Genomic DNA, 57671 nt, shown 5'->3' on the forward strand with positions numbered 1-57671 from the left:
CACCTTGGCCGCCTCCTCCGGCTTGAGCACAGTGGAACCGGAATCGAAGAAGATCGGAAAGCTGCGCAGGGCACGCCCCAGATCCAACCCCGGAATTCCTGCCCCAACCCAGGCCTGTCCACGCCCCCGTTGGTCAGCACCAGCCGCCAGCACGATGTTGTTCTCCACCACCGGATTCCCTGGTCCCGGCATGCTCCGCTGAGCCAACGAGTGCAACGCAAGCTTCTCGGTCTCCGTGCGCACCGTGCCGGACAACGCAAGTCGGTTGGGCTCCAATACCAATGCCCCTTGGCTAACGCTCGCAAAGAACGAACCCAGCAAGGAGGGCAAGCTGGCCTGGTCCAGATAGGCCGGATCGAGAACCGTCGGGTCCACCTGAATAGCCGTCACATCGAAAACCTGCCGGGGAGCGCAGGTGGCCAACAGGGCAGCGACCCGATCCCGCCAAAGATCCGAAGGCATCCAGCCGCTGACCCGGTATCCGCCAGCGCTCTGAGGATCCAGTCGAAGCACCGGCGAAACGCGAATCTGGTTCCAGCTCGTAAGCGCTCGCGCACCGGCCAAGGCATGGATCTTTTCCTGGGCTTCGAGCCGAAAACGCGGATGGGAAACGAACCCGCTCAGCCGGGCATCCAAGCCCTGGAAGGAGAGACTGACTTGGCTGAGCTCAGGATTCGAACGCAAAGCCCGAGTCCCTTCCGACATGAGGGACTGCTCAAACCGATGTTGGTAAATCTTGAGATGGGCGTACGAGAAGCAGGCCGACAACAGGATCAAGAGGACCAAGATGAATGCCGCCAACAGTTTCACGGAAGGGAAGCCTAGACAGTGACCCCCCTGGAGGTAAAGAAGTTGTATGAGGCATAAATGGACTCGCCCACCTGCCGCACGGACGGATAGAACAGTGTGCAGTGATCGATCCCCGTTCAATCGAGGCTCCGACTACGCCACCCCGGTTTGATCCCGCGGTGCTGCGCCGGCAATTTCCCGCCCTGGACCAAACCGTCCACGGCCATCCCTTGGTGTACCTCGACAATGCCGCAACCACCCACAAGCCTCAGCAGGTAATTCGGACACTCACACGCTTCTACGAGCGGGACAACGCCAATGTGCACCGGGCGATTCACGAACTGGCCGAACGATCCACCATCGCCTTCGAAGCCGCTCGCGCCCGGGTGGCCCGCTTCCTGAAAGCCAAAGAGCCAGCTGAGATTGTTTTTACCCGGGGAACAACCGAGGCCATTAATCTGGTGGCCCAGTCCTGGGGACGTCGCCAACTGCGCGCCGGAGATCAGATCCTCCTAAGCCCTCTCGAGCACCATAGCAATCTGGTTCCCTGGCAGATGCTCTGCCGTCAGACGGGAGCCGAGCTGCGTTTCCTGCCCCTGGACCGCTCAGCGCAGGAAGTTCGCTGGGACCAGCTCGTGTCGCTGCTCACTCCGCAGGTCAAATTACTTGCGTTCACCCACCTCTCCAATGTGTTGGGAACGGTCAGCCCCGTCTCCGAAGTATGTGCCGTCGCGCGCGCGCGCGGTGTGGTGACGCTGGTAGATGCCGCCCAAAGCGCCGGGCACCTCCCCCTGGATGTGCAGGATCTGAATTGCGACTTCCTCGCCTTCTCCGGTCATAAAGTATACGGCCCCACGGGTATCGGCGTTCTCTACGGCCGCAAGGAGAGACTGCTCACCATGGATCCCTGGCAAGGCGGCGGAGAGATGATCGAAAATGTCTCCTGGTTGGATTCCACGTTTGCTCCCCCGCCCCAACGCTTCGAGGCGGGAACGCCCGCGATCGCGGAGGCGATCGGCCTCCACGCAGCCCTCGATTTCCTCGACCAGATCGGACGTCCGAGCCTGGAACGGCAGGAACGCGAGCTCACTCACCTCGCGTTGGAACAACTGGAGGCGCTTCCAGGACTTCGGGTGCTGGGCTCGCGGGAAAATCGCAGCGGGGTACTGTCGTTTACTCTCGAGGGAGTTCACGCCCACGACTTGGTGACATTCGCCAATGAACGGGGCATTGCCCTTCGCTCCGGACACCACTGCGCCCAGCCCCTGCTGTCCGAACTCGGCCTCAGTTCGGTAGCCCGGGCCAGCCTGGCTCTCTACAACACCCCGCAGGACATCGACCGATTGGTGAGCGCCACTCGCGAGGCCCTCACGTTCTTCGCCTAACTCAACGGATATGGAGCTGGCAGACAAGCATCGACAGTGGCTGCAGGAGTTAAGGAGCCTGGGCGATTCGCAGGAGCGAATGTCGTACCTGGTCCGACGAGCCCGCCAGTCGAGCCCTTTCCCGGCCGCATTCAGGACCGACGCGCATCGGATTCCTGGATGTTTGTCGAAACTCTGGTTGGCCGCCGAGCTGCTTGAAGGGAAATGCCAATTTCAAACCGATTCAGACTCGGCCATCGTGAAAGGAGTGGCTTCCCTGCTCTGCGAATTTTTTAGCGGAGCCACCCCCGCTGAAATCCTGGCCTACGAGGGCGATGCGCTGGCGGAATCTGGCATCCAGGCGCATCTCAGCCCTAACCGCCGAAACGGCCTGGGGAAGCTCAGGGAACGCATCCGTGACTTCGCGCAACAATACCAGTCGGCCGAAACAATCACCCCCGCTCAGACTTCCCGCCTCCCCAAGCTGTACGACGCCCACAACCACCTCCAGGACGCCCGGCTCAACCTCAACGCCGAGGGTCTCATGCAAGCCGCGGCGGCAGCCGGGATCGAACGGATGGTGGTCAACGGTTCTTGCGAAGAGGATTGGCCGCACGTCCAGGATCTGGCCACCCGCTTTCCACGCATTCTTCCCAGCTTCGGCTACCATCCCTGGTACATCACGGAAAGAACTCCAGCCTGGAAAGAGTCCCTGCAGAAATTCCTCGAACTTCCCGGTGCTGGCATCGGGGAAGTGGGATTGGACCGATGGATTCCCGACCCCAACATGGAGGATCAGGAGGAGGTGTTCGTCTGGCAGCTGCGTCTGGCCGCCGAAAGAAATCTCCCCCTGACCATCCACTGCCTGAAGGCCTGGGGCCAGTTGGAAGCATGCCTGAGACGGGAAGCTCGCCCCGCGCGGGGCTTTCTCCTCCACTCTTTCGGCGGCCCTCCGGAGATGATTCCCTCGTTCGCCAGGCAGGGTGCCTACTTCTCCTTCCCGGGTTACTATCTGCACGCACGCAAAGCGAAGCAGCGGGAAACCTTCCGGCAAGTGCCGCTCGACCGACTGCTGGTCGAAACCGATGCTCCCGACCAATTGCCGCCCCCCGAGAGGTGTCCGTTCCCGCTGGTCGCACCAGACACCTTGAAACCGATCAACCATCCCGCCAATCTCGCCGCCATCTATCAAGGGCTGGCCGACTTCCTTGGCATCCCTCTAGATGCCCTGGCCCATCAAGTCGGCTCCAACTTTCACCGCCTGTTCGGAACAGCGTGACGAAAGCGATCGCGAACGGTCAGATCTTCTATAGGCTCGCTGAAACGATCAGCTCCGGAGGACTCTGAGAAAAAGTTCCTCCGCAGAATCGCCGCCGCGAGCGGATCGAGGACGGCCGGCAAAAACCCAACCACGGGGAAAGCCTCTCATTCCATGGTCCGAACACAGGAACAAGCACGCAACGGGACGAGCGCCTGATCAGCTCCAACTGCAGCTATTGACAATCCCCTGATTCCACCCTCTGTTGAAAGTGTCAGCGTGGGGAGCTAAACAGGGGAGTCGAGGCGCCAAGCGCCTGGGAAACATCAACCACCCTTAACCGGAAGAGGTCCATATGCATCCACTCACTCAATCGTTACGGCGTCGGAAACGCGGTTTCACCCTCATCGAGCTGCTGGTCGTTATTGCGATTATCGGAATCCTAGCCAGCATGATTCTCCCGGCACTCAACCGAGCCAAAGCCAAGGCACGGCGGGTGCAGTGCATCTCGAACGTGAAACAAATCGGTCTCGCCTATCAGCTGTGGCTCCAAGATAACGAGGATAAATTTCCCTGGATGATCTCCTATCCCAAGGGCGGCAGCAACGGGCGCACCACGGCTGCGGAGCACTATTCCGTGATGTCCAACCAGCTCAATGCCGCCAAGATTCTGACCTGTCCGACGGTGGAGAAATGGCGTCCGGCGGCGGTGTCGTTCGGCCGCTTGCGCGACATCAATATAGCCTACGGAATCGGAACCGATGCCCGCGTGCTCATGGACGGGACGGGCTCCCAAGCCAATGCCAGCGGAGGTCAAACGTTCACCACCACCGACTTTGATATCGAGGGCGGGGATACTGCCACCTGCACTCGAGCGGGAAGGATCACGGTGGCCCGGTTCGCCGGCAGCTACGGAAAACCGGACACCTACCAAGCCAGGTGGTCGAGGACGAACCACATCAACGGTGGCCAAATGGCGCTGGTCGATGGCACGGTGGTCATCGTGGACACCATGGGGCTTCGACGCCAGCTCAGCCTGTCACAGGATGTCGGAAACGATTCCCACACCCTGATACCCAGGTAAGACAGGCGACGAGCGAGCCCGGCACGGATCGATCGAGTCGGCCGGGTTCGACAGGTGTTTCCAGGTTTAGTTCAGGGAGTGCTTGGAAAGCAATAGAGCATCGCGAGCGCGCGCGGCTTCCAAGCGCTCCTTCGCCAGTTGGATCTTGGCTTGGATCAGCTCCTTGTTCTCCAAACCTTTCAAAGCGAGTTGATGCTCGAGTTCTACGATGCGACGTTGGTAGGCGCTCAGGCGCTGCTGCAACGGGGCCTGGACCGCTTCCAGCCGTCGGTCCAACTGCGCAAGATCCTGAGCCGCCCGCTCCTGCACGCGCATGAGGTCCCGTTTCTGTCCCATCAACCTCGGAATAGCCGATTCCATCATCACTCTCGCCAAGTGCCGCAGCATGCCGTCCCGAGCCGTCTCTAGAGGCAATACCTCCATGCGACCCGAGGAAACCACGGCGCCAATCGTCAGTTCAGAAAGACCTAGGCCGGCTGATCGCTCCCGCATCCAGCGGCGAAACACCACGATCAACAACCCCAGACCTAGAAGCGAAGCCCCCACGGCAATCGATCGCCACGGACCATCCCATACCCGAGTAAGCATCCCGACCGGCACCGCGCCCATCGGGGCCAATCCTTCCGAACCGGGAGAACCCGCAGTCTCGAGACTCCGTGGGACACTCATTCCCAATTTGGAACGATCGGTCACCCAGGCTGGCACCCCGGTCCCGAACAAGGCTTCCCTCAGGCCCGGCTCCGGCTGCCGGTCGGAATCCGACCAGTAACGGTAATCACCTTTCCAGCCCAGAATCGCCCACCCCATGCCCACTTCGTCTAGCGACTTGCGAAAGGAATAATAATATCTCGCCCGCGAAACGGGATCCGCCTGAGCATGACACCCCAACTCCCCAAAATAGACCGGCCGACCATAATGCGCAGACCATTGCCTGGCCAAAGCGATCAGGCCCCGAAAGGCCGCCGGGCTGGACGGATTACGGTCACCCGCTCGCTGATTGTAGCGACCAAGCCAGCGGGACTGTTCGGCAGTAAGCGTGGCACCCTCGCCAGAGGCGAGCGGCGTCTCCGGTGGCCCCGGGAATAGCACCCCTTTCAAAGGAGCCGACGTGCGCCCCTGCTGCGTAAAGAGGACCGGATCCGCACAATCAATCGTCACGATCAAGTTGTCATCCCCCGGCGGCAGACGGAGCTTGGCGAGACTGGCGAAGGTCCCTGCTCCGCTGGGAGCGACAAAGATCGTCCGGCGAGCGGAATGCGCGCGAACCATGGGGATGATTTCCTCATAGGCGGACATCAACGCCTGGGTGGGCACCTCGCTTCCAGGTTCGTCCAGGATCTCAAAGGCCAGGTGGTCAGAAACGTCAGCGAAACGTTGGGAGATCTGCTCCCAGATGACAAACAGCCGCGCTGCCCCCCCGCTGGGATTCTGAACCAACTCATTAAAGCCGTGAAAACTCATCACTACCGAGAGGCCGCATCGGCGCGCAGCCGAAATCAATTCTTCCACCTGCGCGAAGAGCTCCTTGGGAACCATGCTGCCCGTTTCCCGTTGCAGATGGAGATGCCAAGCCACCGGCAGGCGCACGTGATCAAATCCCTGGCTCCGGATCTCGGAGAGATCCGCCTCCGCAATCGGAACACGCTGGGGATCACTCAGTGAAACCTCCAGGAACTTGCGGAGGGTCACCCCTCTGGCATAACGGCGCGCGGCCTCATGAGCCCGGGTCGACTTGGAAAGCAGCGGCTTCATCTCAGTCCACCCCTCCGGACGCACCGCCTGCGCAGCCACCCGGAGGACCACCGGCGTGTCCTTGGTGACCCGGACCGGCAGATCCGAGACATCCTGATTCCATGTCCGAAGCGGCAGCGTCCGGTCCGCCCAAACCTCCGCCGGTATCAAAGCACCCTCGACACTCACGCGATGCCACAACACCTCCTCCTTAAACAGGGCTTGATTGGGAGCGGGGTCGCGATACCCACTCAACCGTAGCCGCACGGTTCCCGAACCCTTGGGAACGAACCGGACTACCACTTCGTTGGTGGCAAAATGAAACACCGGGAACTCGACGAAGTAGCGTCGGGTGACGTCGGAAGCCGAAGCATTCGAAGGACGACCGAGGGTGGCGTGGCCTCGCAGGATGTCCGCATCAGTCACCACGCTCACGCCGCTCTCACCCGAAATCTCAAAGCGAGCCGCGGGCGCTAGCTTGAGCGGCGACGTTTGCGCGAAAACACTCAACCAGGGGAAAACGCACCCGAGAAGAGCCACGAACCTCTGGGTCAGGGGCATGAGTGGATTTACCAGGATGAGCCGGCCGAAGTCAAACGGAAGGCAGTGACGAAATGGGAGAGCATGGTTCGAGGTGGGCGAGATGCAGGTTTAGCTCCGAGCGTCAGGGTAAGGCGGGACTCTCTCCGTACCCCTCATCGGACCGCTTCGCGATCAAATCACACTCTATCTCCCCCCCTGCGCCCGCATGCCAGATGGCATCCCCGGAACCGAGATCCGGAGACCGGTATCGCGCAGCCCCCGCTTAGTCACCTCGAACAGCCACAGGTTTCGCTCCGGATGACACTGCACCACAAGATGACGACCATCCGGCGTGAACGCAGCCCCTTCCGGAATGCGACCTACTTTAACCGTCTGACGATGTCGAAACGTCCGACCCGCCCGCTCCAGCAACACCACTTCGCCATGATCCTGGAGTAAAGAGTCCTGCGGAGCCAAATTGGAGCCGTTCATCATGACCGCAGCGAGCCAACGGCCATCAGGACTAAGCTCGATGGACTCCGGACTAATGCCCAGCTTCACCAGATCAACGGTGCGGGGCGGCGTCGCCTCCAAATCAATCACCGTAAGGGCGTCCATATCCGGCCCGTTGCCCGCTCCAATTCCCGCGGTGAGCAGCAACTGTCCATCCGGGGTGGTGAGCACTCGATACGGACGCCCATAGGTCGAGAACTTGCGCTCGGTCGCAGTCACCTTCTCGCCCTCAATCCGCAGCTCGCGGAGATGGTTCTTCTCCCGCACGCTGACGAACGCCCGGGTGCCGTCCGGAGCGATGGTCACATCGCTCACTTCATCGGCGGACAGGGCCAACGGCACATCGCTGAGCCAGGTCAGCGCCGTGCCCTCCAACCGCAACACGGACACTGAACCGCCTGCGCGATTCGCCACCAGCACCAATCGGCCGTTGGGGGCGATCGCCAGGCCGGAGGGCTGCGCACCCGTCCGGCCTTCCCCGACCACCCGAGGCGGATTCACGGTCAGATCCACCACGTGAACCCGATGCGCCGGAAACCACTTTCCCGGATTCACCGGGTCGATCTGAACCGAATCCGCCACCAATGCCAGCCGGCCATCCGCCGTAACAGCTACGTTGGAAGGCGGCCCAAGAACGGAATTGCTGACATTGGTCACGTGCACGACGACCGGCGGAAACGACTCGAAGTTCAGCAGGGTCAGCGTATCCGGCGCAGCATTCGGAACCAATCGGGAGACACCCGACGTCAAATCAATCTTGTTCTCATTGCCTGAGATCACCCATTTCGGAGCGGCCGAAACAGGCCACGAAACCAAGGACGCTCCCATGAGAAGGGTAATCCAGATGGATTTGGTTCGGTCGGAGAAATGAAAAAGCGTGCGCATGAATGTCGATCGATAGTGATGAAGGGACGAGTTCGAGCCCGAAGAAAGCGGGATCGTGACACCGAATCAAGGGAAAACCCTTCCCCCAGGTCTACTTGCCTCGGCGGGCGAGGTGGTCCTGCACTGCCTCCTTCACTTCAAATGACAGGTCCCCAACAAACAATTGACCCTGTTTGCGCAGCGCCGCAACTTCCGGTTGAGTGAGGGATGTCCACCCAGGGCCCTGAGCGCTCCGAGCCACTGCGTAAAACCGTCCTCCCCACCCGTAGAGATCAAAGCCCAGAAAATCCTGTTCCACTAACAATGGCTCCGATTTGGGCATAGACTCCTCAGCAGCCCGCCGGAGAGCCACCGATCGCACGGCAGTCGAATCAAGCCGAGAGAAGAAGTCGCTTCCCGGGGGATGCACCTGGTCGGCGGCTGCCAACAGCATCTTGCGAATGGAAGGCCACAGGGCGTAACGAGTGGTAAAGTCCTGGAAGGCGCTAGCCACCCGGATCGCCAAAGGCCGCCGAGTCGCGAGCTCACCCAGCACTTTTTCTGTCCAATCGAGAGCTGTCCAATCGCAGGCCAATCGCAACCGCCCCCTCTCGCCGCCTAGCCTCGCCTGCATCCCCTGCCTCAAAACCCACTTCGCCTCAGTCAGATCACCGGCATCAAACGATTTCCACGCTCGCTCCTCGAAACGGGCCAACTCCGGCGGCAGCGCCGTCCCATCCAAGCCGAACGAATTCGGGTCCTCGAGTTCGGACTCCGGAGCGGGGGCGTAGCCGAAGCGACGCATCCACTCCACCGCAGGACCTCCAAAACGCCGCAGCTCCTCAGCCGAATAGCACTCGCGCCACTCGCCAACCCTACCCTGGCGTGCCACTCGAAATGGCTTCCCAGTCTCCGCCTCAGCTCGCTGCATCGCCGCTTTGGTTTTCGAGAAACTGGATCTCCCCACTGCTACAAGGATATCCGCATCCGACCGCTGCAGTCCCAGGTCCAGGAGCACCTGCCGAACCAGGCTGAGTGGCTCTTCACGGGAGTCCTCAAACCGCACCACCCGCACCGGAACCAATCCCTCCAATCCCATCCACATCGCATGCCAGGCCGACCAGGTCTCGGCGGGAGGCAGGTGGAACATGTCCGGAAAATGGTCCGCCCACGCCTCAGGACGATCGAGGTACTCCAGAAAGGAGATAGCCGTGTAGTTGCGTTGATACAGGGAATGAATCGCATCCCGAGGATCCCGCACAAACAGAAACACCGGCCGGTCCGGTCGTCGGGCAAAGCTGAGATAATGCTCCCAAAAAACCTCAACCCCCGGCTCGAGACAAAACTCATTCCGCTCCTGGAGCAGCGGCAGATAGTAGCGCATGTGCGACACGCCCTCCGGAACAATGCGCTCGCACCCGGGGCGACCAGGCACCGCCTGCCAAAAGCCGTTCGGATAAAGACGGGGATTGGCGTGAGTGACGCGAATATTCAGCTCGGTAAGGACACTCACCAGCCAGCTCAATCCGCTCGGAAAGGGGGCGGATAATAGGTGAAATTCACGGCTCGGAATGGAGGCGTTCGAATTCACAGCGGATGACATTCAGCACCGATTCTCGCCACTACTTGACGGACCAAGTCCTCCAAACCGGCTTCTCCCTGATCGTTGCGTAGAACCAGGTGAGCCTCCTTAGGTTCGTCGTACTCCACGTGGACCCCCACCACATCCGATGCCTCGCCCCGCGCAGCACGGCTGTAAAGGCCCCGGGCATCACGCTGCCGCAGCACCTCCAGGCTCACCTGCACCCATACTTCAAGGTAGTTGGGCAGCTGTTCCCGATTCCAGAGGTGCACTTCGCGAAAGAGGGACATGGTAGGCACCACGACGATGAAGCCTTGCTCGGAGAGCAGCTTCGCCAGCCGAGCGATCCGCATGGCATTGGTAAGTCGGCTCACGCGATCGTGACCGATGTGGGGATCCGCCACCGCAAGCCGCACATCATCGCCATCCAGCAGCAGGGTCGGCAACCCCCGGCGACGCAGGCAATCCACCACCCTTCGCGCAATCGTGCTTTTGCCCGCTCCGCTGAGCCCCGTAACCCAGACCACCTGCGGTTGATGGGCCAATGCTATCACTGAGCTGACGCGTTTCATCGGCGTTGTCGCGTGCGCATCCCTAAGCGGCCATCTCCTGCCAGCGCCAATCGTGCCTCCAGGGCACGGATTGCTCCAGCCTCTGCTCGTAGAATCGCAAGTCCTCGTCGCTGTCGACCTCGCACCACTTTCCCTCGATGGGCACCGTCGAGATCACCCAACCTTCCGCCACCAGCCGGCGAAATAACCCGGTCACATCCAGCCGATCCCGCTCCTCGGGGGCGAGCGACGCCAGAAACGCCGCCAGCCTCTGCCAGCCTGACGTGGTAAATTTGAGAAGCCCCATATACTGCCCATGGATCCGGTGAACGGAATCCGACCGACCGCCGATCTCAGCCAGCCGACCGTCAGCCCCGCATTGGAAAGTCTCGGCATCCCCCAGCGGATTCTCGAAGCGCTCGGTCCACAGCTGTTTCCACCAACGGTCGTAGCTGATCACAATGTCGCCCGGTGCGGAGGCCAGCGTCCGCACGATGCTTGGATGATAAGCGATGTCGGAGTAGGAGACGATGCAGTCGCCGGCGCGCAACCAGGCGTCCGCGCAGGTCAGGGTCGCCACCATGTTCGTCTCCGCCCAGCGCGGGTTGTCGAACGTCTGGTAGCCAGGACCGCTCAAGGCCTCGGCCTGGTAACCTCGGACCACGGCCACCTGATCGATCCCCCCGGCCCTCAGGGCCGACAGCTGCCAATCCAGCAGGGAACGCCCCGCAATCTCTACCAGGCACTTCGGCGCGTTCGCTGTCAGCGAACGCATCCGCGAGCCCCGACCCGCCGCTAAAATCAATGCACGCATGGTGGAAAGGAAAAGGGAGTGAGATACTCAAACCGATCAGATGGCCCAGCAACCGTCACCGGCGTTGGATCCGGGAATCCCAGAGTGCGACGCATCAAGAGCACGTCGTCCTGGTCAGGCACCGCGTTTCGCTCAGGATGCCATTGAACGCCGACGATTGGACGAGCGCGGTGAGCCACGCACTCCGCCCAGCCGTCCTCGCTCACCGCCAACGCCTGGAGCGAATCAGCAACCTCGTCGGTGCGCACCCCATGAGCATGAAAGGAATTGACCACGCGCTCTGTGGGACCCGAGCCAGACTGGAGGAAACGAACCGAGTGACGGGTAGAAACATGGGCTTCCCCCGGACAGGGACGGACGGCGCCACCAAAATGATGCTGGATCACTTGCAGACCACGGCAAACACCAAAAGTGGGGATCGAGTTTTCCAAAGCGTAGCCAAGAAGCGCCCTTTCCGTCATGTCGCGCAGTGGCGCGGAGCCCAGATCGTTGCCGCCGGTGAGGATCAATCCGTCGATCCTCCATTCGCGGATATAGTCGTCCACCCGATTGCCCAGATTGGGAATCGAGAGCCAGCACGCATCAGGAAAAACCGAAGCCAGGAACCGGTGCCAATCCCAGGCCAGGGCATCGCGCTCCTCCGTGTAGCCTTCCGCGGTGACTACCCGCATCGTCAGTCCAATTCGCTTCATAGTTCGTTAAACACCCGCGGGTCGGACCAGCTTTTCATCGCAGCGCAGCTCTACGGCCTGAGCCGAGGCCAACCGTTCGAACAAGGACTCGCCCACTCCGATCGCGGCCGGAATCCCCAGCTCGGCACAGCGAATGGTCATGTGAGAGTTGGCTCCGCCAAACTTGGTGATCAGCCCGGCGATCCCCTTGGTAAAGATCCAGTCAAATCCCGGATCCGCACACTCGATGCAGACCAGCTTTCCGAACAGATCGGTGGCACCCGTCATACGGTTGGTCAGGCGAATCGGCGCGCCCTCGAGGCGCTTGCTCGTCACGAAGTTCGCCGCGCCGCGGTGCTGGGGCACGACATACAGGTCCTGGCCGCTGCGAATGATATATCCCAGGTGTAACCCGCGCATCTCTCGGGCATAGGTGCGCCGCGACTGGGCGAGCTCCTGAAACCAGGTCTCTCGGTCCCGCGTAACGGGCGTGGTCAGAGTCTCGGCTAGGTCGTGCAAGGACAAATGAGCCAGGTCCTCGCGCGTCAGGCCGATGCACTCCCCCCATTCCGCAATGTTCTCCACCGCATCGCTGAGCGGCCGGGTGAACACGAACTTCGCATGCTCCCGACCCACAATGGCCTGGGCGGCATAAACGAAAAGCTGCTCCGGGGACAAGGGGAGCCGGATCTCCTTCAAGAGCTGGGCGAATGCTCCTCGCTCTTCCGCGGTCAAAGTAAAGGTCCGATCCTCCGTCCTGTCTACCGACCTGGCCGAGGTCAGCGTGTCCCGGAACAGATCATCCCGCTGGTCATATCGAGGGCTGAGGATGTCAAAGGTGCCCGGACGCAGATGCCCATATCGCTTGAGGAATGTCTCAGGCGTCAGGCGCCCTTGAACCACGGAAGAAAAATCAGTAGCCATCAGACCGGCAGGCGTCGCCAAGGACCGCTTGAACGCCTCCAGACGATCGTTGGACCACATCCGACGTTCGATCGCGGATCGGAGCATGGCCTCCGCCATGAAGGCATGACGGGCCACCATGGCAAAAGGCCGGCTGCCATACTGTCGGCACGCGGCCAGCAGCCCGAAGGCCCGTCGCAATGGCGGATCCGGCAGCGGCCACGACACCAGATGGTTTTCCAAGATCGCGATGCGCTTGAGCGCCTGGGCCAGCGATCCTTCGGGCGACGGATCCACATTTCGAACCGTTAGCCGCCGCAACGCATCGACGTATTGCGCATGCTCCGCCGGAGCAAGCATGCCCGGGTAGCGGGAGAAGAGGTTTTGCTCGAAGGCGAAATCGAAAACCGTCTGCGCCACCTGAAACTCAACCTTGTCGTGAAACTCGGGATGCTCTGCCAACCGCTCCAGCCAGGCGTTCACCACTGTGTTCTCGACCGCCTGGGGCAGCCCCTCGGGGAGAAAGGAGCTGAAGCTGTTCCGCACATCAATATAAGGACGGCCAGCCAGGCTCACAACCAGCGGTTCATCGGGGACCGGCCGATATCCCATCGCGGCCCGCGCCTCCTGCCAAACGCCGTCGCTGATCAGATTGCGAAACAGGGACAGGGCCAAAGTCCCGGGTTCCGTCCCGATCAACTCCGCCACATTCCAATCCGGCATCTGCCCCAGCAAGGTCGTCGCACCCGGCAAACCAGGCCGGGGCTTGGAATGCTCAATGAGGAACTGATCCAGCTGTTCCAATGCTTCACTGATCCGCGTCCGCACTGCCCGATTCCAGTTTCGCTGCACCGCAATGCGACGCACCTGGAGCAGATGCACCGCCCCGTCGCTGGTTTGCGCGAACTCGATGTCCAATGGGGTGCGGCCACCCGTCAGGCTCTCCAACTCCCGCGCCAGGCTGAGCACCGCGCCCACCCGGGGGGATTCGATAAAGTCCGCCGGTGTGTCTCGATGCACCACCAGGCTCTTGTTCACATCCGTGCCGCCGGTGATGACATCCGTCCGACCCGATTCATCGTCGTAATTCAGAATGTAATAGGGCGCGCCATTGGTAAGATCATGGGTCATCAGCACTCCGCTCATCACCACATTGGAGAGCATGCGCTGGATCAGGACCTGATTGTGCGGATGGGTTGAATGGTAGCTTTCCAAAACCTCCTCAATGCCTCGCCTCAACGAGTCGCGGCACGAACCATCCACACGCAGCACCGACCGAAATGCCCCGGCCATGCTCTCAGCAGCGGTGTCCTCATGATAGGCGCTGCTGCGGACCGCCAGGGAACTGCCGCCAAAACGCTGCTGAATGCGGCCCATCACCCGTCCGGGATCATCCGACCACTCCGCCAGAGTGAAATACCAGAGATCCGGAACCGAGCCCGTTTGCAGGAGGGGCGACAAGCGTTCCAAAGTCTCCGCCTTCGTTCCAAACGTGATCGTGGTTTCACGAGTCGCGGAGCGATAGAACCGGGTGCTTTCAGTGGATTTCGATATGACCTCTTCCATTATAGGGGGAGCTGGGGTGAAATGAAGTTTTGGGGATGAGAAAAGGAAGCCGAACCGACAGTTCCTGCCACCGGGAAGCATTTTTTGCCGGGGAGCGAGGGAACAGGGCATTGACGAAGAACGCCCAAAGACGTCCATTTTCGAGATTCGGCCGCACGTCGAATGACCAGCTTCCACTGCATCCAGGCGTGTAGATCATAAGTCATGCCAGCTCACCGTCTTCCACGAACCTTTCTCGAAACTGGCTCAGGCCGGCTTGGCCAAGGGCCCCTTCAACTCCTCCACCCACTCGTGGTCCTTCTCGTATCCCCACTCGATCAAATAGTGGCCGCAATGACGGCGGAAACGATCGGCGGCAGCCACGTCGAAGTGATTGCGCCAATCGCCGGCGATGCCCTTCCTAACCATGTAGGCAGTGCGCACCGTTGGCCCCTCCTGCCCTCGATCCCGGCCCGTTTGACGCTGAAAGCTGTGCGCCTCACATAGGAACTGCAGACGCTCCTCGTTGATCGGAAGCCCGATGTAATTGAGAATCGCCCGCACCGTTGCCGGGATGTCTTGCTTCATGTCCTCGAAACGGAATCTCAAAACTCGAGATGGCTCCTTCGCCAGCCACGCGTTGGCATCGGCAAAGAGGTCCGCGAACTCGCCTTCGGAGCCTTCCGCCAGTCGCGCAACCACCTGGGCCGTCGTGAGTGAGGCCCACCCCACACGGTTCAGAGGGTCTCGCGCGTGACTCACCAGCACATCGCGGGGATCACGATACAGGCAAACGAACTTGACGTCATCGCGATGAAGCCACTTCTCGAGCGCCCGAGGCCCGCTGTGCGTCCAGTGGTAGAAAGGGACCGGACCGTCGAGAAAGGGTTGCAGCCAGTCGGTATCCACCGGCGTGCCCAGGGTCTCGTAGAAATAATCCTCGTGTAGGAGTTGTCGAAGTATCGGATCGATCGCCGAGGCTCCGGAGTTTGTGAGATTGTAAAAAAAGAGATGCGGGTGGTTGGGGGTCCGACGCGACCGTAATCGGATCTCTTCCCGCCACTCCTGACGCTTCGCCTCCAGTTCGCCACGCAACTCGGAGGCCCGAATCTCGCACGCCAGGGCTCGCGATACCCCGCCAAGATCGCGCAGTCGGGTGGCCGCAACCTGCGGGTCGAGCGGAGGAGGCGGAGGAGGTGGAGGAGGCTTCGAGGTCGCGACCGGGACCCGTGTGGCCCACGAGGTATCCAGCGGGGTCACTTTCTGTGGAGCCTGTTTTCGCCCACGCTTCTGGGCGAGGGCCAAGCCTTCGGCAGCCTCGACGCTCGCCGAATCCATCTTCAACGCCTGCTGAAACGCAATCTCAGCGATCTCATACTCTCCTTCATTGAGGTAACGCAGACCGACCTCAAGCTGATTTCGTAGCATGTCTGTGCTCATACGGACTGATTAGGCAGAAACTGCATCGCGCAGTTGCAAGGTTCCCCAGAAGCAAGGAGGGTGCCGGATGGTCACGTCACCAAGGCAGGGTGTCTCTCCCTACCTCAAATCGAACCGCTTCGCGGCCAAATCTCGCCCTCCTCCTTCCCAAGCTTGAGTTTTGTGATCGGTCCCTTAGGGTACGGACGTGCACATCGAACGTCTGCCAAACGACCGCTCGCCCAGATCCCGAGCGATCCAATTTCTTCGCGCTTTCGGGCGTCTGACCTTGGCATCCTTGGGAATGCTGCTTCTCGGGCTGCACGTCGCGTGCGGGCAGGTGTCCTCGGAGGCCAAGCCCTCGTCAGGCGGCCGCGACAAGAACTCGAACTCGATGTTCACATCCAGTATTCCCGGCGGCAGCCTCGAGGCTCACGAAAAGGCTGGCGGCCACCTGCTCTCTCGCCACGTTGGAAAGTCAGCCGAGCAACTCAGGCAACGGCTCGAGAAGGATTCTCGAATTTCAGCATCTTCGTCGTTCACGGATAAAAAAACGGCCGAGACCGCTGTATCGGCCACCATTGGCGCCAACCAAAAGAAGATCGCCTCGTGGCTGAAGGGAGATGAGGACCGCCTGGTCATCACCTACCGCTCCTCCACGCCAGTCGGCATTTCCATCGGACGGCAGTCGAGCAGGACCCGGGATGCTACTGGAGTTCGACTCGTCCTGGTCCGAAATCCCAAATTTCCGGGAGGCTGGCACATTTTGACAGGTTACCCCGAAGCATGAGCACCTCTTCATTTCCCAAACTGGAACAATTTCTCGGGTCGTACTTCCATCAGGATTGGCCACTCGAGGCGGAAACAACCTCCGAGATCATTGAGGCGTACCGCCGGAAAGCCAGCCCCCGATCCCTGAGCGATCTGACCCAGGAACTGGCAGAACTGCGCGCCGAGAAGCTCAACGAAACCCAGCTGAGGAAACGGATGGAGGCGCTGGGGGCTTGCTTGGATCCCTCCGCCGAGGGCCTGAGCTACAGCCAGTGGCTAGCCAATCTGGAATCAACTCTCCAATCTCCGACCTCCAAACCCAAAAAAACACCGCCCCGTCGGTGACCCCGATGGCCGCACACCCCGGCCAGATCAACTCATGAGCCGCATCATTTGGATCACCGGAGCCGGGGGCCTCATCGGCTCGGCGCTCGTTCAGGCCGGGCGACAGCTTGGCCCCGACTGGCAAATCAAAGGTCTCACCCGTTCGATCTTGGATCTGACCAACACGGCGGCAGTTGCCCGGACGTTTCAGGAGGATCGCCCGCAAATCATCATCCATTGCGCCGCTTTGAGCCGCAATCCGGATTGCGATGCCAACCCGACCCTCGCCAAACAACTGAACATCGAGGTCACCGAGCAGCTCGCCCAACTCTCGTCCGCTGCCCGATTCATCTTTTTTTCCACCGACCTGGTCTTCGATGGTCGCCGCGGCAATTACGTGGAGTCGGATGTCGTAAACCCGCTGAGCATCTACGCCGAGACCAAAGTCAGGGCGGAGGAGGTCGTACGACGCCATCCCAACTCTCTCATCCTCCGAACCTCCCTCAACGGGGGAACCTCCCCGACTGGAGACCGGGGCTTCAACGAGCAGCTGCGCCAGGCCTGGAAGAGTGGCAGATCCACCCCGCTCTTCGTCGACGAGTTCCGCTGCCCCATCGGTGCCGAAGTGACAGCCCGAGCCACTCTCGAACTCGCCCTTCAAAACCTCCGCGGGGCCTGCCACCTCGCCGGGACTCAGCGGCTCTCGCGCCATGCCATTGGAGAATCATTGGCCGCTCGCTGGCCCGAGCTCCACCCGAACATCGTTGCAGGAAGCCTGAAGGACTACTCGGGCAGCCCCCGCTCCCCGGACACCTCGCTGGACTGCTCGCTCGCCCAGAGGAACCTCTCATCCCCGCTTCCTGGCTTTATCGAGTGGCTGGCCCAGCAGCCCAGCGGAACCTTCTGACCCGATGCGGCATCGGATTCAGCCCATTCAGTCCCTCGACGCTCCGGATCTGGCTCCGTACCGCACCCTCAAACTTCAGGAGGAACACCGCCGCCAAGGTCTCTTCGTGGCCGAGGGGGAAAAAGTCATCCGAAGGTTGCTCGAAAGCAAATTGGAGATCCAGTCGCTCGTCATCCCGCCCGATGGCGTCGACGCGCTGGAGCCACTGCTCGACGCTCGCACTTCGCCTCTCAGCATCTACGTGCTGGAGAAGGCGATTCTCGAGACGCTCACCGGATTCAAGTTTTATCAGGGATACATGGCTACAGCACGAATTCCGGCACCACGCGCGCTCGAGTCGATCCTCGAAGGCCAACGTCGCCCCTGGCTATGCGCTGCGATCGATGGAGTCTCCAACGCGGAGAACATCGGCACGTTAACACGAACGGTGGCAGCGTTTGGCGGCTCTCTCTTCCTAAACGGCGAGACCTCTGCCAGCCCCTTCCTCCGCCGCGCCGTCCGCAGCTCGATGGGGGCGGTTTTTCAGCTGCCGATCGTGGAGTCACACGACCTGCTCACCGACCTGCGCCGACTGAAGGCCGCCGGAGTCTTCTGCCTGGCGGCTCACCCCCACGCCCAGCAGCGGGAACTTCCCCGGGTAGACCTCACCCGCGATGTCTGCATAGTGCTGGGAAGTGAAGGGCATGGGATTTCGCCCGCGGTCCTGCAGGAGTGCGACGAAGCGACGGGAATCCCGATGGCTCATCAGGTGGATTCACTGAATGTCAGCTGCGCCAGCGCTGCTTTCTTCTACGAAGCGGCCCGCCAGCGCGGCTGGGGAGAAACAGGCAACAGCCAAGGAACCTGAGGAGTCAGAGAGGAGGGGAAACGTCCGCGGACGGACGTCGCGGCAACCGCAGCTTCCGAGGGTAGGAACCGAGGTCCCCAGGCTTCGGTGCCCCATTCGCCTCGTTCCTTTCTTAAGCAAGGCGGCCCGTTACGGCAGTGTCCGCGCCCGCACAAATTCCTTCTGGTGGCTGATCTGGAGCAAATTTGTGACGGAATCCACCGGGGCCGCAGGCACGGTATTGGTCGCAAACGCTTCCCACTTCAGCAGATCCTCCGACCGCTCCAAGGCATACTTCATGCCGTTGCGGCCGGTGAGAACCAAGGAGGTGGACTTAGCGCCTGAATGGGTTTCGCCCAGGGTCAGTTCCGCCGTGCGGCTATGCAGTCGAAATTCATCCATCAACTGGTTCCGTTCACTGTACATCTGCCAGTCCAGGTTGAGTCCATACACCTCCATGAGATCGAAGTGGGTATTGGCGTACTCCACCTCGAACATGGGCCACTGGGCTACGCGTTCGGTGTCCACCGTTCCACCGCCGCCGCCGCTGACCACATACATTACGCCCTGGTTCATCCCTCGAGAGTAGGCATGCGTGTGACCGCAGATCACGATATCGACGCCATTCGCAGCAAACACAGGAGTCCACAACTGACGCACCCAGGTCTCGCCAACGTAGCCGCCGCCATTCCAAAAATCGGTCCACGGGGGCTTATGAAAGCAAACGATCCGGAACGCCGCCCGCTGAACTTCGGGACGCTGCAACTCGGTCCGAAGCCAGGTCAACTGCTCGGGCACCGTTGTCGAATCAATCTCGCTGTCCAAGAAGAAGAACCATGAGTTGCCGTAGGGGAAACTGAACCAGGCCTCATTGCCAGGCAACGAACTATAAGCGTAGGCTAGAGCGTGCTCGCCATCATGGTTGCCACGGGCAAACAATACCGGCGTGGTCTGCGCGGCGCTCATGTGCTCCAAGGGCTTGAACCAAAAATCATGCCAGTCGGAGAGATTGTTGCCGCTGTTCACCATGTCGCCCGCCACGCAAATCATGTTCGGCACATGGCTCAGAATATTGGAAATATGGGTCTTCAGCGTGCCCGTACCGTCATGGTTATCTCCCCACCAAGCCACCGCAAAGGGGGAGTCCTGGCGCGGGGCCGTCCGGAAGCTATAAACCGCCGTCCGCTCCAGACCGCTGCGCACTTGGTATCGATAGGCCGTCTCAGGCTGCAGCCCCGTGATCGTCACGCGGTGAACATAATGCGTCGCATCGATTTGGAGCGTCGACACCTTGCGCTCGACGTTTTCTCCAACCTCCTGAACACCCCAAGCGACATCATGCGTGACATCGTTGCCGTCCGTTTCCCAGAGGAGGGTCATCGCATCCTGCCGGTAATCTTGAAGCATCGGCAGCTTGGTAATGCGCGGACGCTTGATCGCCGGGGCTGGACGCGTCAGTTTCAGAACAAGATCGTCCGCCATGCTGTCATTGTCGGCATCGCGACGATGCTTTCCAATCACCTCCAAACTGAGTCGACGGGTTCCCGGCGGGAGCAATCCAGCGACGCGCTGGCGGGACCAGACGCCCGTGGCGGGAAGGATACTGCGGATCGAACTCAGTTCGACGCCGTCGGCATCCAAGTACCGTATCTGATAATAGACCTGGTCGTCGAACGTGCCGGCATCAAATAGATTTCTCAACCAGCCCTCGACCGTGATCTGAGAGAGATCGTCGAGTTCCTGGTCGGAGAACCCAGCGGCATTCAGGTCCACCAACTGAACCACCCTGCTCTCCGGGGCCTTGGTCGCTTTCCCTCCGTGGAGGAAACGGGTTCCGGAGCGCGGAATCCCCTTACCCTGGCCACTCAACAACACGACCGGGCTTCCCGCTTGCACGGTCCAGTTCGTAAGGCTTTGCTCAAAACCACCGTTACGTTGGAGCTCGACGCCATATTTGGGATTCAGCGTGGAGGATCCGTCGATCGAGAAAAAGTCGTCGGAAAAATCGACCAGATTGGTATCAGCCAGAGGGATCAGGCGAACCCGATAGTTGGACGCATTCCCGATGTATCGATCGAGGGCGACCGCCAGTTTGCCGGCGTTGAGGGCCACCGTCCCAAAATCGGTCCGCAGCGCCTGCCCTTGCCACAATTGAAGCTGCGCAAAACCCACCGGATTCTCCGCCTGCCAACGAATTTCCGGTTGGGTTCCAGCCGTGAGCACCTCACCGCCGTTGGGATACAGGAGACGGACTTGAGTGGGCGCCGCCCGGGGAATACCCAGAGCCCGCGGCCCCCCGAGTGCAGCAACGTCTCCGTCGCTGAGCGCATCCCCCCGGACCTGGACGCTGTTCAGGAGACCGGCGCTCGTCTCTTGGTCATTGTCGGCAAATAGCAGCAGAACCGGCCCAAGCGAGAACCGGCCATCCAAGGTTACCCCGGCGGTCTGCGTCTGGACCAACTGTCCATCAATGTAGCTCTTCAAAACCCCTTGCCCCGCGTCCACCACCAAGGCCAGCCGATGCCATTCGCCATCTGACGCGACGCCCCCATAGTTGCCGCTGATGCCCAGGGCCCCGGCCCGGTTTAAGAACCAGTCGGCATCGTTGGAGTTTGCCGACGTAGTCTGGAGCAGTGCGGTGTAGTCGGTAGTCCGCGCCTCAAACCGAACATCCATAATCAGCGTGTAGCGGTTGACCAAGGTACCGCCGCCGTTGGCGGCGAGTCGGTGAGTCAGGCGCAACAGGGTGCCCCGCGTGAAGGCCGCTACCTGGGCAGATTCACCCGCGATTTCGGAGCTGGTGTACGTCAAACCCGCCCGGGTGGCAGGCGGTGAAAAACTCAGGGCGATCGTGCTTCCCCCCGAAGACTCAGCCAAACTCGCGTTCAGGTCCCACTGCGATGCGTACGGCGCCAAGGCGCCATGACAACGGTCCTTCCCCAGGCCCAAAAACACCATCAGCAACCCGAGCCAGACTGGCGACAACGACGCACGCATAGTAATCATTCCAAGAGATTACATCGTAACCCAGGATAGCCGTCAGAACAAGCACGGTCTGCGGACCACGGTCCAGGAACCCACACCTACGGACGGTGCGTTCCCCCTGAATCAGACTTGAAGTCACTGCCATTCCTCGGCATAAGCACGCGGTCATGAGTGAGGATGTTTCCCGGTTAGTCAGTGCGCTAAGTCAATATTTCGGTTTTTCGTCGTTCCGGCCGTTGCAGCAGGAAATCATACAGGATGCCCTGGCCGGCAACGACGTGTTGGCGCTGCTGCCGACCGGCGGGGGCAAATCGCTGTGCTTCCAGCTACCCGCGCTCGTGCTCCCCGGCCTCACGGTGGTGGTCTCACCGCTCATCGCCCTCATGAAGGACCAGGTGGACGCCCTCCAGGCTGCGGGAGTCGCAGCCACCTTTCTCAACTCGAGCCTCGAAGCCGAGCAAGCGCGCTCCCGACTTCGCGGGCTTCACCAAAACGAGTTCCGCCTTCTCTACGTCGCCCCCGAGCGGCTCATGATCCCCGGTTTCCTGGACGACCTCCGTCGCTGGAACGTCAAACTCTTCGCCATTGACGAGGCTCACTGCATCAGTGAATGGGGACATGATTTTCGGCCCGAATACCGCCAGTTGGCCTCGCTCCGCGATCTGTTCCCCGGTGTGCCCATGATGGCTTTAACAGCCACCGCCACCGAGCAGGTCCGCAGCGACATCCTCAAACAGCTCAAGCTCAAGGTCACCCGCCAATACGTGGCCAGCTTCAATCGGCCCAACCTGACCTACCGAGTCATCCCAAAACAATCCGGTTACCAGCAGCTGCTGAAGTTTGTGCGGGGACGTCGTCGCGAAGCCGGGATTGTCTACTGTCAAAGCCGCAAGGGCGCCGAAGGGCTGGCCGCCAAACTTTGCGAAGATGGAATCCCCGCCGCGGCCTACCACGCCGGCCTTGAACCGGGCGACCGAGCGCGCAACCAAGAACGCTTCCTCCGCGATGAAGTCAAAGTGATTTGCGCCACCATCGCGTTCGGGATGGGAATCAACAAACCCAACGTCCGATTCGTGGTCCACTATGATCTTCCCAAAAACCTCGAGGGTTACTACCAGGAGACCGGACGCGCCGGTCGCGATGGGCTACCCAGCGAGTGCCTGCTGTTGTTTGGCCTGGGGGATGTCATCAAGTGTGAGCACTTCATCGCCCAGAAGACCGATCCCCTCGAGCAGGAGCGCGCCCGCAAGCAGCTTCAAGTGATGGCTCAGTATGCCGAAAATCCCGACTGCCGCCGAAAAGTGCTGCTCGCTTACTTCGGGGAGGCCTTTTCTGGAAGCCCTTGTGGATCGTGCGACAACTGTCTGAATCCGCGGGAGAGCTGGGACGCCACGCTCCCCGCCCAAAAACTTCTCTCCTGCGTCTACCGGATCCGGGAGTTCAGCGGTTACAGCACCGGTATGAACCACGTCAGCGATGTGCTTACCGGCGCGGATCACCAGCGGATGAAGGATCTGGGCCACCAGCAGCTTTCCACCTTCGGGATCGGGAAGGAACATTCCCGGCAGGAGTGGACGGCCATGGGACGGGAGCTGATCCGGCTGGGATACCTGCAGATGTCTGTTGGACAATTTCCCACTGTGGAACTGACCCAGGCCGGGCGCGACCTTCTGAAGAATCGCACCCGGATCCACCTGACCCGACTGCCCGCCGGAAGCGCACTGAGCACCGATGAGTCCGAGGGTTCGCGCGTCTCCGGCACGCCCAAGCAACGGGTCGGCGATATTGAGTGTGATGAGATCTTGTTTGACCGGCTCCGGGAAGTGCGGAAGCGATTGGCGGACGAGCGAGATGTTCCCGCTTACATCATCCTATCCGACGTCGCACTGCGACAGATGTCGCGCCACTATCCTTCTTCAGAGAGCGAGCTGATCCGGATCAACGGTATCGGAGAAAAGAAGCTCAAGGATTTCGGAGCCATCTTGTTGAAAGAAATCGCGGAGCACCTGGAAGGGAATCCCCGACTCGCCTTCGGCACAGCCTCCGCGCGTCCGGCGGCGCGTCCGGCCTCCGCTCAGATTTCGACCACGGTCCGGGAAAGTCTCCAGCTGTTTCGCAAAGGCGAGAGCATCGAAACAATCGCGCAAAAGCGGCAGCTGGGTGCGAGCACGATCATTGGGCACCTCGCGCTGGCGGTCGAGGCTGGGGAAACGATCAACGCGGGATCCCTACTGAAACCGGAGGACATCCCCATCATCCGAACAGCCTTGGAAAACCATGGTTTCGACAATGTAAGCGGAGCCTTCGATTCCCTCAAAGGACGCTACACCTACGGGCAGATCCGCCTGTTCCAAGCGTTCGAAACCGCACGACGCAACCAAGCCCAACCAAGGTAGGGGAGAATCTCTCCCCACCCCATATCGTCACGGCGGTAGGGCGAGACTCTGTTCGAGCCCACTCCTACCCCAGGCTGTGGATGACATGAGGGTAACTCCGCGAGGGCCGACAGGTATTCATCACTCCCCAGGCTCTCCGCGACGCGGCCCCTACCCTTTGGACGACGCAGGGCCCTTCAGGGCTCGAGTGGAATCTCGCCCTACCCAGTGTCAAACCGCTTCGCGGTCAAATCTCCCCCTACCCCACATCGTCACGGGGTAGGGAGAGACTCTGTTCGAGCCCACTCCTGCCCCAGGCTCTGGATAACATGAGGGCAACCCCGCGAGGGCCGACAGGTGTTCATCACTCCCCAGGCTCTCCGCGACGCGGCCCTTCCCCGTTCGACCACCCAGGGCCCTTCAGGGCTCGAGTGGAATCTCTCCCTACCCCGTGTCAAACCGCTTCGCGGTCAAATCTCCCCCTACCCCACATCGTCACGGGGTAGGGAGAGACTCTGCTCGAGCCCACTCCTGCCCCAGGCTGTGGATGACATGAGGGTAACTCCGCGAGGGCCAAAGACCGCGACGAATTGGAACGGGTTTCAGGGGAATTCCATAGACAACCTCGTGCCTTGTGTTTATTTCCCATCCCTTAATGAAGGAGGACTATTTCGGTGAAGCTGGGCGGAAACGCCCGTCCGAAGCCGTTCACATACAGCAAGGGGAACCCAACTGGGTATGGGCCACCGTATGCACAGAAAACCGAGAACCCTGGCTGACTTGCCAAGAGGCGCATCTGATTCTGCGAGAAGTGTGGTCCAGCGCAACGATGTGGCTGGTGAGCGACTACATTCTGATGCCGGATCATCTCCACTTTTTTGCTGCCCCCCGGCAATCTGAATACCCATTCACTGCCTGGGTCACCTATTGGAAACGCCAATGTCGCAACCACCATCAGCATCCCGCTTGGAAATGGCAAGCGGGTGTGTTTCACCATCGACTCCGAAATGATGAGAGCTACGCTGAGAAATGGAGCTATCTTCGTGGGAATCCTGTCCGCGATCAGTTGGTGAAAAAGGAAGAGGACTGGCCATTCCAGGGACGGATTCACGACATCCGTTGGTAGGTCTAGGATGGCCGGCTCTCCGCGACGCGGCCCCATATCGTCACGGCGGTAGGGCGAAACTCCGTTGAGCCCACAAGAGCCCCAGGCTAAGGATGACAAATGGGCAGCTCCGCGAGGGCCACCAGGCGATCGACACCATCTCGACTCTCCACGACGCGACCCTTCCCCGTTCGGCAACCCAGGGCCCATCGCGGCTCGAGCGGAAATCAGAACTATAAACCTCGTCGGACCGCTTCGCGGTCAAATCTCCCCCTACCCCACATCGTCACGGGGTAGGGAGAGACTCTGCTCGAGCCCACTCCTGCCCCAGGCTGTGGATGACATGAGGGTAACTCCGCGAGGGCCACCAGGTGATCGTCGCCCCCCAGGCTCTTCACGAAGCGGCCCTTCCCCGTTCGACCACCCAGGGCCCTTCAGGGCTCGAGTGGAATCTCGCCCTACCCCATGACGAACCACTTCGCTTCCAAACCTCGCCCTACCCCCTAATCGCATCAGACCACCTATTGACGGCGAATCCGGAAGAACCGCGCGGGGGCGGTGGTCGTATCCACTTGCCAGGAGAACTTGCCGGTCTCAACCGCAGTGTGCGTCAGCACCGATGTCCAGGACGATGGCTCCAATCCATCAGTGGACTCCACCTCGTACCTTTGACCAGCGGACACCAGAGCCGACAACGTCAGTTGCGAGTTCAGCAAGCCCTCCACCTCCACGGTCAGGGGTGCCAACGGAGGTGCCAAGGTCAAGCGTGCCGAGGTCGTCATCGAGCCGAAGCCATTGCTGGCAACGAGCGTATAAAGACCCGCATCTGCCGCAGAGACCGCTGCGATACTGAGCGTCGGCTCCGTCTTTCCCGCCAGCTCAACACCATCGTGAAGCCATCGATAAACAATCGGTGCGGTACCGCTCACAGCACCGGTGAATCCAGCGGGGCTCCCTTCCTGAACTTCGGTGTCGGTGATCGCCGTCACGAGGGAAACCGGCTGATTCGGAATCCCGGTCTCGGTGGTCAACGCGATGCCCAATGCCAGATCGGAGCTACTGCTGCCCGTCTGATGAACTTCCACCGCCAGAACATTGTCCCCCTCCACGAGGTGACTGCCGGACAGCACAAACGGCCCTTCGGCCGCAGCGGTTCCTACCGAGCGATTTGAGAGAGTGGAATACACAACATTCACCAGATTGGTGTCCATACCCACGCGAAGAATCTCCTGGCCGTTCAGGTAAAGAACGGCTCCATCGTCGAGAATCGTGTTGAGGCGCAAACGGGTTGTCGCAGGGTCGCCCGTGAAGTTGAAGTGAGTGCGGAAATAATAGGTGAGCCGACCCAAGGTGAGCGCGGTGCCTTTTGCCGCCGGGAGAGCGGCGCTTCCGACGTAAAGCAACCCAGTGCCCGTGGACCAAGCCGTGTCGTTAAAAGCCGGATCTTCCCACTTCACCGAGTCAAGATTCGCGGTCTGGTTATATTTCCAGGAGGCGTTCATCGCCACCCGTGACGCGGTATTCGTCGTGTATCCGTAATTCAGCGTCAGGAGCGCCGGAGCACTCGTCGCCTGCCCCAGCTCATTCAGCACGAGAACCGAGTAAGAACCCAAGCTCTGCGAGTTGAGGCCGGTGAGGGACAGGACGGCATTGGTCTCGCGCTCAAGCGCGATTCCATCCTTAAGCCACTGGTAGCTCAGGGGTAACTTGCCGCCCGCCAGAACGCGAAATTGCGCACCGCCACCAAACGGGGCTTGCAACGCAACCGGCTCCCCGTTCACGGACGGCGGCCCGTTGACGACCACCGCGGCGACATGACTGGTCACCGACCCCGCCACATTGGTAACCCACAGCGCATAGTCGCCCGCCTGGGAGGAAGTCAAACTCGACAGCGTCACCGTGGCGTTGGTGGCCCCGGCCACACGTTCCCCATTAAAGAGCCACTGATACTTCAATGGGCCCGTGCCGCTCGCCGTCGCCGTCAACGTCGCGGATTCACCCGGCTCGACTACGGTCCCCTGCGGCTGCTGAGTAATCGCCGGCGGGGTTCCGTTGGGAACTACGGTCAGGACAAAGGTGGCGCTCACTGTCCGATCCGCCCCGCTACTGGAGTTATCCTTGGCCGTGAGGCCGATCCGGAACACGCCGTCCACCGTGGGCGTGCCGGTCAAGAACCAGGTGGTGCTTCCCGAGGTTCCTTGGAGCTTGATGCCGGCGGGAAGCGGCGCGGCCGTCCAGTAGTGGGCCGGGTCAGGTGCCGTGGTTAAACGCACAGTAAAGGGCTGTCCATTGGTTGCCTTGCCAGCGAGCGCGCTCGTGATGAGCGTGGAGGCTCCGGCAACGGCCTGCACGCTCCCCATCGCAGCAGCGCCGCCGGCGGCCCAACGGAAGAGGATGATGATCATGTTCATGGCGGGCGGCGGCAGCAACGAAGCCATGCGAACGAGGGGCGCAAACTGCAACAACAGGGTGAGCAACATCAGGGGTAATCTAAATAGACGCATCATAATAATTCCGGGAGGTGAGTGCCGTTCAAAGTCGCCGAGAACCGTCGGGCTCGATCCGAGCGTCTTGAACAGCCGATTTCTGGTTGGAAAGGATCAAAAATGTGGGCAAACCCATCACCCCAAACTGATCAAGAACCTGCTTGATGGCAGGATCAGAAGGGTGTTCAGCGGCAAACTTGACGATCGCAAAGCGATGCAACCGCTCCACAACCTTGGGATCCCCCAAAGTGGTCCGCTCCATGGCGGTGCAGTTCTTGCACCAGCTGGCGCCAAACTTTACAAAAATGGGCAGGTTCGCTTGCTTCGCCTGGTCCAACTCCTGCCGAAAGTGGTCGATGGTCTGCTGAACCGAGGGTGAGGTTCCGGTTTCTCCTCCGGCGGAAGAGGCGGACGGCAGCAAGCTCCAGCCCAACACGGCATAATAGCCCGCGAACACCAGGATGAGCACTCCAAACGCTTGTTTGACTCGAACCATCCAGGTTCCAGGCTTCGGCAAAAAGGACAGGCCTCCCCCGGCCAGCGGCCAAGGAAGAGCCATTCCGAGCCCCAGGAGAAAGGGAAGCGCCACGCCGAGCCAATTGCCTTCGGTGTAAAGGGTGGTGGAGAGCAGCAGGACCGAGATCAAGACCGGAGCCACACACGCACCCGCCAAGGTTGCCGCCACGCTTCCCATGATCAAGGCGGCGAAAATCCCTCCCCGGCGCGATCGACCAGGACCGCCCATACGCGACTGCAGCCCTGAAAAATCCAGGGCCCATTTATCAAACATCGCCAGACTCAACACCCCAAAGATGACGGCGATGCCAAAGTTGAACCACGGCGAGGAATTCAACGCGCCGAATTTTGCGCCGGTGACAACCACCGTCAAACCGAGAAGCCCGTACGTGAGCGCCATGCCCGCTCCATACACACTCCCCAATAGGAACCCGCGTCGTCGATTGGTGGACGCCGCTCCTGCCCCCAGAATTGCTAGATTGATCGGAATCAAGGGAAGCACACAGGGGGTTAGGTTCAGTCCCAAACCCCCGAGGAGTATGAGACCGATCGTCATGAGGCTGCTCCACACTCCAACCGGAAGGCTAAGGGCGGGTGCGTCGACCGACCGACCGCCGTCCAGCGCGCGATCCAACCAACGCAGAAAAGTCTCGTCGTTGGCATATCCCGTGGACCTCGACAGCACCACCAGCCCATTGGTCAAGGCGGCACTGACTGAGGAGGAGGCAGAGGCCGCATGAGCGGTCGCCGGAGCACCCGCATCGGCCGCAACGACGGTGCCATCGCCGCGCACGATCCAGTCCACCGACTCGGGCAGAAAGCACGCTTCCTCGCTGCAGCCCTGCCAGCTCACTTGGAGAGGGAGCGATCCGTTGGCGGCCAAGTCAAGCGCCCGGCTCGCCACGAACGGCCGTAGATGCACCGACTTTTGGGATTGGCTGTGCTTGTCAGTGACCAGGGTGGGTTGCGGAACATCAAAGGCCATCTCGCTCCCGCTCCCACCCGCTTGAAAGTGCAGCTTGTCGGCATAGAGGTAGTGACCAGCAGGAAATTCAAAGCGGGCTTGAAGCAACGCTTTCTCGCCGCGCCGCTCCACAGTGACTGTGACTCGGAACGGGGATTCATCCTCCTCCGCCCCGCCGATGAGCGCCGACAAAACCAGCCAGCCCAACGCCAGAGAGCGCTGCCACTGGCGGCCCAAGGTCGGCCGGGCACACAACATCAAATTCATAAACAAGCCATTTGGACTAGGACCGAGCGGTGGACCATCGATGGACCGAAAGCCCGCGTTGGACCGATCAAAACTCAATTGCAGCCGCATCCTCCGCCGCCCACGCCACGTCCCCCCGACGCGGCTTCGCGTGAAAACCACATATGCTCAGCCATCTGTTTACCAACGGGATCGCGATCCGGAAGCATGATGGAGTCGGCCAAGGCTCCCCGCTCCCAGGGCTTCACATGAGTGCACCCAGCCAGCATCCCCGCCAAGCAGAGCAACCCGACCAAGCGACGAACCTGGACCAAAAGCGTGTGAAGAGAATGCATAAATCAGCTATTTGGAATTCAGCAGAGCTTCGATCTCGCTCACATATTTCTTGCGAGTTTCCTCACCCTTGAACCCGGAATGGACGGCCACCACCTTGCCCTGCGCATCGACCAGAAACGAGCTGGGCATGGCCTTGATCTTAATCTCGCTGACCAGCTTATGCTGAGCGTCGCGGACCACCGCAAAATCAGCGGTGTGCTTTTTGAGAAACTGAGCCATATCGGCAGCTTTCTCATCGACGTTGACAGCCAGAATGACCAAGCCCTTCGCGGCGTAATCCTTGTGCAACGCCTGCATCACCGGGAAGGACGCCTTGCACGGCTCGCACCAGGAGGCGAAAAAATCGACCAGCACCACCTTTCCCTTCAGATCCGGCAGCGCGCCTTCCAGCCCGTAGCTCTGCAGGTCGGGAAACGGGTCGCCAACTTTGGGCGCTGCGCCGGCCACCGCCGCCAGAACCAGGGTCAACGTCAGACTGCGGACGAGTGTGGGAAAGAAACGACTAGGTTTGTTGGACAAGATGCTCATGGAAACGTCGGGTCAGATAACGATGTTGGTCGGTGAGGATGGCGCCGGAGGCGCCTACTTGAGATTCGATGAAACGAGCCCCCTCTTGAGGACCCAAAATGAAGGCGGTGGTGGTGAGAATACCCGCCATGGTACAACTCGGAGCTATGGCTGTGACCACCCGACACCCGCTGTTGACCGGCCACCCGGTTCGGGGATCGATGATGTGCCCGTACTTGCGGCCTTCATGTTCGAAATGACGCCGGTAGTCTCCCGAGCAAGCCACCGCGCCATCCTGCAGCGCCACGCTCCCCCAACAGGATCCCAGCTGCATCGGATGTTCCATCCCGATGTGCCACGCCGGCCGATTCAACGGGGTGCCGACCACGCGAATATCCTGTCCAAAATCCACCATCAGCTTCGCCACGCCATATTCCTTGGCCATCTCAACAACTCGATCAACGGCGTATTCCTTCCCGATGCCGCCCAAATCCAGCCCCATGCCCGCTTCGGGTAGAAAGATGGCACCCGGTCTCCGCTGGACTTTCTTCCACCCTACCAGGCGAAGCGCCACCTGGACCTGGTCCGCCATCGGCAGCGCGGAAGGACGCGCTTTCCAATTCCAGAGACGCAGCAGCGGCAAAGAGGTCGCATCAAAGGCACCTGAGGTGAGGAAGTGCATCTGATGGCACAGCTCCAGCAGCAGATCCGTTTCCTCATCAACCGCCACCCAGTCGCGTCCCGCCGCCGCATTGATGCGGCAGATCAGGCTGGTCTCCAGAAATCGACTGTACTTCGCCTCAAACTCTGCGACCCAGTTCAGCAGGGCATCCAGGTAGGCGTTGGCGGCCCAGCGTGAAGGTTCGATCAGTGAGACCCGACACACGGTTCCCAAGGCATGAAAGCTAAGAACTGTGAGTCCCTCGGTCTCGTCCACGGTGGCGCTCGAACGCACCCGCTGTCGTACCGTTGATTCGGAGGCTAGAACCATATCGAAAGTCCTCCCGTGAACACATGAGCCTTGGGATAGGCCACCGACGCAGTAATGCCGTCGGTGCCGTGCATGGTGTAGCGCTTGTAGGCGAAATCCAGGGAGACTCGCTCATGCACCTGGGCGCTCAGGCCAATGCCGTAAGTGAACGTGTTGAGCGAGGAAAGACGGTAATCCGCGGAGTAGTAAGTGGGTGCCGGAACATCGGTGCAGAACGGTGGGGGCAAGGTGCAGCTCGGATCCCCGGGGAAATGAGTTCCGTAAAAGTCTGCCGAGGTCTGGGTGTGAAAGCGGAATAACGGCGACACAATCAGCCATTTGCCCAGCTTCTGGTGCCACTGAAGATCGACCGTGTTGGCCAGCACACCGAAGTCATCGTGATGGAACCGATAGGAGAACTCCACGGCCCCATTGGCGGAGGTCACGGCATGGTTCACCGACCAGAACAATACTTGTCGGAATTTGTGCTCCGGCCGCTTCTCGGGCTGAACCGTCCAGGGATCGCCAGGGTTATACGGATTGGAAGGCGTGTAGAAATCATCGAAGAGCACCCGTTTGTAGGGATCGCTGAGGAATCCGCTGCTGTACCCCAGCGTGAGATTCAGGGTGGTGTAAGTCTTGGGCCCCAGCAACTGGGTGACTCCCACCATGAAGTCGGTGCTATCCTTATGCTCCCGCTGGGTGTTCGAGGTGCCCTCGTTCGGCAAAAGTCGATCAAAGGCATGGCTCACTCCCCAGGTCACCGTGGTGTTCTTTTCATTGAACTCCATGGCATGCATCAGCGAGATGCCCTTGGACTCGTAGTCGCTCTCGCGACTCAAGGACAGCTGGGGAGTGAGCGTATGCCTGCCAAACTTGAAGCTGGGCTCAATGTAGCCCGCTCGGCGGATATCCTCGATGGTCACCTCCCGCACCGTTTTTTCTCCCGGAAGCGGCGGCGCGCCCGTCGGAGTTGCTCCCGAGATCCCATCGTAGACATAATTGCCCTTCAGGCTGAGCCAAGGCACAATGCCCTTTTCAAAGGAAGCCCCATGGGTGCGAATATGGATGCGCCCCGCACCTTCCGCATAATCCTCATACCGATAGTCCACCCGGTCCGCCCCTTGGCTCCGGGAGGGCTGGGAGACATAGAGAAGAATGATAAAGGTAGCTTCCGCCAGACGCCGCCTCCCGCGCCTGCGCCCGCGGCCACACTCACGCTCAGGCCCTCGGGTGAGAACCTCGGGCGAAACGGATCCGATGAACTTTAACGACAGAGACTTCATTGACGCAGCGGTATTCGAAGGGTGTTATCGCACAACGGATGCCAATCGAGAGCCGAACAAGAAGACGCGATCAAATATCCATGATCTCCCACTTGAACAGCCACCTCAACACTCCCAAAAACACCTTGTTGACAAATACTTACACCGATCGCCTCCGGCTGATACACACTCGAACGGTGTTCACCAGGATCAGGGGCCAGGGTCAGCGGAAGCCGGAATAGCCAGGGCGAGCTGGTCCGGGATCGGAGCCGAGCGCAGGCCAGATGGTCCGGTTTCGGACGCCGGACCGGGGTGCGGCCACCTCGGGACTCACACCGACAACGAGGGGATGCTTTGAGTGAGAAGCTCATTGGAGGAAAGTTTGCCTTGGGGACGTGACAATGGACTAAAGTCTCCATGACAGTGCTGTCATGAGGGTAGTTTCTGCGAAAACTCTTCACTCCCTGAGAATTCCGTGACAGCCTAGCGACCTCCTCCTCAGGGCCATTTTCGTGAAGACTCGGTCGAATCTGGGAGGAGGTTTTTAGGTCTGATCGTAAGATCAATCCGTTCAGCGCATGATGAGACTGAGACCAATTCCGGACGGCGTCCGACGCCCTGCATCGCCGTCGACAGGGGGTAACACCGTGCCCACCCCTTCCTGGGTCAGGACGACCCTGGCCCTAGCCTTACTCTGCCAGGGCTTGGGTGGGGCGACGGCCAGCCCCTCTCCCGAATCCACGAGACAGCATTGGTCGTTTCAGCCGTTGAAACGACCGGCGAGACCGTCCGTGGTTCGAAAGGATTGGCCTCGCACGGATCTGGATCCGTTTATCCTGGCCCGATTGGAACAGGCAGGCAGCGCTCCCCTCGCCGCGGCGGACAAGCAAACTCTGATCCGACGCGCCACCTTTGATCTGCTCGGCCTACCTCCGACGACCGAGGAAGTGCGGAGCTTTCTTGCCGATGACTCACCCGAGGCGTTCGCCAAGGTCATCGACCGCCTGCTCGACTCCCCTCACTACGGTGAACACTGGGGCCGCCACTGGCTCGATGTGGTCCGCTACGCCGACACCGCCGGGGAAACAGCTGACTATCCCGTGCCGGTCGCCTGGCGCTATCGAAACTATGTGATACAGGCCTTCAACACCGATAAGCCATATGATGAATTCCTGAGGGAGCAGATCGCCGGCGATATCCTCGGGCAGCAGGGTCCTCGAGAACGCTACCGCGAACGCATCACCGCCACGGGTTACCTGGCGATCTCCCGTCGTTTTGGCTTCGACTCCGAGAACTACCATCACCTCACCATCCAGGATACCATCGACAACCTGGGCCAGACCGCGCTCGGGCTGACCCTGGGATGCGCCCGCTGCCATGATCACAAATATGATCCTGTGTCCATGGCGGACTACTACGGGCTCTACGGGATTTTTGATAGCAGTCGCTATGCTTTTCCTGGATCGGAACAGAAGCAGCGCTACCGCGCCATGGCCCCGCTGATGCCGCCCGAGGAAGCGCAAGCGAGCTGGACCAAATTCGATGAGCGAGTCGCCGGCCTCCTGCGCAAGCTCGAACGAAACAAACAACCCGGAGCGCCCGGGGTTCTGCGTTCGCTGGCGGACATGGATGGAGACTTCGAAATGCAGGCGATCGCCGCCGGCGGCAGCCGCGGAGTCCTGGTCGCACCTTGGGTTTATGAAGGGGCTATTTCTGTCACCCGCGAAGCCCAAAGCCCTCTGGGAAACCTGTATCCGCTGGGCAAAGCCGGGGTTTCCCTCCCGTCCGGAACGAACCACTACGCGTTTGGCCAGTCCATTTACCCGAGCCGGACTCATGAACAAGGCGGGCGACTGCACTTCAACTTGGACTTCCGCGCCGCCACCCCCGATTCCAAGCTACCTGGACGCCACCGTATCTGGCTCGGATCGCGCACCGTGCGGCCCAGCACCACTTCAGCCGCGCATGGCGAGGCCCACCCCGACCACGCCTCCACTTCACCAGTAAGCCCTGACTCACCCGCCTTCGAGCTGTTCATCTCCTCAACGGCGCTCGCCCTTCGCAGCACCGAGCCTCGCCAACCTTCCCCCCTCCGCGTCGAACCCGCCGCCTGGCACAACCTCCAACTCACCCTCGATCTGGGAGGTCGAACGGTGTCGGGCCGTTTGTGCAGCGGCACCAACGAGGTTCCCATCCCAAGCCAGCCCTTCCTGACCGCCTGGAACGGCTCGCTCAACTTCATCGAGATCAACAGTGAATCGGCGACCACTCCCGCCACCCCTCCACTCGACGTCGACAACATCGGAATCCGTGAAACACCCATCCCTTCGATCGTGGAGGCGAAGTCGGCCACCACGGGAGCCGGCGAGCCGACAGTCGCCGGTTTGGAAGCTGAGATTGTTCGGCGGAGCGGCATGGATGGAGGCTTCGAATTTCAGTCGCCGGACACGCCCCCCGCCCGCCCCTGGCACCCGGGACCCAAAAGCCTGGTCAAAATCACCAAGGCCGCCCAGAGCCCCTACACGCACCTGTTCCCCGCCGGTAAGCTCGGGTTGCATCTGCCCGGCGGCGAGGCCTACAACGGCTTCGGCCAGACCCTGACGAACACCTGGAAAGCGAGCACCACCGATCGTGTGCGGGTAGCCTTCGATTTCCGAACCCATTCACCGGTCGCCGCCGAGGGCACTTGGAGAATGTATGTCGGTCATGGGGCCGGTCCCGGCCCGGCCTTGGAGCTCTTCTTCAACGACCGACAGTTCTATCCGCGGAATGGAGATTCACGCACCGCCTTGCGCCCGCTCACCACCAACACTTGGTATCACGTGCAGGTGGAGCTTCAGCTCGCCTCCAAAACCTACCGCGGGTGGATTGGCACCCCTTCCGACCGAACCGAATTTCAGGGATCGCTGGCGACGGGATGGGATGGTGTGCTGGACTACACCTTCATCGATAGCTATGGACACATCGGTGGGAACAAGCCGGCGGTGGAGGTGGACAACTATGTGATCCGGGAGGAGCCACTTCCGGGATGGGACGCCTCGGCCGTCGCCCAGCTCGCGCACGCCGACGAGCGGGACACGATCCAACAACTCAAGCGCCGTCTGGAAGCGCTCAACCTCGATCTCGAAAACGCCCGTAAGGAGCTCAATGCGGCGCTCGCAGAAGGCCCAGGCGAGATGACCTATGCGGTGGTCGAGGCCACCCCACGCAACGCGCGCATCCACCTCCGCGGCGAACAGGACAAGCTCGGAGCGGAAGTCCCGCGCGGATTCCTAAAGGTTCTCGGGGGCGATGTGATTCCCGAGCAGGCGAACGGAAGCGGCCGTCTCGAACTGGCCGGCTGGGTCACGCGTCCCACAAACCCGCTCACCCCACGGGTAATGGCCAATCGCATCTGGCAATACCACTTCGGCCGCGGACTGGTCAGCACGCCCAATGACTTCGGACTGCGCGGACAGCCCCCGACCCACCCCGAGCTGCTGGACTACTTGGCGATGCGGTTCTTGGATTCCGGCTGGTCGATCAAGGCAATGCACCGGCTCATTATGAACTCCGCTACTTACCAACAGCGCGCTGCGGTCGGGCCCAACGAGCTGTATGCCGGCTACACACGGCAGCGGTTGTCGGCCGAATCCCTGCGCGATAGTATTCTAAAGGCGAGCGGTGAACTGGACGAAACGCCGGGAGAAGGCCATCCGTTTCCCACCCCGATCGGATGGGGCTTCAGCCAGCACGGTCCTTTCAGCGGAACCTATGATCATAACCGGCGCAGCATCTATCTCATGACGCAGCGGATCAAGCGACACCCCTTCCTGGCGCTCTTCGACGGTGCGGACCCGAATGGGACCACCCCCACGCGGAGTATTTCAACGGTGCCCACCCAGGCGCTGTATTTCATGAACGACCCGTTCGTGCACGACAAGGCCCGCAAGCTGGCCGAGCGGCTTCAGAAATCCAGCACCGCCCAGGCGGAACAAGTGAAGCTGGCCTTCCAATGGACTTTGGGACGCCCACCCGCAGCGGAAGAAGGTGCCGATGCGGCTGAATTCCTGGAGGCTTATCGAACCGAACTGCGGCTGCAGTCCGAGGCCGAAGCCCAGACCACCGCCCTGGCTGCCTTCGCCCGCACCTTGTTTGCGAGCAACGAATTCCTGCACATCGACTAATCCGCCCCGCCTATGAACTCCAGAACCCCCTTTGATCTTTCTCGCCGGGCTTTCCTCCGCTCACTGGCGGGCGGATCGGCGCTGCTCCCGGGCGTGGTCTCGCAGCTCATGGCCGAGGGCAGTCCGGAGGTGGCGGACGATCCCCTCGCCCCCCGGCGCCCCCATTTCGCCGCCAAAGCAAAGCGAGTGATTTTCCTCTACATGAGCGGAGGCGTCTCCCACATCGACTCTTGGGACCATCGGCCGAAGCTGTTCGCCGATGCCGGCAAAACCGTCTCGGTCAATGAATTCCAGGGACGCAAGGGCGACTTCAGCATGTTTCTCAAACGCCCCCAGTGGGAGTTCTCACCCCATGGACAATGCGGCACCGAAGTGAGCAGCCTCTTCCCCCACATGGCGGGAGTGGTCGATGACCTGTGTGTGATCCGCTCGCTCAAGTCGGATCACACCAACCACTACGAGGCCACACTGGGGATCCATACCGGCTCGTTTACCTTCGCCCGCCCCAGCATCGGAGCCTGGGCCAGTTACGGTCTCGGAACCGAGAATCGCAACCTGCCATCGTTCGTCGTCATCGCTCCCAAAAGCCCCTATGCCGGCAGCCAGGTTTGGGGCTCCGACTTCCTGCCCGGCGCTCACCAGGGAACCTTGGTAAACCCCGGTCCCGAGCCGGTGGCAAACATCCGCCGACGAGTGGGCACCTCGCGACTCCAAGAGCTGGAGCTGGGGTTCATGGCCAAGCTGAATCGACGCCACATCGCTTCGCGACCGGAAGACGCTCTGCTCTCCGCTCGCATCAAATCCTTCGAGACGGCCTTCGGCATGCAGGCCGAAATGCCCGAGGTCTTCGACCTTTCGCGCGAGAGCGACGCCACGCTCAAGCTCTACGGCCTCACCCGGGGCAGCACCCAGGGGTTTGGGTGGCAATGCCTGGTCGCGCGACGCCTCGCGGAACGCGGGGTGAGATTCGTGGAGCTGATTGACGTCGGATCCTCCGACAACTGGGATGCCCATGGCGATATGATGACGCACACGCCGCTCGCCAAGAACGTCGACCAACCCATCGCCGGACTCATTCGCGACCTCAAATCTCGCGGCATGCTCGAGGACACACTCGTGGTGTGGACCACCGAATTCGGGCGCACCCCATTTAATAGCGGTAAGGATGCCCGTGGACGAGAGCACCATCACTGGGTTTTCTCCTCCTGGCTGGCAGGCGCAGGTGTCAAACCGGGCACCGTCTACGGCGAATCGGACGACTACGGCATCAACGTCGGCCGGAACGCCGTTCACGTCCACGATTTTCATGCCACCATCCTCCATCTCATGGGCCTCAACCACGAACGACTGACCTACCGCTACAGCGGCCGGGATTTCCGCCTGACCGATGTCGCCGGAGAGGTGGTCCACGACATCCTGGCCTGACCGTCTCAACACCAAACCGGCCAAGCCTCTCCCTCAGCTCCACTCACCATGCCCCCCCCCAAAGCGGTCTCCCTCGCCTCGCTGCGCCAGTTTTGCGCTCGCGCCTTTCAAAACCTGGGCCTGTCCGCCGACGATGCCGCCATCGGCGCAGAAGTGCTCGCCACTACGGATGCTTGGGGAGTCTATACTCACGGATCCAAGTGCCTTGCCGGATACCTGCGCCGACTCAAAGCCGGCGGCCTGAAACCGCAAGGGCGCCCTCGGACCGTGGCTGAGGGGGGCGCCTGGGCCACCGTGGACGGAGACTCCTCCCTGGGCTTGGTCACTTCGGTCTATGCCATGCAAACCGCAATCGCCAAGGCGAAGCAGCAAGGCATCGCCTACGTTGGGGTGCGCAACAGCTGCCACTTCGGGGCGGCTGGATACTACGCCTGGCTGGCGGCCCGCGAAGGCCTCATCGGCCTCTCCATGGCCAACGATATCCCGTCGGTCGCCGCTCCCGGATCCCGCCGAGCCATCACGGGCAGCAACCCCATTTCCTACGCCATCCCCGCCGGGAGGTACCCGCCCATGTTTCTCGATATGTCGACCGCCACTGTGGCCGGAGGCAAGGTCTACGCCGCGCGCGGCCGCGGGGAACGCATCCCGGATACCTGGCTGCTCGACGCGGAGGGCCGTCCCACTTCCGATCCTTCTATCTATCCGGAATCGGCGACCCTGCAGCCCGCCGCCGGCCACAAAGGCTATGGCATCGCCCTGCTGATCGAGTGCCTGTCCGGGATCCTAACCGGCGCCGAATTCACGTGGCGCGTGGGAAGCTGGATGTGGGACGATGGCACCAAGCCCACTCATCATGGCGCGGCCTTCGTCGTTATCGACACCCAGGCGATGATGCCTCCGGCTGCTTTTGCCCGACGGATGGAAGCGCTGGTGGATGAGATCCATCAAGCGCCCAAAGCGGATGGTATTCCCCGGCTCTATGTTCCCGGCGAGATGGAGTGGGAACGACACGCCGCCGCGATGAAACAGGGCATCCCCCTCCCCGAGGATGTCCTCGTCAGCCTGGAGAAAGCGGCGACTCTCGGCGGCTTGAAACTGGATAGCCTGTGGGCTTAGGGAGGATCACTTTATTCCAAATCATTACCCATGAAAATCATTCGCTACCAAGACCCTCACGGACACATCGGCTATGCTTCCCTGAATGCCGATTCTACTGCTCACCAGATCAAAGGCGACCTGTTTGGCGCCTACGAGGTCACTCAGGAGCGCGCTCAGGTTTCAAAACTCCTCGCCCCCCTGGTGCCCGTCAACGTGCTCTGCATCGGACTCAATTACCGCAAGCACGCTGAAGAGGGCGGCAAACCGCTCGGGGAGCATCCCGTGCTCTTCATGAAATCCACCAGCACGTTGCAGAATCCAGGCGACCCCATCATCCTGCCTCGCGCGCTCTCCAGTCAGGAGGTCGACTACGAGTGCGAACTGGCGGTGGTCATCGGAAAACGCTGCAAGAACGTGAAGCGCGAACAGGCCCTCGACTATGTCCTGGGTTATACCTGTGCCAACGACGTCAGCGCTCGCGACTGGCAGATCAAATGGGGCGGCAGCCAATGGTGCCGCGGCAAGACCTTCGACACCTTTCTCCCCCTCGGCCCCTCGCTGGTGTTGAAGGACGAGATTCCCGATCCCTCCCAACTCAAGATTCGAACTGTCCTGAACGGCCAGGTGATGCAGGACTGGCATTGCGACGACATGATCTTCGATGTGCCCACGCTCATCGCCTTCCTCAGCGGCAGCACCACGCTGCTGCCAGGGACGGTCATCATCACCGGGACGCCCCACGGCGTGGGTTTTGCGCGCAAGCCACCGGTGTTCCTCAAGCCCGGCGACAACGTCACCATCGAGATCGATCGCATCGGCGCGCTCATCAACCCGGTCATCGCCGAGACGATTTAAGCCTGGGGAAGCGCTTGAACCCTACACGCCGAGCTGACTGGCCGGCCGCACCCGAAACCTCGGGGCGGCCGCGCTAGTTCTCACCCACCCCCATGCGCGCCATCGGCTTCGATCTAGGATCGTCGTTCATCAAAGGCGCCATCCTGGATCTCGAGCAGCTCAGCCTGAGCCACACGATCCGGCTGCCCTTCCCGGACCCCATCGACCTCGCCAACCCGGCGTTCCGCGAGTTCGATCCCAGGCAGATCCTCCAAGCCACCCGTCACCTACTCGAGCAACTGCTCGCACTGGCGCCCGATGCCGAGTGCGTTCTCATGTCGAGTCAGCTTCACGGATTGGTCCTGACCAACGCTCGCGGCCAAGCCCTCGGCAACGCGATCAGCTGGCAGGATCAGCGCGCTCTGCTGCCGCTGGGCGACGGAGTAGGGACCTACTTCGACGAAATCAACCGTCGGCTGGATCCCGAAGATCGACGACGAACTGGCAACGAGGTCCGGCCCGGTGTCCCACTCTGCTTTCTCTTCTGGCTCGCGCAACACCATGCCTTGCCGGCGGAGCCAGCAATCCCCTGCTCCTTGGCACACTTCGTGGCGGCCAGCCTCTGCGGTGAGATTCCGAAATCCGAGCTCACTCACGCCTTCGCCCACGGTGCGCTCGATGTGGAAACCGGAACCTGGCACCAGGAGACCATCCGCAAATTAGGGCTGGAGTCGCTGCAGTGGCCCAACCTGGTACCGCAAGAGTCGGTGATCGGCCGCTGGAACGCCGGCTCCAAGCACCTTCCCTGGTTTGCACCCACCGGGGACTACCACTGCTCTCAAGTCGGCGCTCTCCTGGAGGAGGAGGAGCTGTCGGTGAACATCTCCACCGGATCAGCCGTCATCCAGTTGGCCCAAGGCTGCGAGTTCGGTGACTTTCAAACCCGGCCCTGGTTCGACGGCCGGTTTCTCAAAACGATCACTCATATCCCGGGCGGACGAGCGCTGACCGCGCTCGTCAACCTGCTCGGCGAGCTGCCCGCCGCCCATGGGCTCAGCCTGCCGGATCCGTGGGACTACATCCTGAGGGAGGCAGCACTCGTGCAGTCAACCATCCTGCGAATGAGCCCGGCATTCTACTTCGGTGCCATGGGACACGAGGGAAGCCTCAGCCACATACGCGAGGAAGAACTTCGAATCGGCCCGCTGTTCCATGCCGCCTTTGCCGGGATGGCTGAAAATTACGAGGTGTGTGCCAGCCGAATCGCTCCTCGCCGAGATTGGAGCCGCGTCGTTTTCTCGGGGGGCGTCGGACTGAAGATCGCGCTGCTACGAACAATGATCTGCCAGCGCCTCGGAGCGGCTCACCGCTTGGCAGCGTCCGATGAGGATGTGCTCTTCGGCCTTCTGGCACTCGGCCTCCGCTATACCGGCCGAGCGCCTTCGGTCCTGGCCGCGATGCAACAGCTGAGGAGCGCGTCGGCCGCTCCCTAAATCGGGCATTCCGAACTTTAGGGGACGCTCGTCACGCCAGAGCCTCGGCGACGGCGGAACGTCAGTCCTCGAGGCCGCCTATTACTCTGGACGCCAAAACGATCTTCGAACGTTTGTCGAAGCCTTCTCACGGCGGCTCCTAAAAGGCTCCAAAGGAAGGCCGAGACAACCTCCAGGAAAGAGTTTTGCCCACGGAACACACAGAACACACGGAGTCGGAGGTAATTCAGCAGAACAGTAACTTCAGTCGGCTCGGCCACTCGCCCCGCCCCCGCGGTCGGGGTTGCGGTCTCCCCTCCGATCCGTGAGGTCCGCGTGGTCCGTGGGCATAACGTCCCCGCTCCCAAGGCTTCCGCACCTCACAACAGCCGTGCCATCGCGACGGCGGTGTTTGCTGCTAGAGCGGTCGAACCAGATCGACAAAACCCTCTCCGGCAGCCCAATCGCGCTGCGCCTCCCACAGCGGAATCATGTCCTGAGGCCGAAAGCTCGTGGCATACATCCGGTACAGAGAATCCACAATCCATCGCGCCTCCGCTTTCGCGATCCGACACTCTTTCTCCTGTCCGACGCGTCGGATGATCAGAGCGAAGGGGAGCGGCCGCGCGCAACCGTCGGCCTGAATGACCGAAGGGGGCCTGAAATCGGGTTGCCGATAAGGGATCACCGCGGGATCTATTTTGAGGAACCCCGCCTTCTCATAGGAACGAAGCCGGATCTGTCGCGCTTCCACCCGTTCGTCGGGATGTTCCATTTCAGCCACCAGCGTGATGGGCGAAGCTGGGGAGAGCCCGGCCGCAAATAACCCGGCACGCGCTGTCTGGATGGGAGCGGCTCTTAGCCAGGCGGCCAGGCCAGTCCGACGCCACTCGGGATGAACCCAAACGTGAGACAGGTGCACCAAACAGCGGGCGTCGCCCAAATCAGAGGTGATGACCGCCACCTGGTCGCGCACGGCAATGGAACGACCGCCGCGCCGCACCAACACCATCTCGTAGCGGAGCCATCGACCCTCCGCCGGGTGCACTGGCTGCCAGCGCAATCGTTCCAGAATCACCGTCCGATCTTCCATCTCATGAAGGGCCCCAAATTCATCCCACAGCAACTGGTAGGCCTCGTCGAAATCAGGATGATCAGGAGCACCGATGCGAACCAGGGTCAGTTCCCGGGGATCTAAGGGCTGCTTGAGCCGATCTCCGGGGGCAAGGTCTTCCGGCAGAAAAGCAAGGTTAGGCATGATCAGAACGGGCAGGTCGGGCACGGCGGTTTTCCGATTGAATGAGCTTTCTCACCTCGAGCAGATCATCTTTCAACACGTAGCCAAACACACCCAACTGCCGCGCGCTGTTCCTCACCTCCGGCTCGTCACAGTTGGTCACCATAATCACTTTCGCCGCCGGGCATTCTTGTCGAATAATGCCCGCCAAAGGCAGTCCTCCCCTGGGACGCAAATTAACTTCCAGAAGCACCCAGTCCGGCTGATGCTCTCGCACCGCGCGAAGAGTAGCCTCACTTCCGCGCGCCTCCAGGAACTCACTCTCCAAATCCGACAAAGTCGAACGCAGCATCAGGCGCATGCGATCGTTCGCATCGGCAATCAGCACCCGGCTTTTCTTCGGTTCTTGTTTCATAGGCGGGAATCCACAGACCCCACACCTGTTACGTTAGCACGAGAGCCTTTCTTTCAAAAATGCGCTGTTCTCCGGGAAGAAAATCAAAGCGCTCGAGTCAAATAACCACACAACACTTTGAAAGTAAATGGTTTATGATTAATTATACGAACAGCATTGAAGGTTCGACGTCCTCTCCATGAACTCTTTCCTCTCCGCGCTCTCCGCGCCTCCGCTAGAAAAGATCCCTCCCCCGACTCGGAAGGACCGCCGGAATCTCTCGCGGAGGCGCGGAGAGCGCGGAGGAGCACTAAATCAGTGAGAACCCACGGATCGTGCAGATCAGCCCGAGTCCGCCTGTCGGTGGTTGCTGCTAGTGGTGCTGCCTCAGCACGACATCGCCTGTCTTGATGTGAACGCAGCAGGTCAGTCGGAACTTCTCCGGATCCTTGTTCCATTGGTCCAGCACGTCCAACTCCTCCGGCGTAGGCTCCTCGAGATTTTCCAGGCCACTAACCACTTCGATGACACAGGTGCCGCACGAGCAATTGAAGCAACCTGCCTCCATCTCGATGCCGGCCTTCTCTCCCGCTTCCAATAGAAGCTCCCCCGGCTCAACCTCGGCGGATACTCCGGTGGGCAAAATGGTGACTTTTGGCATAGACGAAATCGACCGATACCGTCTCCTGAGACCGCAGCTTCTGCAAGTCAACACTTGCCAAAACGCAGGGGCAGGCGGGAAACTGTCCCGTGGATCAGGGACGTTGAGCCCTGGTTCCTAACTCCGTGTGAGCCAACAACTATCCGCACCCAATGAAGAGAAGCGGCTGAACGCGCTGAAGCGTTACTCGATTCTCGACACCCTGCCCGAGCTCGCGTTCGACGAACTGAGCCGGCTGGCCATGCATACCGCGGGTGCCCCCATCGCGGCCATCTCCTTCATCGATGATCGCCGGGTTTGGTTCAAGTCGCGACAGAACTTCTCCCCGGTCGAACTGCCCAGGGAAGATTCCTTTGCCAACATCACCATCCAGCAAACGGAGGTGCTACGCGTTCCGGATACGGTCCGCGACCCCCGCTTCCGCCACCTGAAGTTGGTGCTGGAGGAACCCCACATCCGCGCCTACTACGGGGTTCCGCTGCTGACCATGGATGGGATGGCGATCGGGACCCTGGAGATCAAGTTTCTGGAGCCTATCACGCTGCCGGATTCCACCCTGGAAACCCTCAAAATCGTGGCGCGGCAGGTGATGACCCAGCTCGAGCTACGCCGCCACCTGGTGCAGCTCTCCCGCATCTTTGAGGATCAGCGCCGGGCGGAGGACGCCTTGCGAACGTCCGAGGCTTTTTTCCAAGCCCTGGTTGAGAGCCTGCCCCAACGAATCATCCGCAAGGACCTTCAAGGCCGGTTCACCTTCGCCAGCCGAAACTTCTGCACCGAGCTCAACCGCAGCCTCGAGGAGATCCGAGGCAAAACCGACGCCGATTTCTTCCCTCCCGAACTGGCCCGCAAATACCATGCGGACGACGAGCGGGTCATCGCTGCCCGCCAACCCTTCGAGGCCGTTGAAGAACATCTCCGCCCCGACGGCAGCAAGGGGTTTGTTCAAGTCGTCAAAACACCGCTGATCGACGCCCGCGGCCAGGTGGTCGGGGTGCAGGGGATTTTCTGGGATGTCACCGAGCAACGTCGCACCGAGCAGCAGCTGGCTCATGAACGCGATCTGCTTCGAGCACTGCTCGACCACATCCCCGACCGAATTTTCTTCAAGGACGTCCAATCGCGCTTCATCCGCTGCAGCGCATCCATGTTCAGCAGCCTGGGATTCAACCGTCCGGAGGAAGTGATCGGAAAAACGGATTTCAACTACTACCCCGCGAACCTTGCCCAAGGCTACTTTGAGGAGGAGCAGCGCATCATCGCCACCGGCGAGCCTCTCATCAACAAGGTCCAGCAGCACGGCGATGCCCAGGGCCAGGAGGTTTGGTCGGCCGTCACCAAAGTCCCGATCTACAACCACCGCGGCAACATCACGGGCATCATCGGTTTGTCGCGGGACATCACCCAGCTCAAAAAGACCGAGCAGGCTCTGCGGCAAACCGAGGAAAACTACCGGAACATCGTCGAGAACTCCGTCGAAGGTATTTTCCAAACCACCCTGGATGGCCATTACCTCAGCGCCAACCGCTCTCTGGCGGCCATCTACGGTTACGACTCCAAGGAGGAGCTGATCTCGGCCATGACCGACATTCAGCACCAGCTCTATGTCGATCCTAACCGACGTGAGGAATTCAGGCGGCTCATGCGGGAAAAAGGCGGGGTCACCGGGTTCGAATCCGAAATCTACAAGAAGAACGGGAATGTGATCTGGATCTCGGAAAGCGCTCGCAGCGTGACTGACGTTCGCGGCAACTTCCTCTACTACGAGGGCAGCGTCGAGGACATCACCGCGCGGAAGCTCGCCGAGAAGGCCCGTGAGGGAGCCCGTGAAGCCGCGCTCGAATCGGCGCGCGTGAAGGCGCAGTTCCTGGCCAACATGAGCCACGAGTTTCGCACGCCGCTCAACGCGATCATCGGCAACGCCAGCATGCTCCTGGCCGGCCGGCTCTCCGAGGACCAGCGGGAGCTGCTCGAACCCATCTTCGACAGTGCCGAGGCGTTAAACCGCCTGATCAATGACATCCTGGACTTCTCCAAAATCGAAGCCGGCAAGCTCACCCTGGAGCAGACCGAGTTCGATCTGGTCGAAACCATCGAAGGGACGGCCGAAATGCTGGCCCAGGCCGCCCGCAACCAAAAGAACGAACTGGTCTGCCAGATTGCCGCCTCGGTCCCGCGAACGGTGACCGGCGATCCGGTCCGCATCCGGCAGGTGCTCATGAACCTGCTCAGCAATGCCGTCAAGTTTACCCGGAACGGCGAGGTCAACATCCAGGTCGCCATGGAACAGCAGACCGGAACCAAGGCCCGGCTCCGGTTCGAGGTCCGCGACACCGGGATTGGCATCTCCGAAAAGGCTCGCCCCATCATCTTCCAGGCCTTCACGCAGGCGGATGGGTCCACCACGCGAAAGTTCGGTGGAACCGGCCTCGGACTCACCATTTCCAAGCAGATCGTCGAATTGATGGACGGCCACATCGGATTTGAAAGCGAAGTCGGAAAGGGATCGACGTTCTGGTTCGATATCACGCTCACAGTTCCCGAGGGAGCCGGGAGCGGGCCGACCCAGTCCAACCTGGAAACGCTGGCCGGCAAGCGCCTCGTCGCCATCGATGACCACGAGGGAACCCTACGAGTGCTCCACGCCTATGCGACCGAGCTCGGCTTGGACGTTGCTACGTTTACCAGCGCCACGCTCGCTCTGGCCGAGCTCGAAAAAGCCGCCCAAGGCGGGAATGCTCCCCAACTCGTGCTGCTGGATCTCGAGATGCCGGAGATGGACGGCTTGTCCCTGATCCAGGCGCTTCACACCAAACCAGGCACCGACAACATCCGTCTGGTGGTCATGACGCCCCTGGGCTGCCGACTCGACCCAGCCGTGATGTACTCGCATCGGGTCAGCCTCTGCCTCGTTAAACCGGTCAAACGGACTCGTCTGGCGGACGCCCTCAGAAGCGCCCTCACTCAGCCCCTGACACCTCCAGAAACCTCCGAGGTCGCACTGCCCGCACCCCAGGCCAAGCTCGCGGATCATGTCTCTGTCTCGCCAGGCCTCGTCCCGCCCTCGCCACTTCGTATCCTCCTCGCCGAGGACAATCCGGTGAATCAGCAGGTGGCGGCCCGCATGCTAAAGTCCCTGGGTTACGCCGCCGACATCGCCGCCAATGGACATGAGGTGCTCACTGCGTTGGAACAAAAGCCCTATGACATTGTCCTCCTCGATTGTCAGATGCCCGAGATGGACGGTTATGAAGCGGCCCGACAGATCACCCAGCTCCGGCAGCAAGGGGATCCGCGGTTGAAGTCTGATCCGCTGCTGATCGCCGTCACTGCCAACGCGATGACCGGAGACCGGGAGCGCTGCCTGAGCGCTGGCATGCACGACTATTTGAGCAAGCCGCTGAAGTTGGATGCGCTCGGCGGGTTGCTCGCGCGCGTTCAGCATCAGCTGGGCACGTCGCTGGGATCGGGATTGCCCGCCGCCGAGGAACAGGTCGCGCTCCCCGGGGAGGAGCGTATGGATCTGTCGGTCATCGAGGGCCTTCGCACCCTGCGAGAGCCCGACCAGCCGGACCCCCTAAGACAGCTCGTCGATCTCTTTCTCCGCGACAGCCACGCACGAATTCAGGCGCTCCAAGAATCCTTGCAGTCCGACGACGCCCACAAAGCCACCGCCGCCGCCCACGCCCTGAAAGGGAGCGCCAGCAACCTGGGGGCACGCCGTCTCGCAGCGCTGTGCAACTCCATTGAAAAACATACTAAAGCAGGTGAGTTATCTGCCGCTAAACCACTGCTGGAACCTCTGAAAGAGGAGTTCCTTCAGGTGCAGGACTTTCTGCACATGGAAGTGAGTCGTTAGCGTTTCAGATCAACACATTTGCGACATGTCTGTGCCTCAACGAGCCGAAAACCGGCCACGACGAGTTCTTTTGGTCGAGGATGAACCGGAGTGGCTTAGTATCATTCAGGGTGCTGTGCGGGATTCCCAAATCACCCTGGATCTGGCCAAAACGGGGGAGGAAGCCGTCCAACTGCTCAGCCGAGAGCCCTACGAGATGGTCATCCTGGATCTCGGGCTGCCCGACATCGACGGCTTTGAGCTGCTGCGAAGGATCCGCGTGCTGCTGCCCACGCCCCAAACTCCCATTCTCATCCTGAGCGCCCGCAAGGATCTGGCCGACAAGCTGCGCGGGTTTGAACTCGGCGTCTGCGACTTTCTCACCAAGCCAATCGATCTCTCCGAGCTCAACGCACGCATCCAGGCCATCCTCCGTGGTAAGAAACGGGTGGATGTTTTGATGGACCTGAATCGTCGGCTCGAAGCCGCCCGCGAAGAGGCGGAGGCAGCCGCCCGAGCCAAGTCGGACTTCCTGGCCAACATGAGCCACGAGATTCGCACGCCCATGAATGGCGTCATCGCGATGACTGAGATCCTGCTCCAGACCCCGCTCAACGCCGAGCAAAGGGACTGTCTGGACACCATCCGCAGCAGTGGTGAGACCTTGCTGGCCATCCTCAACGACATTCTCAACCTTTCCAAGATCGAGTCCGGCAAGCTTGAGCTGGAACGGCAGCCTTTCAGCCTCCAGCAGTGCATCGAAGAAGCCCTCGACTTGCTTGCAGCCCAAGCCTCGAGAAAACGCCTCGACCTCAACTACATCATCGAGGAACACGGATTGCCGCATATGCGGGGAGATTCGTTGCGCCTCCGCCAGGTGATTACCAATCTGGTCGGGAATGCGATCAAGTTCACGGAAAAGGGCGAGGTCAGCGTCGAAGTCTTCGCCAGTCGAACCGCCCAAGGCAGCGGCAACTGGGATCTCCACTTTCAAGTGCGCGACACCGGAACCGGCATTCCCAAGGACAAGCTAGGCCTCCTCTTCCAAAACTTTACCCAAACCGACACGTCGATCAGCCGAAGGTTCGGCGGAACCGGCTTGGGACTCGCGATCTGCAAGGGGTTGGTGGAGCTCATGGGCGGGCAAATCTGGGCCGAAAGCGTGGAAGGCTCAGGCTCCACGTTTCATTTCAAGGTCTGCCTTCCCGAGGCGCAGGTTGCGGCGCCGACGCCCAAGCCACCTCCCGAGATCCTCATCGGCAAACGATTGCTGGTCGTGGACGACAACGAGACGAACCGCCGCATCCTCAGCCTGCTGGGCGGCCGATGGGGAATGCAGACGGTGCTAGCCTCGCGCCCCAGCGAAGCCCTCACGCTTCTGAAAAGCAATCAACCCTTCGACATTGCCCTATTCGACATGCTCATGCCGGAAATGGATGGCATGCGCCTCGCCGCCGAGGTCCGTAAGATGCCCTCCCGACGCGCCATGCCCATCGTGCTGCTTACCTCCATCGGCCCGCGCGACGAACTGCTGCAGGGGGCGAATGAAGTCTTTGATGCCTGCCTGACGAAGCCGGTCAAACCGCTGCAGCTCGAAGAGGCCCTGCTTCGAGTTTGCGCGCCGGCCACCACGGCGCCTCGCCCCGCATCCGTCGTCAGCTCCCCCGCCGTCCCATCGATGGACACCCAGCTTGCCAAAAGGTTCCCCTTCAAAATTCTGGTCGCCGACGACAACCCGATCAATCTCAAGGTCGCCTGCCGCCTGCTGTCCCAGATGGGCTACAAGACCGAGGTGGCCAACAATGGCGAAGAGGCCCTGCAGGCGGTCGGACAGCAAGCGTTCGACCTGGTGTTCATGGACCTGCAAATGCCCCAACTCGATGGGCTGGAAGCCACTCGCCGCATCCGCCAACGCCAGACGGCAACGCCCAGGGATTCGCGTTACGATCGAAAGATTATCATCATCGCCATGACGGCCAATGCCATGCCCGGGGATCGCGAGAAATGTCTCGGCGCCGGCATGGACGAGTACATTCCCAAGCCCATTCAACCCGCTAAGATCCAGACCCTCATCGAACTCTTCGGAAAGCAATTGTTCGTCGATGGGCTTCCGATCTCGACGCCAGGGGCCGAGCAATCCCAGACGACGATAACGGCGGCGCCCGATCGATTGTCCTCGCCGACCACCCCAGCAGGGTCCGGTGCGGCCCCCCTTCCGCGCAACGCCCCCGGCCTGGCACCATCAGCCTCGCTCGTCCCACCGGTGAACATGGACCGCTTGATGGACTTTGCAGCGGGCGACCTCACTCAACTGGACGAATTGATTGAGGTCTACGTCACCCAAACCACTTCAAATTTGGAGAAGCTGCGCCTGATGCTGGAATCGAATGAAGTGGAGCAGTCGATCCGGATTTCCCACTCCGCCGCCGGGGCCAGCGCAACCTGCGGGATGGACGCCATGAGCGCCCCGTTTAAGCAAATAGAACAGCTCCTCAACAGCGGAAACCTCCACGCGGCGCGGCAGGTCTCCGAGCTGCTGCCGGTGGAATTCGGAAGGACCAAAATCTACCTCGCGGAGCAACGACGAAAGCTCGCTGCTTGATTCAATCTCTTAGCGTATGAAGAAGCGGATTCTCATCATCGAAGACGATCAGATCGTAGCGACGGTCTATCGGAACCTGCTCAACAACCGAGGTTACCAGGCGGAGGTGGCGGTCGATGGGCCGAGCGGGCTGGCGGCGGTTCAAAGTTTTAAACCGGATGCAATCCTGCTGGACATCATGCTGCCACACACGAGTGGCGTGGAGCTGCTCCAAAGGATCCGCTCGGACAGCTCTCTGGCGGGGGTGCCCGTGCTCGTGTTCACCAACGCCTATATTCCCAACATGGTGGAGGTGGCGCGTAACTCCGGCGCCAACTTCGTCTTTAGCAAGTCCACTCTCACCTCGCGCCAGCTGCTCGAAGCCCTGGCCGCGAGCGTTCCCGGAGCGCCCGCACCGCTGGCCACGGCCTTTGTCCGCCGGGGTGATTCCGCGGCCAGCGCAACGACCGGGAGCTTGTCCAGCCCCACACTTTCCACGCCGGTTGCAGCGAACACCGCGCCGCGGAACGAAGGCAACATCGTTCCAATGGGGAATCCGTCTTGGGAAGGCTTCAGTTCACCGCTCCCCGCGCCGGAAGCCGGATCTTCCGCAGCGACGGAAATAATCTACCGAGACCGAAGCCGATCGAATCGCCCCTCAACTCCGTCCACCGCACAGATCCATAAACAGTCGGAAGCCCCGGCGCCGGATATCGCACGCCTGAAACAGGACTTTCTGCAAACGGTCGACAAATCCATCACTCAGCTGCGCTACAACCTCTCCGAGCTCGCTAAGGCAGCGAACGAAGCCAGTCAATCGGGGATGCTCGAGGAGCTTCATCGGCAGGTGAGAGGTATCGGGGCCAATGCAGGGTTTGCCGGCTTTCAGCCCGCGGCCGACTTAAGCGCTGCGTTCGAGGTGCTCCTCCGAGAACTCTCCGAAAAACCGAAGAACTACAACGCATCCATTCAGAGGACGACGGCGGACACGGTCGATGTTCTCACGGAGCTCCTTGTGCACCGCATCGAGGACAACTTGCTCGAAGATCCCCCACCCGCCATCCTCGTGGTCGATGATGAGATGCTCTCGCGACGAGCCGTAACATTTGCCTTGGAGAAGGGACATCTTCGCGCGACCGATACCGCAGACCCTCAGGAAGCGCTCAAGCTGGCCACCTCTCAACCCTACGACTTGATCTTTCTCGACGTGCAGATGCCTGGGCTCAACGGGTTTGACCTCTGCACTCAGATCCGCGCCCAGCTGGTCAACCAGAAGACTCCCGTGATCTTCGTGACCAGCATGACCGATTTCAAAAGCCGAGTCCGCTCCACGCTCAGCGGTGGCACGGATCTGATCGCCAAGCCGTTCATGTTTTTTGAACTAACGGTCAAGGCCATGTCCACCCTCCTGCGCAACCGCGCCGCCGTTCTCTCATCCAAGAAGCTCAAGCAAGCGGCCTAGCCAAGGGGGCGCCACGGGCCGTCACGGCGGTAGGGCGGGACTTGATCGAGGATCGATCCGATTGAGCTTATAGTTCTGATCTCGCTCGAGCCCACTCCTGCCCCAGGCTCAGGATAACAAGAGGGCAACTCCGCGAGGGCCACCAGACGACCATCACCCCATCAGCCCTCCTCGACCCAGCCCCTTCCCCTTTGGACCACCTGGCGCCCATCAAGGCTCGAGCGGAAATCAGAACTATAAACCTCGTGGGACCGCTTCGCCCCCTCCGCAACAGGCTTTCCATTCTGATGCGAACTGTTAGGGTCATCTCGACATGAGCCAGGCTCGACCGTTGCGCATCATCCAGATTTTCAACCGTTACCTCCTTCCCGGCGGGGAGGAGAAATCCGTGGGACGGATCGGCGAAGATCTCGTCTCCGGAGGACATCGGGTGATTCGGTTCTGGCGAGCCTCCGAAGAATGGAAAAAGCCAGGCGCTCCGCCCCGATGGAAACAGCCGTTCCTCCTCTGGAACAATTCAGCCGTGCTGGATGAGTTACAGGCCCTGCACGAAAAGGAATCCGCTGACCTGTGGTTGCTTCACAACGTGATCCCCGTCGTTTCGATGGGAGTCTACCGACGCGCCCTGGAACTCAAGGTGCCCATCGTCCAGTGGCTGCACAATTATCGCCCCATCAGTGTCGGGGGGGCTCTTTACGCCGGAACCCAGAAGTTGGCGCCAGACGATCCTTGGAAAGCCGTGAAGGAGTCGATCGCCGGCAGTTGGAATGGCCGCCTGATGACCAGCTGGCTGGCCGCCTCCTACGCGCTGGCGCGCCGCCGCGGCGACTTTGACTCCGTCAAGGCTTGGGTGGCGGTGAGCGACGAGATGCGAGGTATCTTCGCCCAGGCGGGCTGGTTCCCTGAGCGCCTCCACAGCGTCCGACACTCATGGCACCTAACGACGTCGTCAACCAGCAATCAAGATGAGGGACACTTTCTATTCCTCGGCCGCATGGTGGAGCCCAAAGGCGTGCGCTTCATCGTGGACCTCTGGCGCCACCCAGCGTTACAGAACATCACCCTGGTGATGGCCGGCCAGGGCCCCCTTGCGGACGAGCTTCGCAGTCAATCGCCGCCCAACGTTCGCTGGGTCGGCCAGATCGAAGGCGCTCAGAAACAGGAACTCATCTCAACCTGCCGGGCCATCGTGTTTCCGTGCCTCTGGGCGGAGCCCTTGAGCACGGTTGCCTACGAAGCCTATGAACGGGGAAAGACGATTCTCGCCAGCGACATGGGGGGCATGAAGGAAATCATCTTGGATGGGAAAACCGGGCGTCTCCTCCCCCCAGGCAACGCCCCCGCCTGGCTCAAGGCCCTGACCACCCTGACCCCCGCGGAGTCTCAACGACTCGGCCAGGCAGGCCGAACCTGGCTCGAGCAGAATGTCACGCCGGAAGTCTGGAACCGGGACTTCCTCCGCATCACGAGCCAACTTTGACACCCCAAAATCCATCCTTTCCTTTTCAACCCGCTGATTTCCCTCTAGCTTCCCACGCACAAGATCAATATGAAAAGTTCTCTACGCTCCCTACTGAAGTGGTCCATCTACCTCGCTCTCTGTCCCGGACTGGTCGGACTGCTGGACGCCGCCCCCAAAAAGCTCCTCGTGGTCACGGTCACCACCGGTTTCCGTCACAGCTCCATCCCCACAGCGGAAAAGGTGCTCACCCAACTCGCGAAGGACACCGGCATGTTCACTGTGGATTTCGTCCAACAGCCTCCGAATGAGCCTCAGGCTCCGAGAAAGCCGTCGCTGCCCAAGAACCCAAAGGCTGAAGACCTGGGAAAGCATAAAGAAGCCGAGGCCGCGTTCCCCGCCAAACAGAAGGAATACGAGGCGAAACTCCAGGCGTTCCGGGAGGCGCAGACGGAGGCGCTTAAAAAGCTGTCTCGCAAATCGCTCCGAAAATACCACGCGGTGGTCTTCGTCAACACTACCGGCGATCTGCCCCTCCCCGACAACCAGGCTCTGATCGACTGGATCCACTCCGGAAAAGGGTTCATCGGAATGCACTCGGCCTCCGACACGTTCCACGGATTCCGCCCGTTCGTCGACATGCTGGGCGGGGAATTCCTCACCCATGGCGCTCAGGCGACCGTGGACTGTCTCAATCAGGATCCAAAACACCCGGCCTGCCGTCACCTGGGACCGTCCTGGACGGTCCACGATGAGATTTACATCATGAAAAGCTTCGAACGAGCCCGGGTCTCCGGCGTGCTCGGATTGGACAAGCACCCCAACGACAAGAAGCCGGGAGACTACCCGATTGCCTGGAGCCGAAATTTCGGGAAAGGCCGCATTTTCTACACCTCGCTCGGACATCGCGAGGACGTGTGGGAGAATCCCATCTATCAGAAACACATCCTAGGCGGCATCGAATGGGCGCTCAAGCTCTCGAACCATAAGGTCACCCACGCTCCCTGAGGCCGGCTAAAACCGGTTCATGCCGCGACTGTTTGGAGCCCAAGCCGCCTATGAAAATCCACAAGGCCGTCATCACTGCCGCCGGTAAGAGCCAGCGCACGCTGCCCTTGCAGACGCTGGTGGATCGCGATGGCGGGTCCAAGACCGCCCTTAAGATCCTCATCGAGGAGATTCTTCACGCCGGAGCGGAGGAGATCTGCATCGTGATCCATCCGGGCGATGAGGCGGCCTATGCGGCGGCGGCGGGGGAACACGGCAAACGTCTCGTGTTCGTTCCCCAGGATCGTCCGCTGGGCTACGGCCATGCGGTGCATTGCGCGCACCAGTTCACGGGACGTGAACCGTTCTTGCTCCTGGTGGCCGATCACCTTTGCGTCAGCGGGCAGAACCGCCGGTGCGCGGAGCAACTGGTCGAGGTCGCCCAGAGCGAGAACTGCGCCGTGTCCGCAGTGCAGGCCACCCACGAAAGCAAGCTGCCCTACTATGGGGCCGTCGGAGGGCGGCTGCTGGCGGGACGCACGGGTCTGTTCGAAATCTCCCAGGTTCTCGAGAAGCCAACGCCGACCAAGGCAGAACAGGAACTCATCGTTCCGGGCCTGCGGGCAGGCCACTACCTGTGTTTCTTCGGAATGCACATTCTCACCGCCAGTGTCATGGATTTGCTCGGAGCGGGCATCAGCACCCTCGAGCCAGGCAGACCACTGACCCTGAGCCCGTCCCTCGCCAAACTGGCCCGACAGGAGCGCTACCTGGCGTGCGAACTTCAAGGACGCCGGTATGACATCGGAGCCAAGTACGGGCTGCTTACCGCCCAACTCGCCTTGGCCCTCGCCGGCAACGATCGGGACGAAGTCCTCAGCGGGCTCGTTGAACTCCTGGCTCAACGAAAAACCTGACGCTCTCCGAGCCGCTTCATGCACCACCTGATCGACCTCATCATCTCCCCGGAGGCCTCCGTGCGGAACCAATCCCTGGACGGCTGGTGCGCGCGATGGTCTCTGGCCGAACTGCTCGAAGAAACCAGGTCGCTGGACCAATTCCGACGTCGCTCGGAAAATCTATACGAACGTGTTCGGGCGCTGGCGTTCCTGTACGCCATCCACCGTTTCCACCTCCCGGCCAAGCTCCCCCCCCACTCCGGACACCAGTCAGCCGGACCGGGCGCCAGCACCGGATGGATCCCCTTCGCCGGCTATGATCAGCTGCTGCAAAGGCGCTTCGAGGAGGCCATCGACACCTTCCTTCGGGCCCAGGAGAAACTGGGACCCAATGATCCTATCTTCAGTGCCCTCGCCGTGGCGTATCAACGCCTGACGTTCCAAACCCTGGCTGACCAGGTCCGTCGCAGCGTTCGTAATGTGCGGGGTAATCAATGGATGTTCCGCATGGGTCATCCCGCCGACCAGCCGCTCCGCATCCGCCCCGAGCTGCTGCAACGGGACGCCGACGGCGCATTCCCGATCCTGCGTGAGCTAACCCCGGTGCGCATGGACCTGACCCACAGCGCGTGGAGCGACATCTTTTTCCTTGGGATGGATTTTCCCGAGGGAGCCAAGGTCTTGAATGTGTCCGTCGACCTGGGGGTCCACGGCCGCGACGCCTCCGCCCGCCCCCCGGTCAGCGCCTGGCTGCGCGTGATCGAGGAGCCGGTGCTGCGCCTCACCTCCGTCGATCTCCGGTCGTCGGCCGATATCTCCGCGCTGTCTGAAGTCTTCGACTTCGCCAAGGACTATTTGGGTTTGCTCAAGGCGGCAGTGATCGCGTCGGGCATCGTGCCGCCTGGGGTCGAGGGAAGCGGCCAGAGCTTGCAGGACTTGCTGGGCCATTTGCTCGGCCCTGGACGGGGCTTGGAAATCGTCTCGAATGTCAACGACATCCCGAAGGGCTCGCGGCTCGCGGTTTCGACCAACCTGCTTGGATCCCTGGTCTCGGTGTGCATGCGCGCCACCGGGCAGGCGACCTCCCTCACCGGCCCGCTCGAGGAGTCGGAACGCCGCCTCGTGCTCGCCCGCGCCCTGCTCGGCGAATGGTTGGGAGGGTCGGGCGGTGGGTGGCAGGATAGTGGCGGGGTTTGGCCCGGCATGAAACTGATTGAAGGAGTCGCGGCGGAACCAGGCGACCCTGAGTTCGGCGTCAGCCGGGGACGGCTTATGCCGCAACACCGCATCCTCACCCAGGAGGAGTGTTCACCCGAAACCCGCCGACGACTGGAAGAGTCGCTCGTGTTGGTGCACGGGGGGATGGCACAAAATGTTGGACCGATCCTCGAGATGGTGACCGAAAAATACCTGCTTCGCTCGGAAGCGGAATGGCGCGGTCGACTCGATGCCCTCGGGGTGCTGGATGAGGTGCTCTCCGCTCTGAAGCGAGGTGACATTGCCGCGCTGGGAGCCGCCACCACGCGAAACTTCCGAGAGCCCATCCAAACGATCATCCCGTGGGCATCCACCTATTACACTGAACTTCTCATCGAGCGAACGCAGGAGGCCTTCGGCGCGGACTTTCTCGGTTTCTGGATGCTGGGCGGCATGAGTGGCGGCGGAATGGGATTCATTTTCAAGCCGGGCCGCAAAGCCGAGGCGCAGGAGCGTCTCCAGGAGATCATGACACGGACGAAGCGGGAACTGCACCATGCCCTCCCCTTCGCAATGGAACCTGTCGTGTATGATTTTGCTGTCAACGAGGCCGGAACTACCGCCGCCTTGCTGCAGGGTTCCGATGCCTTGATGCCGGCGGGATACTACACTCTGGTCGTGCCTCCGCTGCTTCGCCAGGATCGGCAATCCCTGTCGCCCGCTCGACGCAGCGAGCTCGATCGACTGGGTTCGGCGGCGCGCCGCAGCCCCGAGTTAAGCGGACTGGTGAAGACGCTCTTCGATGTGCTGCTGCCGCGCGGCAAGGCGGAAACCCACCAGGGCGGGTCATTGGCGGACCTGCTCTCGGAGCATGGATTCGATCGCACCCAGCACGAGCAAATCCGTCAGGACCTTCGCGAGGGGAGGATCGGCCTGGCACAAAACCGTTTGCGCGCCGATGCCGTCATCGAGGATCTGGCGGATGACGATCTTGTCCATTTTACCAGCGCCGCCCCCGCGTCAGAAAAGGCGGAACAGGCTGAACTCGCCTCGCTGGGAGAGCAAACCTTGCGACAGGGCGAGGTTGCTGTCCTGACGCTCGCAGCCGGCGCTGGAAGCCGCTGGACGCAGGGTGCGGGAGTGTGCAAAGCCCTGCACCCCTTCTGCAAGCTGTCGGGACGTCACCGCACCTTCATCGAAACTCACCTCGCCAAGAGCCGCAAAGTCAGCCGCCAATTTGGAACCCCGATTCCACATCTGTTCAGCACGAGCTATCTCACGCATGAGCCGATCGCGGAATATCTCCAACGCGAGAAAAACTACGGCTATGCCGGCCCAGTTCACCTGTCGCCGGGGCGAGCGGTTGGCTGGCGGTTGATTCCTACCGAACGCGATCTGCGCTTCGCCTGGGAAGAGATGCCTCAGCAGCGGCTGGACGAGCAGCAGCAGAAGGTCCGCGACAGCCTGCGCGCGGCCCTCATTCAGTGGGCGCGGAGCAACGGGGAAGCGACCGAATACACGGACAACCTCCCGCTGCAATGCATGCATCCAGTGGGACATTGGTATGAGGTGGCGAACCTGTTTCGCAATGGCTTGCTTGTCCGCCTGCTGCGGGAACGGCCGCAGCTCAAATACTTACTGCTGCACAACGTGGATACGCTCGGTGCTCAGTTAGATCCTCTGCTGCTGGGACATCATATCCGATCAGGTCACTGCCTCAGTTTCGAGGTGATCTCACGTCGTATCGACGACCGTGGGGGTGGCCTCG

40 protein-coding genes (2 of these 40 cut by a window edge) are annotated in these 57671 nt (G+C 61.0%); 21 read left to right on the plus strand and 19 right to left on the minus strand.

Going from position 1 to position 57671, the window contains the following annotated elements:
- Positions 1 to 810, minus strand: the 5' portion of a protein-coding gene (locus JNN07_23460; GenBank protein MBL9170710.1) for an OmpA family protein. It extends 285 nt beyond the left edge of the window; the window shows 810 of its 1095 coding nt (coding positions 1–810); it begins with the start codon at positions 808 to 810; the stop codon falls past the left edge of the window.
- Between the two features lie 158 nt (positions 811 to 968).
- Here JNN07_23460 and JNN07_23465 point away from each other — a divergent pair, with 158 nt between their 5' ends.
- The 3 genes from JNN07_23465 (at position 969) to JNN07_23475 (ending at position 4495) form a co-directional block, all read left to right on the plus strand.
- Positions 969 to 2174, plus strand: a complete 1206-nt coding sequence (locus tag JNN07_23465) for a cysteine desulfurase (protein MBL9170711.1) — start codon at positions 969 to 971, stop codon at positions 2172 to 2174.
- A 10-nt stretch (positions 2175 to 2184) separates the two neighbouring features.
- Positions 2185 to 3432 (plus strand): TatD family hydrolase, encoded by a 1248-nt coding sequence (locus JNN07_23470; GenBank protein MBL9170712.1) that lies wholly within the window; start codon positions 2185 to 2187, stop codon positions 3430 to 3432.
- Positions 3433 to 3766: 334 nt separating this feature from the next.
- The gene (locus JNN07_23475; GenBank protein MBL9170713.1) at positions 3767 to 4495 is read left to right on the plus strand and encodes a type II secretion system protein; all 729 of its coding nucleotides are present in this window, start codon (positions 3767 to 3769) and stop codon (positions 4493 to 4495) included.
- A 66-nt stretch (positions 4496 to 4561) separates the two neighbouring features.
- On the opposite strand, the gene JNN07_23480 is transcribed toward JNN07_23475, so the two are convergent.
- The 8 genes from JNN07_23480 to JNN07_23515 form a co-directional block, all read right to left on the minus strand.
- Positions 4562 to 6787 carry a cellulase family glycosylhydrolase gene (locus tag JNN07_23480; GenBank protein MBL9170714.1) on the minus strand — a complete coding sequence of 742 codons (2226 nt, stop codon included), beginning with the start codon at positions 6785 to 6787 and terminating at the stop codon, positions 4562 to 4564.
- A 165-nt stretch (positions 6788 to 6952) separates the two neighbouring features.
- Positions 6953 to 8146, minus strand: coding sequence for a hypothetical protein (locus JNN07_23485; GenBank protein ID MBL9170715.1), 1194 nt, complete (start codon positions 8144 to 8146; stop codon positions 6953 to 6955).
- Between the two features lie 91 nt (positions 8147 to 8237).
- Positions 8238 to 9716 carry a sulfotransferase domain-containing protein gene (locus JNN07_23490; protein ID MBL9170716.1) on the minus strand — a complete coding sequence of 493 codons (1479 nt, stop codon included), beginning with the start codon at positions 9714 to 9716 and terminating at the stop codon, positions 8238 to 8240.
- The gene (locus JNN07_23495; GenBank protein ID MBL9170717.1) at positions 9713 to 10279 is read right to left on the minus strand and encodes an adenylyl-sulfate kinase; all 567 of its coding nucleotides are present in this window, start codon (positions 10277 to 10279) and stop codon (positions 9713 to 9715) included. The genes JNN07_23490 and JNN07_23495 overlap by 4 nt, the downstream gene beginning before the upstream one ends.
- A gap of 22 nt (positions 10280 to 10301) precedes the next feature.
- Positions 10302 to 11072, minus strand: a complete 771-nt coding sequence (locus JNN07_23500) for a phosphocholine cytidylyltransferase family protein (protein MBL9170718.1) — start codon at positions 11070 to 11072, stop codon at positions 10302 to 10304.
- On the minus strand, positions 11060 to 11764 hold the full coding sequence (locus JNN07_23505; protein MBL9170719.1) for a gamma-glutamyl-gamma-aminobutyrate hydrolase family protein: 705 nt from the start codon (positions 11762 to 11764) through the stop codon (positions 11060 to 11062). Before JNN07_23505 ends, JNN07_23500 begins: the two co-directional genes overlap by 13 nt.
- 6 nt (positions 11765 to 11770) lie before the next feature.
- On the minus strand, positions 11771 to 14212 hold the full coding sequence (locus JNN07_23510; protein MBL9170720.1) for a hypothetical protein: 2442 nt from the start codon (positions 14210 to 14212) through the stop codon (positions 11771 to 11773).
- A 246-nt stretch (positions 14213 to 14458) separates the two neighbouring features.
- A complete protein-coding gene (locus JNN07_23515) occupies positions 14459 to 15619 on the minus strand; it encodes a sulfotransferase domain-containing protein (GenBank protein ID MBL9170721.1) in 1161 nt (386 codons plus the stop codon).
- Between the two features lie 199 nt (positions 15620 to 15818).
- Here JNN07_23515 and JNN07_23520 point away from each other — a divergent pair, with 199 nt between their 5' ends.
- From JNN07_23520 to JNN07_23535, 4 genes are read left to right on the plus strand one after another with little or no spacing between them, the layout of a single operon-like run.
- Positions 15819 to 16400: a hypothetical protein gene (locus JNN07_23520; GenBank protein ID MBL9170722.1), complete on the plus strand. Its 582-nt coding sequence runs from the start codon at positions 15819 to 15821 to the stop codon at positions 16398 to 16400.
- A complete protein-coding gene (locus tag JNN07_23525) occupies positions 16397 to 16726 on the plus strand; it encodes a hypothetical protein (protein MBL9170723.1) in 330 nt (109 codons plus the stop codon). Before JNN07_23520 ends, JNN07_23525 begins: the two co-directional genes overlap by 4 nt.
- A gap of 34 nt (positions 16727 to 16760) precedes the next feature.
- Entirely contained in the window at positions 16761 to 17612 is an 852-nt protein-coding gene (locus JNN07_23530) for an SDR family oxidoreductase (GenBank protein MBL9170724.1), read from the plus strand.
- A 4-nt stretch (positions 17613 to 17616) separates the two neighbouring features.
- Entirely contained in the window at positions 17617 to 18459 is an 843-nt protein-coding gene (locus tag JNN07_23535; protein ID MBL9170725.1) for an RNA methyltransferase, read from the plus strand.
- Between the two features lie 129 nt (positions 18460 to 18588).
- On the opposite strand, the gene JNN07_23540 is transcribed toward JNN07_23535, so the two are convergent.
- On the minus strand, positions 18589 to 21444 hold the full coding sequence (locus JNN07_23540) for a metallophosphoesterase (protein ID MBL9170726.1): 2856 nt from the start codon (positions 21442 to 21444) through the stop codon (positions 18589 to 18591).
- A 146-nt stretch (positions 21445 to 21590) separates the two neighbouring features.
- Between JNN07_23540 and recQ the strand changes: the two genes are divergently transcribed.
- Both recQ and JNN07_23550 read left to right on the plus strand, forming a co-directional pair.
- Complete coding sequence (recQ, locus tag JNN07_23545) at positions 21591 to 23819, plus strand: DNA helicase RecQ (protein MBL9170727.1); 2229 nt, start codon at positions 21591 to 21593, stop codon at positions 23817 to 23819.
- Between the two features lie 634 nt (positions 23820 to 24453).
- Positions 24454 to 24924 carry a hypothetical protein gene (locus tag JNN07_23550; protein MBL9170728.1) on the plus strand — a complete coding sequence of 157 codons (471 nt, stop codon included), beginning with the start codon at positions 24454 to 24456 and terminating at the stop codon, positions 24922 to 24924.
- A gap of 500 nt (positions 24925 to 25424) precedes the next feature.
- On the opposite strand, the gene JNN07_23555 is transcribed toward JNN07_23550, so the two are convergent.
- From JNN07_23555 to JNN07_23580, 6 genes are all read right to left on the minus strand, one after another.
- Positions 25425 to 27410, minus strand: a complete 1986-nt coding sequence (locus JNN07_23555; protein ID MBL9170729.1) for an immunoglobulin domain-containing protein — start codon at positions 27408 to 27410, stop codon at positions 25425 to 25427.
- A gap of 25 nt (positions 27411 to 27435) precedes the next feature.
- Entirely contained in the window at positions 27436 to 29136 is a 1701-nt protein-coding gene (locus JNN07_23560) for a thioredoxin family protein (GenBank protein MBL9170730.1), read from the minus strand.
- A 74-nt stretch (positions 29137 to 29210) separates the two neighbouring features.
- Positions 29211 to 29450 carry a DUF4266 domain-containing protein gene (locus tag JNN07_23565; protein MBL9170731.1) on the minus strand — a complete coding sequence of 80 codons (240 nt, stop codon included), beginning with the start codon at positions 29448 to 29450 and terminating at the stop codon, positions 29211 to 29213.
- Between the two features lie 7 nt (positions 29451 to 29457).
- Complete coding sequence (locus JNN07_23570; protein ID MBL9170732.1) at positions 29458 to 29979, minus strand: TlpA family protein disulfide reductase; 522 nt, start codon at positions 29977 to 29979, stop codon at positions 29458 to 29460.
- Positions 29954 to 30949 (minus strand): FAD:protein FMN transferase, encoded by a 996-nt coding sequence (locus tag JNN07_23575; protein MBL9170733.1) that lies wholly within the window; start codon positions 30947 to 30949, stop codon positions 29954 to 29956. The genes JNN07_23570 and JNN07_23575 overlap by 26 nt, the downstream gene beginning before the upstream one ends.
- Positions 30940 to 32214 (minus strand): DUF3570 domain-containing protein, encoded by a 1275-nt coding sequence (locus JNN07_23580; protein ID MBL9170734.1) that lies wholly within the window; start codon positions 32212 to 32214, stop codon positions 30940 to 30942. Before JNN07_23580 ends, JNN07_23575 begins: the two co-directional genes overlap by 10 nt.
- Positions 32215 to 32771: 557 nt before the next feature.
- Here JNN07_23580 and JNN07_23585 point away from each other — a divergent pair.
- The 5 genes from JNN07_23585 to JNN07_23605 all read left to right on the plus strand — a co-directional run bounded on the left by JNN07_23585 (position 32772) and on the right by JNN07_23605 (position 41209).
- Positions 32772 to 36359: a DUF1553 domain-containing protein gene (locus JNN07_23585; GenBank protein ID MBL9170735.1), complete on the plus strand. Its 3588-nt coding sequence runs from the start codon at positions 32772 to 32774 to the stop codon at positions 36357 to 36359.
- Between the two features lie 12 nt (positions 36360 to 36371).
- A complete protein-coding gene (locus JNN07_23590) occupies positions 36372 to 37784 on the plus strand; it encodes a DUF1501 domain-containing protein (GenBank protein ID MBL9170736.1) in 1413 nt (470 codons plus the stop codon).
- A 48-nt stretch (positions 37785 to 37832) separates the two neighbouring features.
- On the plus strand, positions 37833 to 38900 hold the full coding sequence (locus JNN07_23595; protein MBL9170737.1) for an Ldh family oxidoreductase: 1068 nt from the start codon (positions 37833 to 37835) through the stop codon (positions 38898 to 38900).
- Between the two features lie 30 nt (positions 38901 to 38930).
- Entirely contained in the window at positions 38931 to 39737 is an 807-nt protein-coding gene (locus tag JNN07_23600) for a fumarylacetoacetate hydrolase family protein (protein MBL9170738.1), read from the plus strand.
- 92 nt (positions 39738 to 39829) lie between these two features.
- Positions 39830 to 41209, plus strand: coding sequence for a hypothetical protein (locus tag JNN07_23605; GenBank protein ID MBL9170739.1), 1380 nt, complete (start codon positions 39830 to 39832; stop codon positions 41207 to 41209).
- A gap of 397 nt (positions 41210 to 41606) precedes the next feature.
- Here the strand turns inward: JNN07_23605 and JNN07_23610 are convergent, their stop codons facing one another.
- The 3 genes from JNN07_23610 to JNN07_23620 all read right to left on the minus strand — a co-directional run bounded on the left by JNN07_23610 (position 41607) and on the right by JNN07_23620 (position 43480).
- The gene (locus JNN07_23610; GenBank protein MBL9170740.1) at positions 41607 to 42446 is read right to left on the minus strand and encodes a hypothetical protein; all 840 of its coding nucleotides are present in this window, start codon (positions 42444 to 42446) and stop codon (positions 41607 to 41609) included.
- A complete protein-coding gene (locus tag JNN07_23615) occupies positions 42439 to 42840 on the minus strand; it encodes a response regulator transcription factor (protein MBL9170741.1) in 402 nt (133 codons plus the stop codon). The genes JNN07_23610 and JNN07_23615 overlap by 8 nt, the downstream gene beginning before the upstream one ends.
- Before the next feature lie 352 nt (positions 42841 to 43192).
- Positions 43193 to 43480 (minus strand): (2Fe-2S)-binding protein, encoded by a 288-nt coding sequence (locus tag JNN07_23620; GenBank protein ID MBL9170742.1) that lies wholly within the window; start codon positions 43478 to 43480, stop codon positions 43193 to 43195.
- Positions 43481 to 43607: 127 nt separating this feature from the next.
- Here JNN07_23620 and JNN07_23625 point away from each other — a divergent pair, with 127 nt between their 5' ends.
- The 7 genes from JNN07_23625 to JNN07_23655 form a co-directional block, all read left to right on the plus strand.
- Positions 43608 to 47339: a PAS domain S-box protein gene (locus JNN07_23625; protein MBL9170743.1), complete on the plus strand. Its 3732-nt coding sequence runs from the start codon at positions 43608 to 43610 to the stop codon at positions 47337 to 47339.
- 25 nt (positions 47340 to 47364) lie between these two features.
- Positions 47365 to 49920 carry a response regulator gene (locus JNN07_23630; GenBank protein ID MBL9170744.1) on the plus strand — a complete coding sequence of 852 codons (2556 nt, stop codon included), beginning with the start codon at positions 47365 to 47367 and terminating at the stop codon, positions 49918 to 49920.
- Between the two features lie 16 nt (positions 49921 to 49936).
- The gene (locus tag JNN07_23635) at positions 49937 to 51361 is read left to right on the plus strand and encodes a response regulator (GenBank protein ID MBL9170745.1); all 1425 of its coding nucleotides are present in this window, start codon (positions 49937 to 49939) and stop codon (positions 51359 to 51361) included.
- A 313-nt stretch (positions 51362 to 51674) separates the two neighbouring features.
- Complete coding sequence (locus JNN07_23640; protein ID MBL9170746.1) at positions 51675 to 52841, plus strand: glycosyltransferase family 4 protein; 1167 nt, start codon at positions 51675 to 51677, stop codon at positions 52839 to 52841.
- 69 nt (positions 52842 to 52910) lie between these two features.
- Positions 52911 to 53828 (plus strand): ThuA domain-containing protein, encoded by a 918-nt coding sequence (locus tag JNN07_23645; protein ID MBL9170747.1) that lies wholly within the window; start codon positions 52911 to 52913, stop codon positions 53826 to 53828.
- Between the two features lie 50 nt (positions 53829 to 53878).
- Entirely contained in the window at positions 53879 to 54724 is an 846-nt protein-coding gene (locus JNN07_23650; protein ID MBL9170748.1) for an NTP transferase domain-containing protein, read from the plus strand.
- Between the two features lie 18 nt (positions 54725 to 54742).
- Positions 54743 to 57671 carry the 5' portion of a UTP--glucose-1-phosphate uridylyltransferase gene (locus tag JNN07_23655; GenBank protein MBL9170749.1) on the plus strand. 440 nt of this gene lie beyond the right edge of the window, so the window shows 2929 of its 3369 coding nt (coding positions 1–2929); the start codon lies at positions 54743 to 54745; its stop codon lies off the right edge, out of view.

Source organism: Verrucomicrobiales bacterium, assembly GCA_016793885.1.
In the GTDB taxonomy this organism is placed as follows: Bacteria; Verrucomicrobiota; Verrucomicrobiia; order Limisphaerales; family UBA11320; genus UBA11320.

Excerpts from the sequence above, each read along its gene's own strand:
- JNN07_23475 (MBL9170713.1), top strand. The coding sequence starts at position 3,767 with ATGCATCCACTCACTCAATCGTTACGGCGTCGGAAACGCGGTTTCACC.
- JNN07_23635 (MBL9170745.1), top strand. The coding sequence starts at position 49,937 with ATGAAGAAGCGGATTCTCATCATCGAAGACGATCAGATCGTAGCGACG.
- JNN07_23645 (MBL9170747.1), top strand. The coding sequence starts at position 52,911 with ATGAAAAGTTCTCTACGCTCCCTACTGAAGTGGTCCATCTACCTCGCT.
- JNN07_23640 (MBL9170746.1), top strand. The coding sequence starts at position 51,675 with ATGAGCCAGGCTCGACCGTTGCGCATCATCCAGATTTTCAACCGTTAC.
- JNN07_23505 (MBL9170719.1), bottom strand. The coding sequence starts at position 11,764 with ATGAAGCGAATTGGACTGACGATGCGGGTAGTCACCGCGGAAGGCTAC.
- JNN07_23530 (MBL9170724.1), top strand. The coding sequence starts at position 16,761 with ATGAGCCGCATCATTTGGATCACCGGAGCCGGGGGCCTCATCGGCTCG.
- JNN07_23510 (MBL9170720.1), bottom strand. The coding sequence starts at position 14,212 with ATGGAAGAGGTCATATCGAAATCCACTGAAAGCACCCGGTTCTATCGC.
- JNN07_23555 (MBL9170729.1), bottom strand. The coding sequence starts at position 27,410 with ATGATGCGTCTATTTAGATTACCCCTGATGTTGCTCACCCTGTTGTTG.
- JNN07_23650 (MBL9170748.1), top strand. The coding sequence starts at position 53,879 with ATGAAAATCCACAAGGCCGTCATCACTGCCGCCGGTAAGAGCCAGCGC.
- JNN07_23605 (MBL9170739.1), top strand. The coding sequence starts at position 39,830 with ATGCGCGCCATCGGCTTCGATCTAGGATCGTCGTTCATCAAAGGCGCC.
- JNN07_23515 (MBL9170721.1), bottom strand. The coding sequence starts at position 15,619 with ATGCTACGAAATCAGCTTGAGGTCGGTCTGCGTTACCTCAATGAAGGA.
- JNN07_23470 (MBL9170712.1), top strand. The coding sequence starts at position 2,185 with ATGGAGCTGGCAGACAAGCATCGACAGTGGCTGCAGGAGTTAAGGAGC.
- JNN07_23485 (MBL9170715.1), bottom strand. The coding sequence starts at position 8,146 with ATGCGCACGCTTTTTCATTTCTCCGACCGAACCAAATCCATCTGGATT.
- JNN07_23550 (MBL9170728.1), top strand. The coding sequence starts at position 24,454 with ATGAAGGAGGACTATTTCGGTGAAGCTGGGCGGAAACGCCCGTCCGAA.
- JNN07_23565 (MBL9170731.1), bottom strand. The coding sequence starts at position 29,450 with ATGCATTCTCTTCACACGCTTTTGGTCCAGGTTCGTCGCTTGGTCGGG.
- JNN07_23620 (MBL9170742.1), bottom strand. The coding sequence starts at position 43,480 with ATGCCAAAAGTCACCATTTTGCCCACCGGAGTATCCGCCGAGGTTGAG.
- JNN07_23495 (MBL9170717.1), bottom strand. The coding sequence starts at position 10,279 with ATGAAACGCGTCAGCTCAGTGATAGCATTGGCCCATCAACCGCAGGTG.
- JNN07_23480 (MBL9170714.1), bottom strand. The coding sequence starts at position 6,787 with ATGCCCCTGACCCAGAGGTTCGTGGCTCTTCTCGGGTGCGTTTTCCCC.
- JNN07_23630 (MBL9170744.1), top strand. The coding sequence starts at position 47,365 with ATGTCTGTGCCTCAACGAGCCGAAAACCGGCCACGACGAGTTCTTTTG.
- JNN07_23615 (MBL9170741.1), bottom strand. The coding sequence starts at position 42,840 with ATGAAACAAGAACCGAAGAAAAGCCGGGTGCTGATTGCCGATGCGAAC.
- JNN07_23525 (MBL9170723.1), top strand. The coding sequence starts at position 16,397 with ATGAGCACCTCTTCATTTCCCAAACTGGAACAATTTCTCGGGTCGTAC.
- JNN07_23585 (MBL9170735.1), top strand. The coding sequence starts at position 32,772 with ATGATGAGACTGAGACCAATTCCGGACGGCGTCCGACGCCCTGCATCG.
- JNN07_23590 (MBL9170736.1), top strand. The coding sequence starts at position 36,372 with ATGAACTCCAGAACCCCCTTTGATCTTTCTCGCCGGGCTTTCCTCCGC.
- JNN07_23570 (MBL9170732.1), bottom strand. The coding sequence starts at position 29,979 with ATGAGCATCTTGTCCAACAAACCTAGTCGTTTCTTTCCCACACTCGTC.
- JNN07_23500 (MBL9170718.1), bottom strand. The coding sequence starts at position 11,072 with ATGCGTGCATTGATTTTAGCGGCGGGTCGGGGCTCGCGGATGCGTTCG.
- JNN07_23600 (MBL9170738.1), top strand. The coding sequence starts at position 38,931 with ATGAAAATCATTCGCTACCAAGACCCTCACGGACACATCGGCTATGCT.
- recQ (MBL9170727.1), top strand. The coding sequence starts at position 21,591 with ATGAGTGAGGATGTTTCCCGGTTAGTCAGTGCGCTAAGTCAATATTTC.
- JNN07_23610 (MBL9170740.1), bottom strand. The coding sequence starts at position 42,446 with ATGCCTAACCTTGCTTTTCTGCCGGAAGACCTTGCCCCCGGAGATCGG.
- JNN07_23595 (MBL9170737.1), top strand. The coding sequence starts at position 37,833 with ATGCCCCCCCCCAAAGCGGTCTCCCTCGCCTCGCTGCGCCAGTTTTGC.
- JNN07_23540 (MBL9170726.1), bottom strand. The coding sequence starts at position 21,444 with ATGATTACTATGCGTGCGTCGTTGTCGCCAGTCTGGCTCGGGTTGCTG.
- JNN07_23560 (MBL9170730.1), bottom strand. The coding sequence starts at position 29,136 with ATGAATTTGATGTTGTGTGCCCGGCCGACCTTGGGCCGCCAGTGGCAG.
- JNN07_23580 (MBL9170734.1), bottom strand. The coding sequence starts at position 32,214 with ATGAAGTCTCTGTCGTTAAAGTTCATCGGATCCGTTTCGCCCGAGGTT.
- JNN07_23575 (MBL9170733.1), bottom strand. The coding sequence starts at position 30,949 with ATGGTTCTAGCCTCCGAATCAACGGTACGACAGCGGGTGCGTTCGAGC.
- JNN07_23535 (MBL9170725.1), top strand. The coding sequence starts at position 17,617 with ATGCGGCATCGGATTCAGCCCATTCAGTCCCTCGACGCTCCGGATCTG.